We start from the raw sequence: 56,743 nt of genomic DNA on the forward strand, positions 1-56,743 counted from the left end.
TCACCGAGGGTGCCGACAGCGATCTTACGGATGCAGAACTGCGAGCCGCGGGACGTCATAGGTCAAGCCGTCAGCTGCCAACCTACGCCAAGCGCACCAGCAAGCAGCTAATCACAGCAACGAAAAAGCGCCGCGAGGAGCGGACAAGATCATTTCTGTTTCGATTGAATGCCATTCCTTCTTCGGAATAAAAGTGTACGGCTCGGCCCGAGCGTGTCGCTCCTACGACGAGATGACCGTCTATTTGCCCGTCCAAACCGGCTTCCTCTTCTCGCTGAACGCCTTTAGGCCCTCCTTGGCGTCCTCGGTCATTGCGAGCAGCGCGATCTGGCTTTCGGTGTAGGCGATGCTCTCGTCGAACGACATCGAGGCGATGGCCCGCATGGCGTACTTTCCGCGGCGGATCGCGGTCGGGGACTTGTCGACGATGCGGCCGATCAGCCAGTCGACCTTGGCGTCGAGCTCGGCCGCGGGCACCACGTAGTTGAGCAGGCCCGCGGCCTGCGCAGCCTTGGCGTCGAACGGCTCGCCCGTCAGCGCCCATTCGTTGACGAGGCGCGGCGGCGCGATGCGCTGGAGCAGGCTCAGCACCTGCATCGGGAACACGCCGACCTTCACCTCCGGCAGACCGAACACGACGTGGTCGGCCGCGACCGCCATGTCGGTCATGCAGAGCAGGCCCATGCCGCCGGCCATGCAGACGCCGCCGACCCGCGTAATCGCCGGTTTGGTGGCGTTCTGTGACAAACGTAACAGATCGGCATAGTCGACATTTGGTTTGGAATGGTCCATCGCGAAAGCGGCGCCGGAATTCTGCAGATCGGCGCCCGCGCAGAACGCCTTGTCGCCCGCGCCCGTCAGCACGATGACGCGGACGTCCTTGTCGTCATGCGCGTCGCGATAGCCCTTGGTGATGCCGGCGATGACCTCGCCATTCAATGCGTTGCGTTTTTCCGGCCGGTTGATGGTGATCCAGAACGCCGGCCCGCGCTTCTCGGTGACGATTGCCGTGGTGTCGGTCATGGTCCGCTCGCTTCCTTGCCTTCCGTTTTGCAGCCATTTGCGGCAGGACGGGCGGGGCGCGCAAGGGCAATCTGCAACGCTGTGTCACCATAGCGTGTGGGCGCAAATTCGCTTGGCGATTGAATTACGGGTGACGGCCGCTATCCTGACTGGAGATTTTGATCACCAATGAGCCATTTCATGCGCGCCGCGATGATGTTGTTGCTGGCAGGCCTGCTCGCATCGGGCGCGGGCTCCGCAAGCCGCGCCGCTGATGCCGCGAAACTCGCGCTGGTGATCGGCAATGCGAAATATCCCGACAACGAGTTCGTGCTGAACGACGTCGCCAACGACGCCCAGGACGTCGCTGAAGAATTGAAGCGCGAGGGCTTCGTCGTCGACCGGCAGAGCAATCTCACCGGCGACATCATGCGGCAGGTGCTGGATCGCTTCTACGCGCGCATCGAACGCGGCGCGGTGGCGCTGGTCTTCTTCGACGGCTTTGCCATCCAATCCAACCGGCAGACCTATTTGCTTCCCGTCGACGCGCAGATCTGGACCGAGCCTGACGTGGCGCGCGACGGCTTCAGTCTCGATGCCATGCTCGCCGAGATGAACACGCGCGGCGCCGCGATCAAGATCGCGCTGATCGACGCCTCGCGCCGCAACCCGTTCGAGCGACGCTTCCGCCGTTATTCGGCGGGCCTTGCGCCGGCCATCGCTCCGAGCAATTCGCTCGTGCTCTACTCCGCGGCGCTCGGTGCGGTCGCGGCCGGCGGCAAGACCGATCACGGCCTGTTCGTCGCCGAGCTGCTTCGCGAGATGCGCGCGCCGAACATCAGCGCCGAGCAGGCCTTGACCAACACCAAGAACGGCGTGGTCGCCGCGACCAAGCGGGAACAGGTGCCCTGGCTGTCGTCCTCGCTGACCACGGAATTCTCGTTCGCAGGTTCGGTGCCCCGGCCGTCCGACAACAAGGCCGATCCGACCGCGACGAAGCCCGAGCCTCAGAAACCTGAGCCGCAGAAGCCGGTCTGCGAAGCACCCCAGGCAGAGCCTGCCCCGAGCGCCGACGATCTCGCCAGGGATCCGGTCATCGCCGATCTCGGTCGCAAGATCGCGGCGAACGCAAATGACATCGTCTCGCGCTACAAGCGCGGCCAGGTCTATGCGATCAAGCGCGCCTATGCGCTCGCCACGCAGGATCTCGACCTCGTGATCCGCAGGAATCCCGGGGATGCCGAGGCGCTCAACAACCGTTGCTGGACGCGCGCTGCAACCGGCGACCTGCAGGGCGCGCTCGGCGACTGCAATCTGGCGCTGCAGATCAATCCCGGATTGAGCGATGCGCTCGACAGCCGCGGGCTCGTCAACCTCAAGCTCGGCCGGACCAACGAGGCGATCAAGGACTACACCGACGCGATCGAGCGCAACCCGCGCTCGTCGTCGTCGCTGTTCGGCCGGGGCATCGCCGCCCGCAAGAGCGGCGGTGACGGCACCACCGATCTCGCGCAGGCGAAGTCCATGAACCCGAACATCGCGAAGGAGTTCGCAGGCTACGGCGTCACGGAGTGCGTGCCCTAAACCGTCTTGGCCTTCCTGATCCAGACCTTGTTGTCGTGGAATGCGGCCCCGCCGATCGGCGCGACGGTTTCGGCGCCCGTCAGCATGTTGATGCCGCGGCCGCCGATATGGTTCTTGTTGGGATGAACGGACTCCGCGATCAGCACGCCGCGCCGCACGCCGTCGAACAGCGTCGCGATCAGCGTGGTTTCGCCGCGGGTGTTGCCCAGCGTCACCGCATCGCCGTCGGCAATGTCGAGCGCGGCGGCATCCAGGGGATGGATCATCACGCTCGCCTTGCCTTCGCGTGCCTGCGAGGACGGCGTCTCGTTGAAGGTGGTGTTGAGGAAGCTGCGCGAGGGGCTGGTCGCAAGCCGAAACGGATGAGCCTGATCAATTTGCTCGATCACCGCCCAATGATCCGGCAAGGACGGCATCTTTTCGACATCGCCCATCGTCACGCCGAACGGCGGATGCGCCCAATCGGCCCTGAAGTGGAATTTCCCGTCGGCATGGGCGAAGCCGTCGAGATAGTGGGATGTGCGGAAGTCCGGTTGCAGGTCGCGCCAGATGTCGGCTTCGAGGCCGCCGATGTCGCCATGATTGCTCAGCTTCAACGTCGCATCGATCAATTCGCGCGGCGTCATCTCGAAACCCGGGTGCTTTGCGCCAAGCCGCGGCGCGAGCCCCTGCAGGACCTCGTGGTTGGAACGACATTCGCCGGGCGCATCGATCAGCTTCGGCCCGACCGAGATGTGCTGGTGGCCACCGCCGTAATAGAGGTCGTCATGCTCCATGAACATGGTCGCGGGCAGCACGATGTCGGCCATCTCGGCCGTCTCGGTCATGAACTGCTCATGCACGGCGACGAACAGATCCTCGCGCGCAAAGCCCTGCCGCACCAGCGCCTGCTCCGGCGCCACTGTCATCGGATTGGTGTTCTGGATTAGCATCGCCTTGACCGGCCCCTTGCCGTGCAAGGCCTCGGCATCGCCGGTGAGGATACGGCCGATCTTCGACTGGTCGAGCGCGCGAATGCCCTGGTCGATGGCGTCGTGGCCCTCGATGATGGATTCGTTGAAATGCCACAGCGCGTAATTGTTGAAGAAGGCGCCGCCGCCTTCATACTGCCAGGCGCCCGTCACCGCAGGAATGCAATTGGCCGCGTGCATCTGGGTGGCACCATTACGGCTGCGCGTAAAACCGTAGCCAAAGCGGAAGAAGGTGCGCTTGGTCTCGCCCACCGCTTTGGCGAAGGCTTCGATCTCCGCCACCGGCACGCCGCAAATCGCGGACGCCCATTCCGGTGTGCGCGTCTTCAGATGCGCCTCGAGCTCGGCAGGGCAGTCGGCGTATTTGTCCATATAGGCGCGGTCGGCATGGCCGTCGCGGAACAGGACATGCATGACGCCGCAGGCAAACGCGCCGTCGGTGCCGGGCCGCAGGATGATCTTGATGTCAGCCTGCTTCATGGTGTCGTTGTCGTAGATGTCGACCGCCGCGATTCTGGCGCCGCGCTCCTTGCGCGCACGGGAGGCGTGCGTCATCACGTTGACCTGGGTGTTGACGGGATTGGTGCCCCAGATCACGACGAGATCGGACTGCGCCATCTCGCGCGGATCGGCGCCGGCGATCTTGCCGGTGCCAATGGCGAAGCCGATGCGCGCAACGTTGGCACAGATGGTCTGATAGAAGCGCGAATATCTCTTTACGTGCGTGAGGCGGTTGAGCCCGTCGCGCATCACAAGACCCATCGTGCCGGCGTAGTAATAGGGCCAGATCGATTCCGCGCCGAACTCGCGCTCGGCCGCGTTGAAGCGATGCCCGATCTCGTCCAGCGCCTCGTCCCAGGAAATCCGCGCGAACTGGCCGGAGCCCTTCGGACCCGTGCGGCGCATCGGGTACGTCACCCGTTCGGGGTGATGAATGCGCTCGGCGTAGCGGGCGACCTTGGCGCAGACGACGCCGGCCGTGTAGGTCTGCTTTTTCGAACCGCGGACACGGCCGATGCTGCGGCCTTCCACCACCTCGACATCGAGGGCACAGGCCGACGGGCAATCGTGCGGACAGGTCGAATGGCGGATTTCGATTTTGGCGTGCTGGTTCATGACCCAGTTGGTAACACCAAAATACCGGCCAGCCGAGGGCATTTATCCGGCAGCGCCCATGCGATTTGCTCAAGCCGCACGCGCCGGCAGTTCCTGCTGCGACCGCGAAAAGCGGCGCAGCCACACCGAAAACCGCCGGATATTCCCCTCCCGATTGGCCCTGTAAGGCGTCGACAGTTCGCATTCCCCGCCGCTACAGTACCAGGCAACAAGAACGACATCAGGGAGGTGGGCATGGCTGCCCGAAGCTTCATGCTGGCGCTGGCTGCCGGCCTGCTCGCCGTCGTCCCGACTGCCCCCTCATTCGCCCAGGATTATCCCACCCGCGCGGTCCGGATCGTCGTGCCATTCGGCGCCGGCGGGCCGGCTGACGTCGCGGCTCGGCTGATCGGCAATGTGCTGCAGGAGAGCTTCGGCCAGCCCTTCGTGGTCGAGAACCGCACGGGCGCCGGCGGTGTCATCGGCACGATCGAGGCGGCGAAGTCGCCGGCCGACGGCTACACGCTGCTGATGATGTCCAACACCCAGACCGCCAATGAATCGCTGCTGACGCCGGACAAGCGCAAATACGAATTGATGCGCGACCTCGCGCCGATTGCGCCGGTGAACTATTCCGATCTCGTCATCGTGGTGAACCCGCAAGTTCCGGCAAAGACGCTGGCCGAGTTCATCGCACTCGCCAAGGCGCAACCGGGCAAGCTGAACTACGCCTCCTCCGGGCAGGGGACGCCCTACCATATGGCCGGCGAGCTGTTCAAAGCCATGGCCGGCATCGACGTCGTCCATGTGCCCTATCGCAACAGCGGTGAGGCCCGCAGCGGCGTGATCGGGGGACAGGTTCAGATGATGATCGACGCGGTGCCGGCGATGGCGCCGAACGTCGCCGAGAACCAGGTGCGCGCGCTCGCCACCACGGGCAAGCAACGCTCGGCCGTGCTGCCGAATGTGCCGACCGCGATCGAAGCGGGCGTTCCCGGCTATGAGGCGACGATCTGGCTCGGCCTGATGGCACCGGCGGGCACGCCGAAGCCCATCATCGACAAGCTCAATGCAGCCGTTGCCGCGATGGTGAAGCGGCCGGACGTCGTAAAACTCTGGACAGAACAAGGCGCCGTGCCCATGTCGATGACACCCGAGCAGTTCGAAAAATTCCTGCGCGGCGACATCGAGAAATGGGCCGACGTGGTCAAGAAATTCGACAAGTCCTGAGGCCGCAGAGCGATCATGCCGACCATTCAATTCCGCCTCAACGGTGCGGCGACGGCCGTCGATGCCGACCCCGACCAGACTCTGCTCGATGTGCTGCGCAGCCAGCTCGGCCTCACCAGTGCGCGTTTCGGCTGCGGCGCTGGCGAGTGCGGCGCCTGCTACGTGATGGTCGGCGATCGCGCGATGGCCTCCTGCGACATGCCGTCGTGGTCGGTCGTGGACAAGGATGTCGTCACGGTAGAGGGCCTCGGCACGGCAGAGCAACCGCATCCGCTGCAGCGCGCCTTCATCTCGGAACAGGCGATGCAGTGCGGCTATTGCGTCTCCGGGATCCTCGTGAGCGCAGCGGCGTTGCTGAAGCGAAATCCGTCACCGACGGAGGCGGAGATCAGAGAAGCACTGGATCGCAATCTATGCCGGTGCGGATCGCATAACCGCATGGTCCGCGCCGTGCTGCGTGCGGCGGCGGAGATGGCGGCGTCATGAGCATGCCATCTCCCGCCCCGAAACTGCCGGTCAGCCTTGCGGCCAATCCAAAATTATCGTCATGGTTGCGGTTCACCGATGACGGCCGCGTGGCGATCTCGCCCGGCAAGGTCGAGATCGGTCAAGGCATTGTCACGGCGCTGGCGCAGATCGCGGCGGATGAGCTCGATGTCGATATCGGCAGGATCGAGATGATCCGCGCCTCGACGACAAGCAGCCCGAATGAAGGCGTCACCTCGGGCAGTCTGTCGATCCAGCAATCCGGCCGCGCGCTGCGCCAGGTCTGCGCCGAGGTGCGCCAGCGCTTCCTTCGCGCGGCATCCGAACGTCTCGGTGTGGAGGCGTCGCAGCTCGATGTCGATGACGGCACCATCTCGGGACCGGGCAACGTCAGAACAAGCTATTGGGAGCTGGCTGGCGATGTCTCGCTCGACCACAACGCCACCGCCGAGCCGACAGCGAAGAGCATTGCCAAGCGCGTTATCGCCGGGCATTCGGTCCAGCGCATCGACATTCCCGACAAGGTGTTCGCGCGGCCGCGCTTCATCCACGACCTCGCACTGCCGGGACTGGCGCACGGTCGCGTGCTGCGGCCGGAGATGTCGGGCGCCAAATTGGCCACACTCGACGAGACCGCCGTGCGCGCGATCACCGGCCGCGTTGCGACCGTCCGCGACGGCGGCTTTGCCGGCGTGGTCGCCGACACCGAGGCGGCGGCGGAAACGGCGCTCAAGGCCTTGCGCAAGGGCGCGAAATGGTCCGCGGGCGAGCCGCTGCCCGATGAAGACGATCTCGCGGGCTTCCTGAGGAGCCAGCCGGTCGAGACCACCGTCATCGACAGCAGGACGGCGGAACCGGCCCGCAAGCCCGCCCAGACCCTCCGCCGGCAATATACCCGCCCATACATCGCACATGCTTCGATCGCGCCCTCCTGTGCCGTGGCGCAATGGGACGGTGACCGCGTCCACGTCTGGACGCATAGCCAGGGTGTCTACCTGCTCCGCGCCGACCTCGCGATCGTGCTCAAGCTGCCGGCCGAGGGCATCATCGTCGAACACATGGAGAGCGCCGGTTGCTACGGACACAACGCCGCCGATGACGTCGCGCTCGATGCCGTGCTGCTGGCGAAAGCGGCCGGTGGCCGCCCGGTGCGGGTGCAGTGGTCGCGCCACGACGAGATGTCCCACGCGCCGTTTGGTGCGGCCATGGCCATCGACATCGAGGCCGATCTCGACGCCGACAACGAGGTCATCGGCTGGCGTCATGATATCTGGAGCAACGGTCATGCGGCGCGGCCGGGACGTGCGGCACAGCCGGCACTGCTTGCGGCGACCGAGATCGAAAGCCCCTACCCGCGCATGATCTCGACCAACCCGCCGGCGGCCAATGGCGGCGGCGCCGACCGCAACTCCGTTCCGCTCTATGATTTTCCCGGCTGGACGATCACCAGCCACCGGCTACTGACCATGCCGGTGCGGACCTCGGCGCTGCGGACGCTGGGCGGACAAGGCAACGTCTTCGCCATCGAGTCCCTGCTCGACGAGATCGCCGCCTTGCGCAGCGAAGATCCGATCGCATTTCGCTTGCGGCATCTGCGCGACGAACGGGCGCGCGATGTCATCAGCGCCGCGGCGCGCCGTGCCGGCTGGAAGCCGCAAAAACGACCCGGCATTAGTCACGGCGTCGGCTTTGCCCGCTACAAGAACATGGGTGCCTATTGCGCGGCGATTGCCGAGATCGAGGGCGCCGACGACATCCGCGTGAAGCGGCTGACGCTTGCCGTCGATGTCGGCGAGGCTGTCAATCCGGACGGCGTCATCAACCAAATCGAGGGTGGCGCAATCCAGGCCACCAGCTGGGTTTTGAAGGAGCGCGTCCGGTTCGACCGGACCCGCATCACCTCGACCTCCTGGACGGACTATCCGATCCTGACCTTCAGCGAGGTCCCGGCGGTGGACGTCGAGGTGATTCAGCGGCCGGAAATCGAGCCGGTCGGCGCCGGCGAAGCCGCGCACGGCCCGGTGACGGCGGCAATCGCCAATGCAGTTTACGATTGTCTCGGCGTGCGCGTGCGCGACCTGCCGATCACGCGCGACAGGATCATTGCAGCCATGGAGCGTGCATCTTGACGACACTGAACATCCTGAGCGGCGGCGCGGCGCAAGGTCTGGTGCGCGGCCTCGCCGAGGCCTTCAAGGCGCAGACCGGGTTCGGCATCGACGGCGAGTTCGGTGCGGTCGGCATCATGGCGGACAAGCTGCGCGCGGGAACGGCTGCCGATCTCGTGATCCTGACACAGGCTCTCCTCGCGAAACTTGCCGAGGAGAAGCTCGTCGTCCCGTCCTCGATCACGGATGTCGGCCGGGTCGAGACCGCCCTGGCAGTCCGCAGCCGCGATCCCAAGGTGACGGTGAGGACCGAAGCCGATTTGCGAGACGTGTTGCGCAGTGCCGACGCGATCTACGTCCCCGACACCAAGGCCTCGACCGCAGGGCAGCACGTTGCAAAAGTGCTGGACCGTTTGGGCATCGCCTATGAGGTCGCCTCGCGCCTCAAGATCTTTCCGAACGGCGCGACGGCGATGCGGGAGCTGGCGAATTCGACTGCGTCGCGGCCGATTGGCTGCACACAGGCGACCGAGATCATCGCGACCGACGGCCTCGTGCTCTCGGGATCGCTGCCGCCGGGATCCGAGCTCGTGACGATGTACACCGCAGGCTTGGCCACGCGGGCCGGACATCCGACGGAGGCCGCCGCGCTGATCGCGCTGCTGACTGGCGCAGATAACAGAGAGCTGCGCCAGAGTGCGGGCTTCGTCGGCTAGACGGCCGCCTATTTGTGCAGCTGGGTGAGACCGGTCGGCGGACCGTCGACGGCGGTCCAGCCGCCATCGACGAACAGCGTGCTGCCGCTGACATAGCTCGCCGCATCCGAAGCGAGATAGGCGACCGCGGTCGCGACCTCGTCGGCGCTGCTCCAGCGGTTGAACACGGTGTGGCCGGCATAGAGATTGTAGATGTCGGGCCGCTGCTTGAACGGACCGGTCAGCGCGGTCTCGGCGATGCTCGGCGCGATGGCGTTGACGCGGACGCCGGCATGGCCGACCTCGGAGGCGAAGCCCTTCACCAGGAGGCCGATCGCCGCTTTGGTCGAGCCGTAGACGCCGAGGCCTGGCTCGATGGTCACCGCGCGCACCGAGGAGCAGGCAATGATGCTGCCGCCCTTCTGCGCCACCATGATGCGGCCGAAGGCCTGGAAGAAGAAGACGGTGCCCTTGATGTTGAGGCTCAGGACGCGATCGAGATCCTCCTCGGTGTAGTCGAGGATGGTCTTGCGGATGTTGAGGCCGGGCGTCGTCACGGCGATGTCGAGCCGTGAAAACTTCTGCATCACCGTCTTGGCGAGCGCGTTGACGTCCGCGGCGCTCGCGGCGTCGCAGCTCGCGGCTTCGGCCCAGCCGCCCTTGTCGCGAATGCCGGCGGCGGTTGCCTCTGCGGCGTCAAGCGCGCGATCGGCGCAGACGACACGGGCCCCGAGCCCGGCCAGCGCCTCGGCCGACGATTTTCCGATGCCTGATGCGGCGCCGAGCACCACGGCCGTCTTGCCGGTGAGATCGAAGAGCTTGCGATAGTCCGTCACTGATAGCTTCTCCCTGTAGCTGCTAGCCCTTGTAGCCCATCAGCAGGCGCGGCAGCCACAGCGAGAATGCGGGGACATAGGTCACAAACATCAGAGCTGCGATCAGCGCAGCGTAGAACGGCAGGATGGTGCGCATCACCGCGCCCACCGAGATGCCGCCGATGGCGCAGCCCACGAACTGCGTGGTTCCGACCGGGGGCGTGTTCAGCCCGAGGGCGCAGTTGATCAGCATCAGCATGCCGAACTGCACCGGATCCATGCCCGCCTTCATCGCGATCGGCAGGAAGATCGGCGTGCAGATCAGAATGGTCGCGGCCATGTCCATGAAGGTGCCGAGCACGAACAGGATGACATTGATCAGCAGGAAGATGATCCAGGGCTGCGAGGTCACCTTGCTCATCAGGTCGCCGGCGAAGTCGGCAACTTCATAGAGCCCCATCAGATACTGGAACATGGTGGAGACGCCGATCAGCAACAGCACCACGCCCGTCGTCTTCACAGCTTTGGCGGCGGCGCGCAGGAAGTTCGGCAGCGTCATGGTGCGATAGATGAAGAACGTCAGCAGGATGGTGTAGGTCACCGCCACGGCTGCGGATTCCGTTGCCGTGAAGACGCCCGACAGGATGCCCGCCAGGATGATGCCGACGATCAGCAGGCCCGGTAGCGCGGCCGCGAAGGAGCGGAACACTTCGGCCCAGCCGGGGAATTTGCCGGCGGGATAACCGCGCTTCACCGCGACCGCATAGGCGGCGGCCAGCATGCAAACCATCAGCACGAGCGCCGGCAAGAGGCCTGCGGCGATCAGCGCGCCGATCGAGACCTTGCCGCCGGCGGCCAGAGCATAAATGATCATGTTGTGACTGGTCGGCATCAAGGCTCCGACCAGCGAGGCATGGGTGGTGACGTTGACGGCGTAGTCGGTGTCGAACCCTTCCTTTTTCATCATGGGAATCATCACCGCGCCCATCGCCGACACGTCGGCCACGGGCGAGCCGGAGACGCCGCCGAACAGCGTGCAGGCGACCACGTTCGACATGCCGAGGCCGCCGCGGATGTGCCCGACGAGGTTCTTCGCGAGCTGCACGATCTTGTCGGCGACGCCGCCATGCAACATCAGCTCACCGCTGAACACGAAGAACGGGATGGCCAGGAACGAGAAGATGTTCATCCCCGACATCATCTGCTGGAAGATGACGGCGACCGGCAGGCCCTCGTAGAGGATGGTGCAGATCGCCGAGAGGCCGATCGCAAAGGCAACGGGGACGCCGAGGATCAGGAAGCCGAAGAAGGTGGCGCCGAGGATGATCAGTTCCATGAGGGGACGACCTCTTCGCCGCGCAGGAGAGCAATGATGTGTTCGATGGAGAAGGAGACGATCAGGACGCCGGAGGCGATCAGCGGCACGTAGCGGATCACCTCAGGCAGTCCAAGATTGGGGATTTTTACGGTGCCGACCGACGCGCCGAGGATCCAGCCATTATAGGCCATCGCAATGCCGAACATGGCGACCAGCACGTGGATCACGATCTCGATCTTCTCGCGCGCATGATCCGGGAGCATCACCAGCAGACTGTCCATGCCGATGTGTCCGGCATCGCGCACGCCAACGGCGGCGCCGATCAACGTGACATAGAGGATCAGCACCAGCGCAAGGTTCTCGGTCCAGGTCGGGCTGGAATTGAGCACATAACGCCCGAACACCTGATAGAAAACGATGGTGACGATGACGAGCAGTCCCGTCACGGACAGATACATACCGAGGCGCGCGACAGGTGCATTGATCCGTGACAGCAAGCCGGTCGACGGGCGTGCGGTGACCGCGTCATGCTCGTGATCTGCGACGTGTGGGTCCGTCATCCCGCGTCTCCCCTTGCGAGGGTCCGGCGTCACCCCACGGCGACGCCGGACCCGCCCCGATCTTCTTACTTGGTGTCCTGGATACGCTTGACGAGGCCCTGCAGCTTCTCGTCGCCGGCGAACTTCTGGTACACCGGCTTCATCGCGTCGACGAACTCCTGCTTGTTGGCGATCGTCACGACCTGAACGCCGGCCGCTTCGACGGTCTTGCGGGAGGCCTGCTCACGCTCGTCCCAGAGCTTGCGCATCACGGGCACGGATTCCTTGGCCGCCTTGCGGACCATAGCCTGGTCCTCCTTGCTCAGCGTGTCCCAGACCTTCTTCGACATCACGAGAACCTCGGGCGCGAGGGAGTGCTCGGTGATGTTGTAGAACTTGGCCGCCTCGAAATGGCGGGAGGACTCGTAGGACGGCCAGTTGTTCTCGGCCGCATCGACGAGGCCGGTCTTCAGCGCGGTGTAGACCTCGCCATACGGCATCGGCGTCGGGTTGGCCCCTAGGCTCTGGATCATGCCGACCCACAAATCGGATTGCTGGACGCGAATCTTCAGGCCCTTGAGGTCCGCGAGCGACTTGACGGGTGCCTTGACGGTGTAGATGGACCGGGCGCCGCTGTCGTAATAGGCGAGCCCGACCAGGCCCGCAGGCTCCATGGCGGCCAGGATCTCGTCGCCGATCGGCCCATCGAGCACGGTGCGCATGTGCTGGGTGTCGCGGAACACGAAGGGCAGGCACAGGGCGATGGTCTCGGGCACGAAATTGTTGAGCGGCGATGCGTTGATCCGCATCATGTCGAGCGCACCGATCTTGAGCTGCTCGATGGTGTCCTTCTCGGAGCCGAGGGCGCCGTTGGGAAACACCTTCACGCCGAACTTGCCGCCGCTCGCCGTCGCGAGCTGCTTGCCCATGAACTTGACGGCTTCGACCGTCGGATAATCGGCGGGGTGGATGTCGGCGGAGCGGAAATCGCGCGCGGTCGCCAGGGGCGCTGAGACCGCCAGTGCAACGGCTGTGATGATACCGGTGAGTGTCTTCATCTGGGCTTCCTCCGGGGTTGATTATGTCGTTGTCGGCAAGTGCTGCGAGCCGCCTTGGGTCGCTCCACCTCAGACGTGAAGTCAAGCGCCAATGTCGTCCCTAGGGCGGGCGGCATTCTCTGTCCAAGCCAAATCCGGCATCGATCGATGCAACACTTGCATCGATCAATTTCCGACGCAATTCGCATTATGGCGGGATGGCTGGCCGGCCGGCGTCGCCGGCACGTGACTTGACGGGTGCAATCGGGGCCCCGCAAGATGGCCGAAACAGCGGACAATCGCGAAGGAATGCCCATGCCGCGGAAGCTGATCGATATCTCGGTGCCGCTCAGAAACGACGTGACGGCCGATCCGCCAGGCAACCATCCGACCATCCAATATATCGATCACCAGCAGGGGCTGCCCCGCATGCTGCAGTTCTTCGACGGACTGAAGGCCCAGGATCTGCCGGACGGCCAGGGCTGGGCCGTCGAGCAGGTCGCGCTGTCGACCCACAACGGCACGCATCTCGATGCGCCCTGGCACTTCCACCCGACCATGAACCGCGGCGAACGGTCATGGACGATCGACGAGGTCCCGCTGGAATGGTGCTTCCAGCCCGGCGTGAAGCTCGACTTCCGGCATCTGCCCGACGGCTATGTGGCGAGCGCCGACGACGTCGAGAAGGAGCTGAAGCGGATCGGGCACACACTGTCGCCGCTCGAGATCGTCGTCGTCAACACCAGCGCCGGCGCGAAATTCGGCAAGGCAGAATACGTCAATTCCGGCTGCGGCATGGGCTATGAAGCCACCATGTACCTGCTCGAACGCGGTGTGCGGCTGACCGGCACCGACGGCTGGAGTTGGGACGCGCCGTTCGTGTACACCGCGAAGAGATATGCCGAGACGAAGGATGCCGGCCTGATCTGGGAAGGCCACAAGGCGGGACGGCACATCGGCTATTGCCATCTCGAGAAGCTGCACAATCTCGACCAACTGCCCTCGACCGGATTCACGGTCTCATGCTTTCCGGTGAAGATCGAACGCGCCTCGGCGGGCTGGACCCGCGCGGTCGCCATCGTCGACGATCAGCTCTGAGGCATCACTCGCCGACGAGGCCGCTCTCGGCGAGTTCACGCAGCGCATCGGTGTCCAGCACGACGATGGCGCCGTGCTCGAGACGAACCCAGTTGCGGCCGGCCCAGGCGCGCAATTGCTTGTTGATGCTCTCCCGCGTCATCCCCACCATCTCGCTGATCTCCTGCTGCGTGATGGCGAGCGTGCCGCTGCCGGAATCGAACTTGCGCTCCTCGGTGAGACCAAGCAGCGCGCTCGCCAGCCGGCCCGGCAGATTCTGGAGGATCACCTGCTCGACCTGCTGGCTGGTCCAGCGCAGACGCGCGCAGAGCAGTTCGATGAACTTCATCGCCAGCGCCGGCTGGCTCTTCACGAATGGCAGGAAGTCCCGGCGATCGATGATGTAGAGCTCGCAATTGGTGTTGGCGGTGGCGTCGGCCGATCTGGGAGCGCCGTCGAGCACCGCGATCTCGCCAAAGATTTCTCCGGGGCCGATCAGATTGAGAATGGCGTTCCGGCCATCCGGCGACGAGGAGGAGATCTTCACGGTCCCCGAGATCACCGCGAACAGATTGTTGCCGGGATCGCCCTTGGCGGCGATCGTCGCGCCGCGCCTCACGCTGGTGTGCTTGGCGTAGCGGCAGAGTTGATCGAGCGCCTCCGGCTCCAGATCCGCGAAGATCGGGTGCTTGCGCAGGACCGATAGTTTGTTGCCCGCCGACTGTCGGGGGTCGCCGGTCTTGTCCTGAGGCACGCCACTGGGCTCCTAAGACTGCGAGGCACTGAGGTTCCTGCGTAGTCAACGTTATCAGGCTTTTCAACCGGAAAGCACGCGCGCGTTTTAGGGCAAATGCCGCGAAAAAGCCGCGGTCGAGCCGGGGCCCGCATCCGAAGGATGCGCCGATGCGTTTTGATCGCTGCAGAGTTGCAGGCAGCGCAGCCGCGCTTGCGTTAACACGCTGGCGAGCAGCCGGGCCGGCCGGACTCGCCTCGGGCCTGTTGGCAGGTCTGAGCGGACTACGAGTTCGGGAGCTTCAGCGCTTGGAATTCGGGTCGAGCCGGCCAGAGCTGGTTTGCCGGTCTGCCCAAGCCAGAGCTGCGGCGAATGCGACGAAGATCGCGACGACGACAATGGTCACCAGCAACGCATCAGCGGGCATCATGCTCCTCCCAGAGTGTTCGGGGCATTATTTGCTGCAGCCGGCCGACGTCATTGATCGAGATCAAAAATGGCAGAACGTCCCGGACGGACCGTCAGGCTGCGGCCAGCGCCTCGGCGCGCGCGGGATCGAGCAGGCTGATGCCGCCATGAATGATCTCGATCACGCCTTGACGTTCCAGCTTCGTGAAGGTGCGACTGACGGTTTCAATGGTCAGGCCGAGATAGTCGGCGATGTCCTGACGGCTCATCGGAAGCGGAACCGTGTCGGACAGGCCCCTGCGCGCGACCAGCCTGTCGCGCCAGCCAAGCAGGAAGGTTGCGACCTTCTCGTCGGCCGAGCGGCGGCCGAGCAACACCATATGGTCGCGCGCCTGGCTCAGCTCGCGAATGGCCAGCTCGTTGATTCGCCCGAGCAGGAGCGGCCGGTCTTCGATGAAACGGCCGAAAGGCGCCTTGGCGAACTGGCACACGGTCACCACGCCGATCGCATCGGCGGAAAAATTGTGCCGGCCGGATATATTCATCCCCAGGAAATCGCCGGGCAAGGCGAAGCCGACGATCTGCCGCCGGCCGTCGGGCAGCAGCTTGTACAGCCGCATGACGCCTTCGAGGACGTTGTAGAACGAGGTCGTGATGTCCTCCTCGGAGAATACGGTCTCGCCCGCGTCAAAATGAACGCGGCGTCCGAGATGCTCGAACTCCCTGAGCTCGGCTGCATCCAGCGACGAACAAACCGCCGCTCCGCGCACGGCGCAATCGGCGCAGAAATGCCCGTTCGGCTCAATCGTGACCACGGAAGGCTTCATCCACTGCTCCTAGCGTCGGTCCAGCTCCGCCCCCCGGCAGAGTCCACCACGCGGCGGCATTTTACTGCACTGCGCCAAAGCCAATTGACTCAGATCAAATTTGGGTGGCATCCCCGTCTTATTCTGCTTCCAGAGTTCGACGGGATTTCTTCCATGCTGCAAGGCGCTTTGCGTCACGGCCTGATTGGGCTGCTTCTGATGACACCTGCGCTGGCGGCCCCGACCGCCGAACAGCGCGGCAAGGCCTTTGCAAGGGCCAATTGCGCGCGCTGCCACGCCATCGACCGCGCCTCGCGCAGCCCGCTCGAGGGCGCGCCCCCGTTGCGCACCCTGCATCGGCGATACCCGATCGAGAGCCTTGGCGAGGCGCTGGCCGAAGGGATCTACACCGGTCATGCCGACATGCCGGCCTTCGAGCTCAGCCCGGACCAGATCCACGACCTCCTGTCCTACCTGAAGACGCTGGAATAGACGGCGTCACACCGCCTGCACGGTCCAGCCGATCAGCTCCTTGGCGATGCGGGCAAAGGCCGCATCGAAGGCGGCGACCGCAGCGGCCGGCTCGATCTTGTCGAGCTTCTCGCTGGCCTCGACCAGGCGCGAGGCAACCACCTTGCCGTTCTTGTCGACGATCCGCGCCGACAGTCCGATCTCGACCTTCGCCTCGCCCTCCGTGACGATGCGAAAGCGCCGGATGTCGATCAGGAGCTGGTAATCCGCCTGACCGAGGTCGGTGGTGCGTAGCGGGGCGTGGGCGATGTCGTAATTCTCAAAACTGTCGATCAGCCGCGCCTGCACCAATTTCGGAATGCTGTCGGCCCAGAGGAAGTCCGCAAAGCCCGGCCTGTCCCCGACGGGCGCGAACAGCATGCGCTGGGTCTGCAGCATTGCGACCGCGCTCGGCTCGGGGATGGCCAGCGACGCGGAGAGCGTCTTGCCGGCCGGCCCGAGGCTTTGCGGCGTGTGGAGGTCGTAGGTGACTTTCTGCGCGGGAGCGCCGCCCCCGGTCATCTTCTCGAGGCCTGCCAGAATGCCGTCGATCTTGCCGGTGTTGCGCGCGAGCCCGTCGGAGAACGTCTTGAGATTGGCGATGGTGTCCTTCAGCGGGCCGGAATTATCCTCGAGCACCGTATCAACCCGCCGCAGCGCATCCCGCGCCGCCTGCGTCATGCTCTGGCCGGCGCCGGCCTCCGCGATCAGGGTCAGCGGCTCGCCGGATTTGGCGACGATCACGCCGCCCTCCAACGTCACCACCGGCACGCCGGTCAGGCCCTGGAATTCGAGGCCGACCTTGGTGTCGGAACGGACCGGCGTGGTGGTCGCAACCGAGATCGTCGCATTGACGAAGCGCGGGTTATCGGTCGCGAGCCCGAGCTGGGTCACCTCACCGACGCGGATGCCGTTGAATAGCACGCCGGCGCCGACCAGGAGGCCTGGGACCGGCCCCTGGAATTGCACGTGGTAGTTCGTGCGCGGGCCGATGCCGCCGGTGTTGTTCAGCCAGTAGACGAAGCCGAACACCGCAAGGATCGCGGCCAGCACGAAGCTGCCGATCAGCACGTAGGGAGCGCGGGTTTCCATGTCTCATCTCATCTCGTGTTGCAGCATCTGCGAGCGCTTGCCGTGGAAATAAGCGCGCACCCAGGGATGCTCGGATTGCAGCAATTCGCGCATCGGGCCGATCGCCACGATTTTGCCGTCGGCCAGCGCGGCGACGCGGTCGCAGACCGTGGTCAGGCTAGCCAGATCGTGCGTCACCATGAACACGGTCAGCCCCAGGGTCTTTTGCAGCGTCTTGATCAGCGCGTCGAAATCGCCTGCGGCGATCGGATCGAGGCCCGAGGTCGGCTCGTCCAGGAACAGGATCGGCGGATCGAGCGCGAGCGCACGCGCCAGCGCCACGCGCTTGGTCATGCCGCCGGACAGCTCCGCCGGATATTTGTCCGCGTCATGGGCGCGCAAGCCGACCATTTCAAGCTTGGCGATCGCGATCTCGTCCATCAGCTCCTGCGACAGGACGAGGTTTTCGCGCAAGGGAAACTGGACGTTCTGGCGGACCGTCAGCGAGGAGAACAGCGCGCCTTGCTGGAACAGGATGCCCCAAATCGTGGCTGCGCCTCGACCGTGACCGCCGGTGGGTTGTCCCATGACTTCGATGGTCCCGCCCCGGCGCGGAATCAGGCCGATGATGGTTCGCATCAGGACCGACTTGCCGCCACCGGACGCCCCCACAAGCCCGAGGATCTCGCCGCGGCGGACGTCGAGCGACAGATGGTCGAGCACGGTCTGACGGCCGAAGCCGACCACGAGGTCGCGGACGCGGATCGCGAACTGGTCTTGCGATGCGTCCATCATCACATTCCGATCGAGGCGAAGAAGATCGCGAACAGGCCGTCGAGCACGATCACCAGGAAGATCGACTTCACCACCGACGTCGTGGTCTGCCGCCCGAGCGACTCCGCGCTGCCCTTGACGCGCAATCCCTCGCTGCAGGCCACGATCCCGATCACCAGCGCCATGAACGGCGCCTTCAGGATGCCCACCTCGAAATGAGTGACGGAGATGGCCTCGTGCAGCCGCGCGATGTAGATCGCCGGGCCCATGTCGCCATAGAACTGAGCGACGAGGCCGCCGCCATAGAGCGCGGCGATCGATCCGATGAAAGTGAGGATGGGCAGCGCGATGACCAGGGCCGCAACGCGTGGCAGGATCAGGACCTCGACGGGATCGAGCCCCATGGTCGAGAGCGCATCGATCTCCTCGCGCATCTTCATCGAGCCGAGCTCGGCGGTGTACGCGCTTCCCGACCGGCCGGCGACCATGATGGCGACGATCAGCACGCCGAGCTCACGCAGCACCAGGATGCCGACCATGTCGACGGTGTAGGACTCGGCGCCGAATCTGCGGAAATGGAAGAAGCCCTGCTGCGCGATGATGGCGCCGATCAGGAAGGTGATCAACGCCACGATGGGGATCGCCTGCCACCCGATGCGGTAGAGCTGATAGACCAGCGACGTCAGCCGCAACGAACCCGGCCGACGCAGCACGCCGATGACGGCCATGAACAACGCGCCGAGCATCTGGAGGAAGATCGTGATGTCTTCACGCGCACTGAGCGTGGCCTTGCCGAGATCCCCGAGCCTCGCCACGACCGGATTGGGCGCAGCCGTCGGGGCCGGCGGGTGGCGGTTGACCTGCCGCACCTCGTCCATCAGCCCGCTGAACTGATCGGCGACGCCGACGAATTCGGCCGATCGTCCTGACGACGCGGCCCTGCGCGACAATTTCTCCAAGACCCAGGCGCCGAGCGTGTCGAGCGCACTGACGCCCGACATGTCCAGGGTGACGACGCGCGATCGATCGACGTCCACTCCGACCGAGTGGGACAGGGTCTCGAGCGTCACCACATTCGCGGCGGTCCAGGGCCCTTCGGGGCGCAAGTTCAGAACGTCGCCGGACGGCGTCGCGAGCAACAGCGGTTCGTGGTTCACACTTCCACCTCATCGGGACAATTGGTCCGCAATTCAGACCGCATTTCTAGGCCAGCATATGGCGGCCGGCTTGACCTGTCTCAAGAGCAGAGCAGCACAGCCGATTGACGCAAATCAAGCGCGAAGGCGCGGGCGGGCCCTAGGCTCGCTTTCGTTCAATGGGGATATCAGGTCCATGTTCGACAGTGACAGGATGAGTGAAGAACTGCACGCATTGAAGGTCGACGTCACGCGCTTGCTGAGCACCGCCGGCGAGGAGATGTTCGAGAGCTCGAAAGATCGCGCCGAGGCACTCGCCGATCAGATCAGGGCCGCGCTGACCGAGCTTGGAGAAACCGTCGACGAAGAGCAGGAGCAGCTTCAGAGCCTCATTGCGGACCGTCCGATCACGTCGCTCGCCTCGGCCTTCGCGCTCGGCGTGGTCGTCGGCTTCATGCTGAGGAGACACTAGGTGAATACCGAGAATGTGGTCAAACATTTGCGCGCGCTGTGGCGCACGGACAGGATCATCGCGGACATCAGGCTTCGCCATCTGCTGGTCGGCCTCGGCCTGCGCGCCTTTGCGGCCCTGATCGCGGCATTCGGGCTCCTGATGCTGGAGCTGTCGGCCTATTTCGCGCTGGTCCAGATCTGGAGTGCGATTGCCGCGGCGGCCATCCTCGGCGCCGTCAATTTTGCCATCGCGGCCGCTCTCTTCCTGATCGCCGGCCGCGCTCCGTCAGGCCGTGACATCGAGCTCGCCAGCGAGATCCACGACGCCTCCATCGAAGCCCTTCAACTCGAGGCGCGCGCGCTCCAGGCCCAGGTGTCAGGCGCGGTGCATCATCCGCTCAGCACGATCGTGCCGGTGCTGGTGCCGCTGATCGCGATCATCGTGAAGAATTTGCGGTCGACGGCCAAGACGGCCGCCAAGTCCTCCGCCGCGGCAAGCTCGGCCGAAGCGCGCTCCTGAGGGGAGCCTCAGAGCTTCAGCTTGACGTCGCAGATGTCAGGCTCAGCCGGATCCGGCTTGACCTCGAAGCCGAGATTTCGGCACATTTCGAGCATCACGGTGTTCTCCTGGAGCACGTCGCCCGATATGACTTTCAGCCCTTCCGACTTGGCGTAGGTGATGATGAGCTGCATCAGCGCCCAGCCGAGCCCCCTGCCCTTGAGATCGGACCGCAGCAGGATCGCATACTCACCGCTCTCGTAGATCGAATCCGAGTGCAGCCGGACCACGCCGACCATCTCGCCGGTGGCCTCGTCGAATGCAATGAAGGCCATCGCGCGCGCATAGTCGAGCTGGGTCAGGCGCGCGATGAACTCGTGGGTAAACTCCTTCATCGGCGCGAAAAACCGCAGGCGAAGGTCGTGTGGCGTGACGTGACGCAGGAATTCATGGATGGTCGGCTCGTCCTCGGGACGCATGGGCCGCACGAAGATGCGCCAGTCGTCCTTGAGCTTGAGGCGGCGCTCCCATTGCGAGGGATAGGCACGAACCGCGAAATTGGCCGGGCCGGAGCCGACAAACTTCCGTTGCGGCGGGCCGACCGCGACGCGGGCATCGACCGCGGTCACGCCCGTCTCGTCCGCCAGCAGCGGATTGATGTCGAACTCGTGGATTTCGGGAATGTCGGCGGCCATCTGCGCCAGCTTGACCAGCACCAGGGCCACGGCGTCCTCCTTGACCGCCGGCACGTCACGATAGGCCTTCAGCAACCGCGACACGCGCGTGCGGTCGATCAAATCGCGGGCGAGCTGCAAATCCAGCGGCGGCAGCGCAAGCGCCTTGTCGTTGATGATCTCCACCGCCGTGCCGCCACGGCCGAACACCACGACGGTGCCGAAAGTGGGATCGTCGGCGAGACCCAGGATCAGCTCGCGCGCCTTCGCCTTGACGACCATGGCCTGGACGATGACGCCGCCGATGCGGGCCTCGGGCCGCAGCTTTCTCGCCCGGGCGAGAATATCGGAGGTGGCCGCACGCACGGCCTCCGGCGTCGTCAGATTGAGCACGACGCCGCCGACGTCGGACTTGTGGACGATGTCGCGCGACATGATCTTCAAGACGACGGTCCCGCCCTGTGCGAAGATGTCCTTCGCATAGGTCACCGCCTGCTCGACATCGGCTGCTGCATAGGTCGGCACCATCGCAATGTCATAGGCTTCGAGCAGATGCTTGATCTCGACCGGCTCGAGCCATTGGCGGCCATCCGCGATCGCAGCAGTGACGATCTGCCTCGCCCCTCGCGCGTCCGGAACGAATGTGTCGGGCATCGCGGGGGGAACCTGACTCAGCTCCTCGACCACCTCGCGGTGCCGGACCAGATGCATGAAGCCGCGCACCGCGTCGTCCTCGGTCGGATAATTCGGCATTCCGGCACCGGACAGCGCCTGAATGATGCCCTGATCGGCCCCGACCCAGGACGCCAGCACCGGCTTCGCCCATCGGCGGTGCCGTTCGCGATATTTGGCGACGAGCTCCGTCACGGTGGTGGCGATCTCGGCTGCCGAGGCGATCGCCGTTTGCACGTTGAGGACCAGGACCGCGTCATTGTCGCGATCAGCCAACAACACCTCCAGCGCCGCCGCGTAGCGCGCGGCGTCGGCGTCGCCGACGATGTCGACGGGATTCGCATGGGACCAGGTCGGCGGCAGAGCCGCATCGAGCTTCTTGCGCGCCTCCGCCGAGATGGTCGCCGGAATCCCGCCGAGCTCGACCAGTCGGTCGACGGCGAGCACGCCGATGCCGCCACCATTGGTCAGGATGGCGAGGCGCTTTCCGGCCGGCGATTCGACGCGGCCTAGTGTCTCGGCACAATCGAACAGCTCCCGCAGATCGGAGACCCGCAGCACGCCGGCGCGGCGGAACGCCGCGTCATAGACGGCGTCGGCGCCGGCAAGCGCGCCGGTATGCGTGGCAGCCGCCTTCGCACCCTGCGCCATGCGGCCGGACTTCACCACGACGACGGGCTTCACGCGCGCAGCGGCGCGTGCCGCCGACATGAACTTGCGCGCGTCCTTGATGGACTCGATGTAGAGAAGGATCGCGCGTGTCTTGTGATCCATCGCGAAATAATCGAGCAGATCGGCAATATCGACGTCCATCTGATCGCCGATCGAGACGATGCCGGAGAAGCCGACGCCACGCTGCGCCGCCCAGTCGACCATGCCGGCAGCGATCGCGCCCGACTGCGAGATCAGCGCGAGGCTGCCCGCCCCCGGCATGTGCGCTGCAAAGCTGGCATTCAGGCTGACGCCGGGCATCATGATGCCAAGACAATTCGGTCCAATCAGCCGCATGCCGTATCTGTGGGCCGCCGTGACGGCAGCCTCGTGCAGAGATCCCGGTCCGTGGCCGAGCCCGGCCGAAACGATCAAGGCGCCCGCCGAGCCGCGACGCCCGGCCTGGTCGATGATGCCGGGAATCTCACGCGCCGGCGCGGTGACGACCACGAGCTCGGGCACGAAGTCCAACCCGTCCAGACTTTTCACGGCCGCGATGCCGCCGATCTCGGCATGACGCGGATTGACGAGGCCGAACAGCCCCTTGAATTGGGCCTTGTGGATATTCTCCAGAACGGCGCGTCCCACGGAGACCGGACGGGCGCTCGCGCCGACGAGTGCGACTGAACGCGGCGCCAGCAGATTGCTCAGACGATAGCTTGACATGAAAGCAAATGCGCCCGGTCAGCGACGGTTTCGATGGTTGACGATCAGGCCGGAAAATAGTGAGCCTAGTGCGAGATCATAACCCAGCACGGTGGCTCGCCAATGACGGTCTTTGTCACACCGCCCCAGACGACCTCGTTCAGGCGCGAATGATGATACGCGCCCATCACGATCGCATCCATACCGTGGGAATTCACCCAGTTCCCCAGGACCTTGCCGATCGAGCTGCCGCGGCCTTTCGCCGTTTCGAACGAGGCGTGAACGCCGTGTTCCCTCAGATGATCGACCAGAGCCGTTCCGGATTGCACGATCGCGTCGGTCTTGTCATCCGCCACGGTCACCACGCGGACAGAGGCCGCCGCCTGCAGAACCGGCAGCGCGTCGCCGACCGCTCGCGCTGCACGCGCGGAGTGATCCCAGGCGATCATGACGTTCTCGAATTTGGACCGAAGGTTGCCTGCGAGATGTTCCGGACAGAGCAGAAGCGGCCTGCCGGATCCGAACAGGAAGGCTTCGACAATGCTCTCCGTTCGACTGTCGTGCGGCTTCACGGGAAGCAGCGTGAGATCGTGGAAACGGGCATACTCGGCGAAGACCGCCGCGATCTGGTCGGCCGGCACCTTGCCCGCTCGGCTCTGGGCGCGAACATTGGCGCTGGATGTCGCATTGGTGAATGCGTTGAGGAGCTGCTGCATGTCGCTCGGCTCGCGCGAGCTGGCGGCCTCCGCGGCCTCGTGATCGCTGAGCAGCATCACCTTCGGCCGCTCGTACACCTCTTCCTCGAGCGCGAGCGCGGTGATCCTGGCGCCGAGATCGGCGGCAACAGTCACGCATTTCTCGATCGCAACCAGGGCCGGCCCACGCGGCTGACCGATAAGCGGCAGAAAGACGTCCTTGATGGGCATCGGGATTCTCCTTGGCCGCCACAATAGGCCGGCTTTGGTCGAGACGCTTGATCCTCGTCAAGCCAAGGGAACCCGGTTCGGTCGGTCGGGAACAGGCGTTGACCGACGTCAAGGACTGGCCACTCGGCTGTTCTATGGATAGTTCGATGGGAGCGCGGTTCGCCCTGGAGAGACCGATGCGTGCGATGGTGTTGCCGGCCCCACAAACGCGCCTCCAGATGGAGGAGCGGCCTGACCCGATCCCCGGCGAAGGGCAGCTCCGCGTGAAGATCAGCGCCTGCGGGGTATGCCGCACCGATCTTCACCTCATCGACGCCGAGCTGCCCGACATTCGCTATCCGATCGTGCCCGGTCACGAGATTGTCGGTCGGGTCGATCTCGTGGGCCCGAATGTCACGACGCATACGCGCGGTGACCGCGTCGGCATCCCCTGGCTCGGCTTCACCTGCGGACATTGTCACTTCTGCAAGGAGGGCAAGGAAAACTTGTGTGACGCACCAGAGTTCACCGGCTACACGCGCGACGGCGGCTACGCGACCCACACCATCGCCGACGCACGCTACGCCTTCCCGCTCGGTGAAGACGGCAACGACGTGGAGATTGCGCCTCTGCTGTGCGCGGGGCTGATCGGCTGGCGCTCACTGGTGCTGGCCGGCCCAGCCGAACGGCTCGGCCTCTATGGTTTCGGCGCGGCCGGCCACATTATCGCGCAAGTCGCGCGCTGGCAGGGACGATCCGTCCATGCGTTCACGCGACGCGGTGACGTCGCTGCGCAAGAACTTGCGCGCCGTCTCGGCGCCGTTTGGGCAGGGGCATCAGACGAAGTGCCTGACGAGCCGCTCGACGCCGCCATCATCTTCGCACCATCAGGCGAGCTCGTTCCGGCTGCGCTGCGCGCCGTGCGCAAAGGCGGTCGCGTCGTATGCGCCGGTATCCACATGACCGACATTCCAAGCTTTCCGTACGATCTGCTCTGGCAGGAGCGGCAACTGGTCTCGGTCGCCAATCTCACCCGGCAGGACGGCCTCGATTTTCTAAAGATCGCTCCGCAAGCCGGCGTGCGCACCGAGACGACGGCATTTCCGCTTCATCAGGCCAATGAGGTTCTGACCATGCTGAGAGCCGGTCAGATTCTCGGCGCGGCCGTGCTGACGCCCTGACGGTGCTTTCGGATGCCTGACTCCATGACAGACGAAATGGCAGCCCAGGAGCGGATCTTCCAGACGCTGACCGGCCATCCAGGCGTGACGCGGATCGACACGCACGCAGCCTCGGTGTTCCTCGACGGGACGCGCGCGTTGAAGATCAAGCGCGCCGTCCGGTTTCCCTTCCTCGATTACTCGACGCTCGAGAAGCGCAAGGCGGCATGCGAGGAGGAGATCAGGATCAACCGGCCGCTGGCGCCGCAGATCTATCATCGCGTCGTGGCCATCACGGAGGAGCCGGACCGATCGGTGCAGGTCGGCGGCCCCGGCCGGCCGATCGAGTATGCGGTGGAGATGTCGCGCTTTGACGAGAGCCGGACGCTGGATCATCTGGCGACGGCCGGCCCGCTGGATGCCAAGCTCGCCTCGGCTGTTGCCGACGCGATCGTGGCTTCCCATGGCGCGGCGACTTGCGCCGACGGCGAAGCATGGATCTCGTCCATTCCCGCCTTGATCGACGGCAACAGCCACGGCCTGCAGGCCGGCGGCCATTTCAACGCGGAAGACATCGACAAGCTCAGCCAGGCTTCGCACGAGGCCTTTTTGCGCCTCCGTCCCCTGCTCAAAGAGCGCGGCCGCCAGGGTTTCGTGCGGCGCTGTCATGGCGACCTGCATCTGGCGAACATCGTGCTGATCGACGAACTGCCCGTGCTGTTCGACGCCATCGAGTTCGACGCGCAGATGGCGACTGTGGACGTGCTCTACGATCTCGCATTCACGCTGATGGACCTGTTGCACCACGATCAGCCACGGGCGGCCAACATCGTCCTGAACCGCTATCTCGCCGCGACGCCCGCCGACAATCTCGACGCGCTCGCGGCGCTGCCGCTGTTCATGGCCATCCGCACGGCGATCCGCGCCCAGGTCGCCCTGGCGCGGCTGAGGCCGCCGCATTCCGATGACGCCGGCATTCTCGACCAGGCACGGCGCTATTTTGATCTTGCCAGGATGCTGATACATCCTGCTGCGCCGCGCCTGATTGCCGTGGGCGGATTGTCAGGCACCGGCAAGACGGTCTTGGCGCAAGCGCTTGCGCCTCTCGTCGCACCGCCGCCAGGAGCCGTCGTGCTGCGCAGCGACCTCGTCCGCAAGCAGATGTTCGGGGTGGAGGACACTCACCGCCTGCCGCCGTCTGCCTACACGCCGGAGCATGCGTCGCGCGTCTATGACGCGCTGGTGCAGCTCGCCCGGCGGGTGCTGGCGCAAGGCCATTCGGCTGCTATCGACGGCGTGTTTGCCCGCGAGGACGAACGGGACGCGATCGCCTCACTGGCGCGCGAGCGCAACGTGCCGCTGCACGGCCTGTTTCTGGTCGCAGACCTCGCGACCCGGCAGATGCGGATCGGAAGCCGGCGGGGCGACGCATCCGATGCCACGCAAGAGGTTGCCGCGCAGCAGGAGCACTATAATATCGGCCATATCGGTTGGGCGATTATCGATGCATCCGGGACACCAGAGCAGACGCTTCAGTCCTGCCGGAACGCGATCGCTGAAGCAAACAGGGCAATCTGATTGGCGCGGGCAAAGATGGCACGACCTAGCACGTCCGCGACGACCGCTCGCATCACGCCGGCGGCGCGGCGCAATGCCCTGCCCGGCCGCCTCAGCCCCGGCATGGCCTGCGATACGGCGTTCCGAATCATCGCGCGCCGCCACCTCGCTTCCGTCCTCGCCCAGCATGACGGCACTTGCCGCGGCGATCCCGACGCGCTGCATCAGATCCGGATCGCGCTGACGCATCTGCGCACCGCCATCCGCTTCTTCTCGCCGATGGTCGACGACGCCCTGCGGCCACATGTCTGGGCCGAGCTGAAATGGCTGAATGGCCGGCTCGGCATGGTCCGGGACCTCGATGTGGCGATCGAGCGGGTCATCGCTGAAAGTGACGGCGAGCTTTCAGAGGTCGCCGAGCTGCAGCACTGGGACGAAAAGCGCGCCGAGAGCCACCGCCAGCTGGCGCGCGCATTGCAATCCGCGCGCTATCGCCGCCTTGTCGAGCAGACCTCCGCCTGGATCGAGAGCGGGCCCTGGTCGACCCGGCGCAGCAAGGAAGCCATCCGATTACGCCGCTGCACGCTCGCCGAACATGCGACGGAGCGGCTGACCGCGTGGGAGACGACGCTGCTCAAGAAAGCGCGCAAGCTCCGCAAGCTCGACGTCGAGAAACGCCACAAGCTGCGGCTCCTGAACAAGCGGATGACCTATTCGGTCGAGTCGCTGCAGGACCTGTTCGCCGATGAGGCGGCGGCCAAGCAAAAGTCCATCCTCAAGGAATTGCGCAAGGCACAGCGCTCGCTCGGACAATTGAACGACGATGCACGTGGACAAGCGCTGGCGGCATCGCTGAACGGCGCCGGCCTCGAGGCCGGCCATCGTTTCCTCGACCGCAAGCGGGAGAAGAAGCTGTTGCGGAAGGCCTCAACGGCCTATCGCAAACTCGACAATACCAAGCCATTCCGCTCCTCGGACCTCGCGCCGAATTCCGAGCCGGAGACTTAGGTGTGGACGTAGTCCCCCGGCGCATCGGGTAGTTCCGCGGCGTCTCCAACTCCGATCTGCGGCGGGTCGCAGGGCGCGCCGGAGCGCGCCGCCAGCCATTCGGCCCATTCCGGCCACCACGATCCTTCAACGCGTGGAGCCAGCTTCAGCCACTCGTCCGCACCGACATAAGGCGCATCGGCAGCCTTGGTCAGCACCTGATAGAAGTGGCCGGGCTCATCGGGAGGCGCGACGACACCGGCATTGTGGCCGCCGCTGGTCAACAGGAACGTCACGTCGGCATCGACCTGATAGTGGATCTTGTAGACGGATCGCCACGGCGCCACGTGATCGGCGAGCGTGCCGACTACGAACATCGGCGCGTGAATATCGGACAGCGAAACGCTCCGGCCGCCGACGTGATAACGCCCCTCGGCCAGATCATTGCCGAGGAACAGCTTTCGCAGATATTCCGAATGCATGCGATACGGTAATCGCGTGGCGTCCGCGTTCCAGGCCATCAAATCGTTCAATGGCGCGCCATCGCCCATCAGATAATCGTGCGACAGCCGCGACCAGATCAATTCGTTGGAGCGCAGCAGCTGGAAGGCCCCGGCCATCTGCGTCGTGTCGAGATAGCCGCGCTGCCACATCATGTCTTCGAGAAAGGCGACCTGGCTCTCATTAATGAACAGCGTCAGCTCTCCGGCCTCGGTGAAGTCGGTCTGGGCCGCAAGAAGAGTGACCGTGCCGAGGCGATGATCACCATCGCGCGCCATCGCGGCGGCGGCGATCGACAGTAACGTACCGCCCAGACAATAGCCGAGCGCATGGGTCTTCCGACCCGGCATGATCTTACCCATCACGTCCAGCGCCGCCATGACGCCCAGCCTGCGATAATCGTCGAAGGCGAGATTCCGATCCCTCGCATCCGGATTGCGCCAGGAGATCGCGAATACAGTGAAGCCTTGACTGGTTAGATATTTGACCAGCGAGTTCTGCGGCGAGAGATCGAGAATATAGTACTTCATGATCCACGCCGGCACGATCAGGATCGGTTCGGGCCGGACCTGCGCGGTGGTCGGAGAGTACTGAATCAGCTCGATCAGCGCATTGCGATAGACCACCTTGCCGGGTGAAGCCGCCACCGTCTTGCCGACCACGAACTGCCCGTCATCCGCCAATCTCGAGCCGGTGAGCAGGCGCATCAGATCGCTGCACCAGTTCTGCCAGCCGAAGACGAAATTCTCCCCGCCGCTCTGGAACGCCTTCTCCAGCACCTTCGGATTGGTCGTCGCGAAATTCGAGGGCGCCAACATATCGAGCATCTGACGCATCGAAAACTCGACGATGGCTTCATTAGCATGCGACACGCCGCGCACGCCCGTCGTGGCATCGTGCCACCACCGCTCGGTGAGCAAGAACCCCTGCGCGAGCAGATTGAACGGCGCGGTCTCCCATTGCGGTCCGCTGAAGCGGCGATCCCGTCCCTGCGGCTGGATCACCGACCAAGGCTTCTGCTCCGGCGATGCAGCGTGCGCGGCGGCTTCTGCCAGCCGGCCGGCATCGCGAAGGATGTTGCGGGAAATCTCCATCTGGCGCTGCGGCGCAGCAGCGAGGTGCGTGCTCCAGTCGAGCCAGGCGAGCGACAGGGCCAGGGGCGAAATGCCGCCCGTGAACCGCGCCAGCACCGCGTGAAAGGCGCGGTCGAGCGGATATGGCTCCGACGCAGGCAAAGGATCGGCGGCAGCCGGGATTTCCACATGCTTTTCCGAACTCGCCGTCGAGGCTTCGGGACCAGCAGCGGGATTGACGGGAAGAGCCTGCACAACCGGCTCTTCGGTCCGTGGAAATATCTGCATGACGCTCATGGCTCAATGTTCCCGAAGGGTTCTGTTCGACGTCGGCGGCAGGATATGGCGAGGCCTCCCATACGCGTTGAGCTGCATCAAATCCCGGCGGGGATCACAATTGCTTCATCGGAGCGGGCGGGCTCCTCCCATTGACCTGAGTCAAGCCGCAGCCCGACGCCGGAGCTAGTTTTCGCCCATCGAAATTCGACAAGCCAGCGGAGTTGTCCATGCGCGCCCACCAGATCATGACCCGGTCGGTCATCTCGGTTACCCCCGACACCAGCATCGTCGAGGCGGCGAATATCATGCTGAAGCGGCATGTCAGCGGCCTCACCGTGGTCGACGAGGCCGGCAAGCTGGTCGGTGTCGTCTCTGAAGGCGATTTCATCCGCCGCAGTGAGATCGGCACCGGGCGCAAGCGCGGACGCTGGCTGCGATTCATCCTGGGTCCAGGCAAATCCGCCAGCGATTTCGTCCATGAGCACGGCCGCAGGGTCTCGGAAGTGATGACCGACACGCCCGTCACCATCACGGAGGATACGGCGCTTGCGGAGATCGTCGACCTCATGGAGCGGAACAACGTCAAGCGGCTGCCGGTGGTGCGCGGCGACAAGGTCGTCGGCATCGTCTCGCGCGCCAATCTGCTGCAGGCGGTGGCGGGGCTGGCCCGCGAGGTGCCGGATCCGACGGCGGACGACGATCACATCCGCAGCCGCATCATCGAGACCATGGAGAAGAACGAGTGGTGCCCGTTCGGGCTGAACGTGATCGTCCGCGACGGTATCGTTCACCTCAGCGGCGTCATCACCGAAGAGCGCACGCGGCAGGCCGCGATGGTCGCCGCGGAGAACGTCGACGGCGTGAAGAAGGTGCACGACCATCTGTGCTGGGTCGACACCATGTCGGGCATCTATCTGAACTCGCCCGAGGATGACGAGCTCGCCAAGGCAAGCTGACAAGACGCGCTGAGCCAGCGCGCCTCAGCCCGGAATGACGGCGGTGGCCTCGATCTCGACGCGCGCCGCCTTCTCCACGAGGCGCACCACCTGGACCAGCGCCATCGCTGGGTAATGTGCGCCGAGGATGGCACGGTAGATCTTGCCGAGCTCCTTCAGGTTGGACAGGTACTCGTCCATGTCGACGACGTACCAGGTCAGCCGCACGAGGTGCTCGGGCCGGGCACCAGCCTCATTCAGGATCGCGGCGATGTTGCTCAAGGTCTGATGAACCTGCGCGACAAAGCCGTCGGCGAGACACTCTTCAGCATCCCAGCCGATTACCCCGCCGGTGACGACGATGCGCCCTTCGGCGGCCATGCCATTGGCATAGCCCTTCGGCATCGGCCAGCCCGACGGCTGGAGCACCTGGACCCGCGCAGGGGTTTCATCCTCAGCCGCTGTCGGCAGTACCGCGAGTTGCGGGCCTTTCGGCGTCGTCACGGACAATTCTCCATCTTCTCATTCCGCCGCGACGCCCGAGGACGTGGCGGCGGCCTGCGCCAGTTGCCGCAGGGCAAAGCGCTTCAGTTTTCCGGTCTCGGTCTTCGGCAGTTGCGCGACGAACTCGATGGCGCGCGGATATTTATACGGCGCGATCTCGCGTTTGACATGCTCCTGCAGCTCGGCCACGAGCTGTGCATCTGGTGTCACGCCGGACGCCGCGACGACATAGGCCTTCACGATCATGCCGCGCGCCTCGTCCGGGGCGCCGACCACACCGCATTCGGCGACCGCCGGATGCGTGAGCAAGGCCGCCTCGACGTCGGTGCCCGCGATATTGTAGCCGGCCGACACGATCATGTCGTCGGAACGCGACTGGTACCAGAAATAGCCGTCGCTATCCATCAGATAGGTATCGCCGGTGATGTTCCAGCCGTTCTGGACATATTTGCGCTGGCGCTCGTCAGCAAGATAGCGGCAGCCGGTCGGCCCGCGCACCGCAAGCTTGCCCATCGTGCCCGGCGGCACGTCGCGGCCATCGTCGTCGACGATCTTGGCCTCATAGCCCGGAACGGGCTTGCCCGTCGCACCCGGACGAATTTCATCTTCTGTCGCGCTGATGAAGATGTGCAGCAGCTCGGTCGAGCCGATGCCGTCCATCAACTTGATGCCGGTAGCCTTGAGCCAGGCATCGAAGGTCGGCTTTGGCAACGTCTCGCCGGCGGAGACGCATTTGCGCAGCGAAGAGATGTCGCGGCCGGCAAGCTTGCCGATCATGGCGCGATACGCCGTGGGCGCGGTGAAACAGACGGTGGTCTTGTACTGCTCGATCGCCGTCAAAATGTCGTCCGGCGTCGTCTTCTCCAGCACGACAAAGGAGGCGCCGATATGCATCGGAAACAGCACGCCACCGAAGCCGAAGGTGAAGGCGAGCGGCGCCGAACCGACGAAACGGTCTTTCTGCTCGGCCCGCAAGATGTTGCGCGCATAGCCGTCGCAGACCGCGAGCATGTCGCGATGGAAATGCATGGTGCCCTTGGGATCGCCCGTCGTGCCGGACGTGAAGGCGATCAGGCAGACGTCATCAGAGGCGGTATCGGCAGCCTTGAACTCCGCGCTCGCATCGGCAATGAGCGCCTCGAGCGAGTCCGCCGCGCCATTGCCCCAATAGACAACCCGCTTCAGCTTAGGCGCCGCAGCTTTCGCTCTCTCCATCTCCTCGGCAAGCTTGCCGTCGCACAGTGCGAGCGAGATCTCCGCTTTCTGGATCGGGTACGACAGCTCCTTGGCGCGGAGCAGCGGCATGGTCGCCACCACGATGCCGCCGGCCTTGATCACTGCGAGATAGGTCGCGACCATCATCGGATTGTTGGCGGAGCGCAGCAGCACGCGGCCGCCGGTGACGAGACCAAGCTTGCCGACGAGCACATTGGCGATGCGGTTCACCAGAGCTTGCAACTCGCGATAGGTATAGCTGACGGAGGGGCTGATGACGCAGGGCGCATCGCCATGGCCCTGCTCGACCCAGCGGTCGAGGAAGTAGCTCACGCAATTCAATCGTGGCGGATAGTTCAGCTCAGGCCGCGTGAAGATGAATTCGGGCCACAGCTCGCGCGGCGGCAGATGCTGCTGCGCAAACTTATCGACATGGGCCGTCGCGGCGTTGCCGTCATGGGAGCCCGTCACTTGAACCTTGGCGGCGTTGGCCATCGCACGCTCCTTTCAGCATGGATTGCACCCGGCAGCACGATCTGGAAAACATTTTAGGCTTAAAACAATTTGGCGCAATAGCGGATTTTGGGCATCCGGTGCTTTTTCCTGCGGCAAAAGTGATTGGGCGGCCAGCCGGCCCCGCCCTTACGGCCGGCGGCGCGCGGCCGATTTCTGCGCCGACGCCTTGGTTTTGGCGAGCAGCCGCATCAATTCGCGCACGTCCTTCGGCGTGAGGTCGGCGAACAGATCGGCGATCCAGGTCTCGTGCTCCGCAGCCATGCGACGAAACTCGGCGCGACCGAGTTTCGTGAGGCGGATCACCTGGACACGGCGGTCGGTTTCCGAGGTACGACGATCGAGATGGCCGGATTCCACAAGGCGCTCGACGAGCCCGGTGACGTTACCGTTCGACACCATCATGCGCTTGGAGACATCGGACAGGGTCATGCCGTCGGGCGCCTTGTCGAGCTGTGCCATCAGATCGAAACGCGGCAGCGTGACGTCGAACCGCTGCCGCAGACGGCCGCGAACCTCGCCCTCGATCAATGTCGTGCAGGTCAGAAGGCGCAACCACAGCCGAAGCTCATCGGCGTGGTCTTCCGGCGTTTCGACGGCCTTGGTCTCGGAATCGAGCATCTCGGTGCAGTCACTCTCGGCGGGCATTGGCGCCGGCACGGATTCCCAACGTTTTGAGCTTCAAATAAATCGGAGCCGGCCGCAAGTCCAAAGCTGCAACAATCGACCGCATACGAATTTCTTTAGGCTTCAAGTAATTGGCGCGCCGCTTGCATGCGGCAGTTGGCGTGGCGCACCACGCAAGGTGCGCCGCTTCGGTTTGCTTGCCGCGGACGCCGTCATCAGACTAAGCTTGGATAAGACCAAGCTACAGCATTGGGCGTAAGCGTATTGGGGGAGAGACCATGAAGACGCAATTGACCTTGGCAGGACTGGCGCTGCTGCTCGGACTCGATCCCGCTCTCGCCCAGGAGAAGATCAAGCTGGGTGTGGTGGTGACCCTGTCGGGACCTGCCGCCGCACTGGGTCAGCAAGTTCGCGACGGCTTTGCACTTGCGGTGAAGGATCTCGGCAGCAAGATGGGCGGCCGCGATGTCGAGGTTGTCGTGGTCGACGATGAGCTCAAGCCGGATGCGGCCGTAACGAAGATCAAGGGGCTTCTGGAGCGCGACAAGGTCGACTTCGTGGTCGGCCCGATCTTCTCCAACATCCTGCAGGCGATCCACCGGCCCATCACGGAATCGAAGACCTTTCTGATCAGCCCCAATGCGGGCCCGTCGACCTTTGCCGGCAAGGACTGTAACCCGTTCTTCTATGTGACCTCGTACCAGAACGATCAGGTGCACGAGATCCTCGGCAAGGTCGCGCAGGATCGCGGCTACAAGCGGATGTACCTGATGGTGCCGAACTATCAGGCCGGCAAGGATTCGGTAGCGGGCTTCAAGCTCGACTACAAGGGGGAGATCGTCGAAGAATCCTACATGCCGCTGAACACGCTGGACTTCCAGCCGGAGTTGTCCAAGATCTCCTCGCAGAAGCCCGATGCGTTGTTCACCTTCATGCCGGGCGGCCTCGGCGTCAATCTCGTCAAGCAATACCGGCAGGCCGGCCTCGCCGACAGCATTCCGGTGCTCTCGGCCTTCACGGTGGATGAATCGACCCTGCCGGCGCAGCAGGATGCGGCCGTCGGCATGTTCGGTGGCGCAAACTGGGCGCCCAACCTCGACAATCCCCAGAACAAGAAGTTCGTCGCCGCCTACGAGGCCGCTTACAACATCGTGCCCGGCACCTACGCCTTCCAGGCCTACGACGCTGCGATGTTGATCGACAGTGCGGTCAAGGCCGTGAAGGGCGACCTCTCGAACAAGGATGCCGTGGGAGCCGCACTGAAGAAGGCGGATTTCACCTCGCTGCGCGGTGCCTTCAAGTTCAACACCAACGGCTATCCGATCCAGGACTTTTACCTGACCAAGGTCGCCAAGCGTCCGGACGGCAAGTTCCAGACGGAGATCGTGCAGAAGGTTTTTGAGAATTACGGCGACCGCTATGCCAAAGACTGCAAGGCTGCGAACTGAGCCGAGCGTCGCGTTAAGGGAGGACTTCAATGAGCAGCGAAATCACCGGCATCACGCGGGCCAATGAGGGCATTCAGGGGATTTCTTGGAACATCCTCGGCCAGACCTACGTGCCGAAGAGCAAGACCGAGCATAGTTTCTCATGGCATGCGACCTTGCCGCCCGGCACGTTCGTGCCGCCGCACATCCATCCCGACCAGGATGAGTATCTCTATATGCTGGAGGGCAAGCTCGATTTCGTGCTGGGCAATTCGGAGGCGCAGGCAACCGCCGGCGACCTGATCCGGCTCGGCATGGGCGTGCCGCACGGCATCTTCAACAAGTCGGAGCAGACCGCAAAAGTGCTGTTCTGGGTCTCACCGACCAAAAAACTGTTCGACCTGTTCTGGGGCCTTCACAACATGAAGGAACAGAAGCCGGAGGACGTGGTGGCAATGGCGGCCGAGTTCAACATCCACTTCCTGCCGCCGCCTCCCGGCGCCGGCTAGCGGCGCGCCTCAGGCGCGCACCGCCGCGAGCCCCGGCACGGCGGCGAAGCCTGCCTTGGTGGCATAGCCGCGCACGATGGCCTCGCGCTGGGAGTAGCTCAGCACGTTGTCGACGTTGTCGAAGCCATCAGGCGCGAGCTGCTCTACGGCGTCGATGACGCCCTCGGGGCCGCCGCGCCGGTTGGAACGCACGATATCGGCCGTCATCGGCAGGCGCTTCTTCTCGTATTCGAGCAACGCCTGGCGCGGATGCTCGGCGCGCACCAGCGCGTCGGCAAGGCAGCGCGCGTCGAGGATCGCCTGCGAGGCGCCATTGGAGCCGACCGGATACATAGGATGCGCGGCATCCCCCAGCAGCGTCACGCGTCCGGACGACCAGTACGGCAAGGGATCGCGGTCGCAGGTCGGATATTCGTAGAATTCAGGCGTCGCCGAGATCAGGCTCTTCACGTCGATGTAAGGCACCGAGAAGCGCGCGACGTGCGGCATCAGCTCTTCGCGTCGGCCAGGACGCGACCAGTCCTCTTTCCGAGGTGGCGGCACATTACCCTCGCCTACCTTCACCAGCACGGCCCAATTGGTGAGGCGGCTCGCCGGGCTCGATCCTTCCGCAATCGGATAGATCACCACCTTGGCGTTGAGGCCGCCGGCCACGATCATCGATTTGCCGGTGAGGAATAGCGGCCAGTCGCGCGCGCCGCGCCACAGCATCAGGCCGTTCCAGCACGGCGGGCCTTCGTTCGGGAACAACGTGTCGCGGACGCGGGAATGGATGCCGTCGGCGCCGATCAGGATGTCGCCGCGGGCGGTGTGGACATGCGCGCCGGCACGATCGAAGAAGTAAGCGGTGACGCCGCCCTCGTCCTGCGTGAAGGCGCCGAGCCGGCAGCCGGTGTGAATGGCGTCCGCTCCAAGCCGCTCCTCGACGGCACGATGGATGACGCTCTGGAGACGGCCACGATGGATCGAGAATTGCGGCACGTCGTGGCCGGCGTCGATGCCGCGGGCTTCGCGCCAGACCTCCTGGCCGTGGCGATTGAGATAATAGAGCTGATCCGTACGGATCGCGACGTCGTCGAGCTTCTGAAGCAAGCCCAATCCGGCGAGCTCCCGCATGGCATGCGGCAGCGTGTTGATGCCGACCCCGAGCTCCCGAATGGTGTCGGCTTGCTCGAAGATCTCACAGTCGAGGCCGCGCGAGCGCAGCATCAATGCCGTGGTGAGACCACCAATGCCGCCACCGACGATAATCGCCTTCATCGCCCTTACTCCACTCGAAACACAGGCAATGGGTTAACGTCGCACGGGCGGTCACTCCGCCGCAAGCGGCTTTGTCGCCTCCGCCTTGAGCTCGGCCCGGGTCTTGGGCTTAGCCTTAATTCGCAGCTCGTCCAGGTCCTGCCGGTCGCGCACGCTGTTACGGAAAACCTGATCCTTTCCGGGCATATATTGCGGCGGGCAGAACGCGTTCTCTGCCCCGTACCAGGCCGCAGCTTTCATGGTGAAGAACGGATCGACCAGATACGGCCGTCCGAGCGCGACGAGGTCGGCTCGGCCTGCGGCCAGGATGGTGTTGGCCTGGTCCGCTGTCGTGATGTTGCCGACGCACATCGTGGCCACGCGCGCCTCGTTGCGGACCTGATCCGAGAACGGCGTCTGAAACATACGGCCGTAGACCGGCTGCGCATCCCGCACGGTCTGGCCGGTCGAGACGTCGACGAGATCGACACCCGCCTCGGCAAAGGCGCGCGCGATGGCAACGGCGTCGTCGCCATTGATGCCACCTTCCGCCCAATCGGTCGCGGAGATACGCACCGACATCGGCTTGTGCGATGGCCAGACCGCGCGGAGCGCTTCGAAGATCTCAAGCGGGAACCGCAGACGGTTTTCGAGCGAGCCGCCGTACGCGTCGGTCCGGGTGTTGGTCAGGGGTGAGATGAAGCTCGCGAGCAGATAGCCGTGGGCGCAGTGCAGCTCCAGCATGTCGAAGCCGCAGCGCTCGCCACGCTCAGCCGCCGCGACGAAGGCGTCCCTCACCTCGTTCATGCCGGCGCGGCCGAGTTCGCGCGGCACTTGGCTGTCGGGGAAATAGGGCAGCGGGGAAGCCGAGACCACGTCCCAACCGCCTTCGTCCAGCGGACGATCCATGCCGTCCCACATCAGCTTGGTCGCACCCTTGCGGCCGGCGTGGCCGAGTTGCAGGCAGATCTTGGCAGCCGAATTGCCGTGGACGAAATCCACGATGCGCCGCCAGGCGGTCTCCTGCTCGTCGTTCCACAGGCCGGCGCAGCCGGGCGTGATGCGGGCCTCGCGGCTGACACAGGTCATCTCCGTGAAGATCAGGCCGGCACCGCCGATCGCACGCGAGCCGTAGTGCACGAGGTGAAAATCGGTCGGCACACCCTCCTTGGCCGAATACATGCACATCGGCGACATCACGGCGCGATTGGCGATCTCCATCTCACGCAGCCGGAACGGCTGGAACAGCGGCACCGTCGGCTTTTGGGTATCGACATCGAAGCCGCTGTCGCGGACCTGCTTTGCAAAGGACTTTTCGACTTCGGCCACGAAATCCGGCGCCCGAAGCTTGAGATTATCGTAGGTGATCGCCTTCGAGCGCGTCATCACGCCGAAGGCAAACTGCACGGGATCGAAATCCCAGAAGCGGTCGACATGCTCGAACCAGACCAGGGAGACGTCGGCGGCGTGCTGGGTCTTCTCGACCTCCTCGCGGCGGCCGTGCTCGTAGACATCGAGCGCCGCCTTGATGCTGGGAGCCTTCTCCATCGCTTCCGCCAAGGCGATGGCGTCTTCCATCGCGAGCTTGGTGCCGGAGCCGATCGAAAAATGCGCGCTCGCCTTGGCATCGCCGAGCAGCACCATGTTGTCCTTGACCCAGCGCCTGCTGCGGATCATCGGGAAATTGCGCCACATCGAGCGATTGGTGAGCAGCTTGTGCCCATCGAGAAACCAGCCAAAAATCTCGGCCATGCGCGCGGCGGACTGGGTCTCGTCCAGCCCGGTCAGGCCGGCCCGCTCGAAGGTCTCAGGATCGGTCTCAAAAATCCAGGTCGAGTGTCCGACCTCATATTGATAGGCGTGGGCGATGAACGGGCCCCACTCGGTCTCCTGGAAGATGAAGGTGAAGGCGTCGAGCGGTCTGGTCGAGCCCATCCAGGCAAACTTGTTGGAGCGGACGTCGACCTCCGGCTGGAAATGATCGAGGTATTTCTCGCGAAACCGGCTGTTGATGCCGTCGGCGATCAGGACGAGATCGGCATCGGCGAAGCGGGAATCGTCGTCGACGTCCGCCTCGAAGTGCAGGGCGACGCCGAGCTCGCGGGCTCGGTCCTGCAAGATTAGAAGCAGCTTACGCCGCGAGCAGCCGCAAAAGCCGTTGCCGCCGACCCGGTGCACGGTGCCGCGGAAATGCACGGCGATATCGTCCCAGTACGCGAACTCCTGGGTGATGCGGCGATAGCTCGGCAGATCGTGCTTTTCGAAATTGTCCAGCGTGGCATCGGAGAACACCACACCGAAGCCGAACGTGTCGTCGGCCCGGTTGCGCTCATACACGGTGATGTCGGCGCCCGGGCGCTGCTTTTTGAGCAGGATCGCAGCGTAGAGACCCGCAGGTCCACCACCGATGATCGCGACTTTCATGGGAGCCTCGCCAATTCAACCGGCCACGAAAACTATTTTAAGCCTAAAATAATTTCGCGCAAGTCCCCGTTGCAGGCGAGGCCAGACGAAAAGCCGGCTTAATCGCCCCTGAAGACCGGCTTGACCTTGTTGGCGAAGGCCTCGAAGGCGCGCTCGAAATCAGCCGTGGTCATGCACAGGGCCTGGGCAACAGCCTCCGCTTCGATCGCCTCCTCCACCGACATAGCCCATTCCATGGCCAGCATCCGCTTGGTCATGGTGTTGGCGAAGGTCGGCCCTTCCGCAATCTGCTTGGCCAGCAGCTGCGCCTGAGGCAGCATCTGCTCGGGGGTGACGATACGGCTGAAAAAGCCCCAGCGCTCGCCCTCCTCCGCGGTCATGAAGCGGCCGGTGTAGAGCAGCTCGGAGGCGCGGGACTGTCCGATGATCCGCGGCAGGATCGCACAGGCGCCCATGTCGCAACCGGCCAAGCCGACCTTGTTGAACAGGAACGCGACCTTGGCGCCGCTCGCCACGAGGCGCATGTCCGAGGCCATGGCCACGATCGCCCCGGCGCCGGCACAGATGCCCTCGACGGCGGCCACGATCGGCTGCGGGCAGGCCCGCATCGCCTTGACGAGGTCGCCGGTCATGCGCGTGAAAGCGGTCAGCCCCTTGGTATCCATCTTCACCAGCGGGCCGATGATCTCGAATACATCCCCGCCGGACGAGAAATTACCACCGGCGCCGGTGACGACGATGGACTTGACCTCGTCGTCAAACGCGCAGGCGCGGAAGAAATCGGTCAATTCCCGATAGCTCTCGAATGTCAGCGGATTCTTCCGTTCGGGCCGATTGAGCGTGACCGTCGCAACGCCGTCGACTACGGCCAAAAGGAAGTGCTGCGGCGAGTAATCCGCGAGCGGCACGGTGACGGGATTGGCTGGTCTGCTCATGCGATCTCCTCAGGTGTTTGTTCGCGCGCTAGATTTCGCCGCCTGCAACTGCGATCGCCTGCCCGGTGATCGCGCCCGCGCCCTTGCCGCACAGCCAAAGCACGGCGTCCGCCACCTCTTGAGGCGCGATCAGCCGTCCTTGCGGATTGTGCTTGGCAAGCTCGGCGATCGCCTGCTCGCGGCTCCGTCCCGTCTTCTTCATGATGTTGTCGATGCTGCCGGCGACGAGATCCGTGTCGGTGAACCCTGGGCACACCGCATTCACGGTCACGTTGCTGCCCGCCAGCTCTAGGGCAAGTGAACGAACCAGACCAACGGCTGCGTGCTTAGCCGCCGTATACGCGCTGACATAGGCATAGCCTTTGAGCCCCGCCGTCGACGCAATCACGACGATGCGGCCATAGGGACGATCCTTCATCCCCGGCAGCACGCCGTGGATCGCACGGACCACGCCCATGAAATTGATGTCCATCATGCGTGCGAACAGGGCGCTGTCCGATTTCACGAATGGCGCGGATTCGGCACTGCCGGCATTGGCGATCAGGATATCGATCGGCTTGCGCGCGTGCGCCTCGGCGATGGCGGCTTGCAGGGTGGTCTCGTTCGCGACGTCGGCGACAGCCGCAAAATGTGCAGCGCCTGCATTGACGGCGTCGTCGAGGACCGCGGCGTTCCGGCCGACGATCGTCACGGTGGCGCCGGCGCCGACGAGAGCCGCCGCGATGGCGCGGCCGATGCCGCGACCGCCACCGGTCACCAGCGCGTGCGGCGAGTGCGGCAATCCGGACATGCGCGGGCTCCCTCGGATCTTGGTGATCGTTCCTCCGATATATTTTAACCTTCAAACTTTTGCAATGAATGCCGCCTTCCGCTCGCGAACGCCACGACACGAAGGCGGCCCGAAAATTGCTTTAAGTATAAAATTATCGCTTCCCATCCCCGAAAGGCCTGTTAGCATCGAAGCCTAAGCAAAAGGATGTCGCGTGTCGCAGCCTGTGCCGATGATAACAAAGGACGGACGTTTCGCCTATGAAGCCGCCGGCGACCCGGGTGCCATCCCTCTGATCTTCCTGCATGGCATCGGCGGCGCGGCACGCGCCTGGCGGCGGCAGCTTGCCACCTTCGGCAGCCGCTTCCGCGCAATCGCGTGGGACATGCCGGGCTATGGCGGATCGGCCCCGCTGGCCAGCGTCAGCATCACTGCCCTGGCGGAGGCGCTCCAGCAATTCATCGAGCAACTCGGTGCAACCAGACCCATTCTCGTCGGTCACTCCATCGGCGGCATGATCGTCCAGAAATGGCTGGCGCAATCCCCGAAATTGGCACGCGCGGTTGTGCTGGCGCAGACCAGCCCCGCTTTCGGCAAGGCCGATGGCGACTGGCAGAAATCGTTCATCGCAGCGCGGCTCGGCCCGCTCGACCGCGGCGAGACGATGACCTCGCTGGCGCCTTCGTTGGTGAAGGAACTCGTCGGCGATGATCCGGATCCCCGTGGGATGGAGCTTGCGCGCGAGTGCATGGCAAGCGTGCCGGAGGCAAGCTATCGCGCCATGATGCTCGCTCTTATGGGCTTTGACGAGCGCAGCGCGCTGAAGGATATCTCGGTTCCGACATTGTTGCTGTCAGGATCCAGAGACAACAACGCGCCCGCGCCGATGATGGCAAAGACGGCAACCTACATCCCGGGGGCCGAATATGTCGAGCTCGACGGCGTCGGCCATCTCGCCAATCTCGAGCGTCCTGATGCCTTCGACGAGGCGCTCGGCCGCTTCCTGAATTCCGTCACGACCAAATCGTAAGGTGACTGCGCGATGACCATGCAAGTCAGCAAGACGATCGGCACGACCGGAAAGGTCGCGCTGGACGCCCCGATCTTCGATCCCGTGGCTTTCCGCCTCAGCGACGAGCAGGCCGGCATCATTGCCCGCGCAAGAGAGATCGGGCAGACCGTGTTTGCCGATCGCGCCGCCACCTACGATCGCGAGGCAATCTTTCCGTCAGAGAACTATCGCGATTTGCACCGCGTCGGCCTGCTCGGCATTGCCGTTCCCAAGAAGCATGGCGGACTCGGCGCAAACTACCAGACTTACGCGCTCGCAGCCGCCGAGATCGGCCGCTATTGCGGCGCGACCGCACTGACCTGGAACATGCACGTCTGCTCGACCCTCTGGTCGGGCCCACTCGCCGACGATCTCGACATGGATGCGGACACTCGCGCTGAGCACGAACGACGGCGCGCGATCCATTACAAGCGCATCGTCGAGGATGGAGCGATCTATTCGCAACCTTTCTCGGAAGGCGGCGCGGCGGCTGCGGGCGGCGTCGCGTTCGGCACCGAGGCGAGGCCAATCGCGGGCGGCTGGATCGTCAACGGCAAGAAGATTTTTGCGTCTCTCTCGGGCCACGCCGACTATTACGGCGTGCTCTGCACCGAGATTGAGGAAGGTGAGAAGGCGTCTCGCCGCAACACGCTTTACCTCGCGATATCGGCCAAATCGGAGGGCGTCTCGGTCGTCGGCGACTGGGATCCGCTCGGCATGCGCGGGACGGTTTCTCGCACGCTGCTGTTCAAGGATGTGTTCGTCCCGGAGGATTCCGCGCTGATGCCGCGCGGCGTCTACTTCCAGGCCGCGATGCGCTGGCCGCACATGTTTCTGACTCTGTCGCCAACCTATATGGGCTTGGCGCAAGCCGCCTATGATTTCACCGTGCGTTATCTGCGCGGCGAGGTGCCGGGCATGCCGCCGGTCAAGCGCCGGATGTATCCGACCAAGCAGATCGCGGTCGCGCAGATGCAGATCAAGCTCGAGCAGATCAAGGCGATCTGGTTCCAGGCCGTCACCGAGGCCTGCGCCAATCCGAGCAAAGAACAGGTGTTGCGGGCCTATGCCGCGCAATATTCGGTGATGGAGGGCGCCAATGAGCTCGCCGCGCTCGCGATCCGAACCTGCGGCGGCCAGGCCATGCTCCGCTCGCTGCCGCTCGAGCGGATCTATCGCGACAGCCGCTGCGGCTCGCTGATGCTGCCCTGGACCGCCGAGCTCTGCCTCGACCGGATCGGGCGCGAGGCGCTGTACGAGGCCGGCGAGACGGACGACTGACGGTGGATCTCTGCAGTCTGATCGATCGCAACGCGGCGTTTTCGCCAGGCAAGACGGCCATTGCCTTCGAGGGCGAACGGCTGAGCTATGCGGCGTTCGCCGCGCGCATCGAGCGGACCGCAACGGCGTTGAAGCAGGAACTCGGCGTCGGCCGCGGCGACCGCGTCGCGATCCTCAGTCTGAATCGGCCGGATTATCTGGTTCTGCTCTACGCCTGCGCGCGGCTGGGGGCGATGCTGGTGCCGCTGAACTGGCGGCTCGCCGTCGCGGAGCAAGTCTTCATTCTCACCGACGCCGGCGCCAAGGTGCTGGTGCTCGAACGCGCCTTCGAGGGCGTGCTCTCCGAGCTTGCGCCGGGGACGTCGGTTGTCGGCCTCGACTTTGCGCCGCCTCGCGGCACGACGTTTGAAGGACTGCTGACGCGCAGTGACGGCACCAGCCGAAACCCGCACACGGATCTCTCATGTCCTCTGCTGATCGTCTACACGTCGGGGACGACCGGACGACCGAAGGGCGCGGTGCTGCGCCAGGAGGCGCTGTTCTGGAACGGCGTCATGAGCCAGCACATGCACAACATGACGTCGGACGATCATGTGCTGACCGTGCTGCCGTTCTTCCACGTCGGCGGTCTCAACATCCAGACCACGCCCGCGCTGCAGCTGGGCGCGACCGTTACGGTGCACGCGCGCTTCACGCCGGATACCGCGCTTGCGGCCATCGAACAGGAGCGGCCGACACTCACGGTGATGGTGCCCGCGATCATCCAGGCCGTCAGCGAGCATCCGGCTTGGACGGCCGCGGATCTCTCCTCCCTCAAGGCCGTCGCCACCGGGTCGACCATTGTCCCACCGCACCTGATCGAGCGCTTCGTCGCACGAGATGTCCCAGTGCTCCAGGTCTACGGATCGACAGAGACCTGCCCGATCGCCATCTACACGCGGCTCGGCGGCGATCTGTCGCGTCCGGGATCGACCGGCCTTGCCGGCCTGTGCTGCGAAGCCAGGGTGGTCGATCATTCCGGCAGCGAGGTGCCCGCGGGCACACCGGGCGAGATCGCGGTGCGTGGCCCCAACGTGTTCTTCGAATATTGGGGCAACGAGACCGCCACGCGCGACGCATTGCACGACGGCTGGTATCGCACCGGCGATATCGGCCTGTGCGATGCCGACGGCCATTTCTGGGTGCGCGACCGCAAGAAGAACATGATCATTTCGGGCGGAGAAAACGTCTACCCGGCCGAGGTCGAGCGCGTCCTGCTCGAACACCCCGATGTCAGCGAATGCGCCGTGATCGGACGGCCCGATCCGCGCTGGGACGAGGTCCCCGTTGCTTATGTGATCCGCAAATCCGGCTGCCGGCTCGACGCGGATGAGCTCAGAACGCACGTCCAGGCGCAGCTCGCCCGTTACAAGGTGCCGCGCGACATCGTTTTCGTCACCGACCTGCCGCGGACGGCGCTGGGCAAGGTCCAGCATTTCCTGCTGAAGCAACTCGATGCGCAGTCACGCGCGCAAGGAGAAGCATCTTGAAGATCGCAGTTCTGGGTGGGGGAAACGGCTCCTTCGCGGCCGCGGGCGATTTTGCGCTGTCCGGGCATGAGGTGCGGCTTTGGCGCCGCGATGCCGCACGGGTCGCGGCACATCGTGCGGCCGGCTCGGGCATCCTGGTGAAGGATCACAACGGCCGCCACGACGTGAAGCTCGCGCTGGTCACGAACGATATGGCCGAGGCCGTCGACGGCAGCGAGCTGATCGTGTGTCCGGCTCCTGCCTTCGCGCAAGCGGATATCGCTCACCTGCTCGCCCCGCATCTGCGGGATGGTCAGGTCGTCTTCTTGCCGCCGGCGACATTCGGCTCGATGATCTTCGCCCAGGCGGCGCGGGATGCGGGCAACCATGCAAAGGCAAGCTTTGCCGAAACCGGTACCCTGCCCTGGCTGACCCGCAAGCACGGACCGTTCGAGGTCGCCATCACCATCCGCGCCAAGCGGCTGCCGGTCGGCGTGTTCCCGCTCGACCAGGCGCCGCAGGCGCTCGAAGTGATCGGGCGGGCTTTCCCCGATGCGATCGAGCCGTGCGGAGACGCGTTGTCCGGCGCACTGATGAATGCCGGCCCGATCATCCATCCGCCGCTGATCGTGATGAATGCCGGCCCGATCGAGCATTTCGAGCGCTGGGACATCCACAAGGAAGGCACGCAAGCGGCGATCCGGCGGGTCACGGACGCGCTCGATGCCGAGCGGATCGCCGTGCGCGAAGCGCTCGGCTATGGCGCGCCGCATTTTCCGCTCGCTCATCATTACGCCAGGGAGGGCGAGATCTGGATGTACGGCCGCGGCTCGCATGACCGGCTGACCGATTCCGGCGATTGGCGCGAACGGATCGTGTTGACCGAGCACCGCTATATGCGGGAGGATTTGCGTCTTGGCCTGTCTCTGCTGGTATCCGTCGCTGGCCTGGCTGGCGTGGCCACCCCCTTGGCCAAGGCGTTTTTATCGATCGGCGGCGCAGTCTGCAGCGAGGATTTTGCGCGAGGTGGCCGGACCCTCGAGACGCTGGGGCTCGACAATCTCGGCAAAGCTGAATTGCAGACGCTGCTTCGCAATGGATTCTGACCGATGACCCATCGCGCCAATATCGCTTGTCTCGGCGCTGGCCGCATGGGCCGCGGCATCGCCGTCGCGTTCGCCTATGCCGGTCACAGGATCACGATGATCGACGTCAAGGCTCGCTCCACGGAGGACTTTGCCAAGTTGGAAGCGGACGCGCTCGGCGAGGTCAGGAAGACATTCGCCAGCCTGTCGAAGCTGGGGCTGCTGACCGACGCAGATGTCGATCCGCTGTTCGCGCGGGTGACGGTGGTGCCAGCGAGCGAGAGCGGCGCAGCATTGGCAGAAGCCGGCATGGTCTTCGAAGGGGTTCCCGAAGCCGTCGAACTCAAGCGCGAGGTGCTGGGGGCGGCTTCGAAGCAGGTCAGCCCTGACGCGATCATCGCATCGACGACGTCGACCATCCTCGTCGACGATCTCTCCGGCGCGATCGTGAACCCCCGCCGCTTCCTCAACGTGCACTGGCTCAATCCGGCCTATCTGATCCCGCTTGTCGAGGTTTCGCCCGGGAATGCCACCGATCCCGCCATCGTCGACGAGGTCAAGGCTCTGCTCGAAGGCATCGGCAAGGTGCCGGTGGTCTGCGCCGCGACGCCCGGCTTCATCGTTCCGCGCATCCAGGCGCTGGCGATGAACGAGGCCGCACGCATGGTCGAGGAAGGTGTCGCCAGCGCGGAGGAGATCGACAAGGCAATCCGCTACGGCTTCGGCTTCCGCTACGCCGTGCTCGGCCTGCTCGAATTCATCGACTGGGGCGGCGGCGACATCCTCTATTACGCAAGCCGCTATCTCGAAGGCGCACTCGGCAGCGACCGCTATCGCGCGCCGGACGTCATTTCACGCAACATGCATGAGGGACGGATCGGCCTGCGCACGGGCTCGGGCTTTCTCGATTATTCCGGGATGGACGTCGATGCCTACCGCGTTAAGCGGCTCCAGGCCATGGTCGACCTGCTCCGCCACTTCGAGCTGGCCCGCCCGCCGGTGCTTGACCGCAACTAGCCGAAGACATCCTGGAGCACGCCCTCCCGGACCACGGCAACGCCATCGAGCTCGATCGTCGTTCCCATCATCGGCAGATCGAAATGCCCCGCCGTGTAGCGGCCGGCGAATTCGTTCGCGCCGGTCGAGAACAGGAAATTGCCGGAGACTGCACGGATCTCCGTCCCGTTGGTGTCGCGCTGGTCGTACATCGACAGCGCTTCGTAGCGCGCGCCAGGGTTCATGCCGAAGCCGACATGCGAGACCGCATAGGCCTCGCGGTCGCCCCAGGCGGCAAGGTAGGCGCGCATCATCGCGGCATCCGTCCCCTCGCCTTCCAGCTCGACGACATAGTCGTCCTTCAACGTCATCTTCACTGCCGACGCCAGATAGCGCTTGAACGTGAGATTGATGTCGCCTGGCGCCATCACCAGCGTGCCGTTGATGGTCCCACTCTTGGGAAAGCTGACGACAATGCCGCCGGGCCAATGTGCCAGCGTACCGGGCTTGTTGGTCCAGCCCCATACGCCGACGGTGGAGGCGCCGACCATATCGACGTCGAGCGCTGTGCCGGCCTTCGAGGTCACGCGCATCCGCTTGGTCCCCCGCAGCATCTTCGCCGCCGCACGAACCCGCTTCTCGAGCGTCGAATCCGGCACCATCCGTTCCAGCGCCTCGGGATGCTCGTTGGAGATCACCAGGATGCGCGCGCCGGCCTTCAGGATCTCCGGCGTTTCCACCGCATGCATCAGTCCTTCGATGGTGCAATCGACCACGAAGCCCGCCTGCTGCAGCGCACTGATGACCGGACCGAGCTTCTGGATCGCCTCGCTGGCGCCGGTGGAACGAACAGGGACGATATTCCGGTTACGCGGCGTCGGCATCACCACGTGGAACGGCCGCGCGCCCATGCGCAGCAGTGCGAGCTCCGCCAGATGCACATTCAGCGCACGCGACTGGGTCTCTGAGAGAATTGCAGCGGTATCGCCAGCCCTAACGGCGCATCGTTCGAAAATCTCGCAAAATGCGTCGATCCATTTTGCCTCGATGCGATCTGCCAGCATGGCTCACTCCCGGTCTTGTTTCTTTTTCGGTCGGATCACGCTTCTGGGAAGCCGCGCAAGAGGTACGACCGCAGCGCGCCCAGCAGGGCGTTCAGGATCAATCCCAACAGCGAGATCGTGATCAGCGGCACGAACATGTCGACGGCCTGAAAAGTTCGGGCCGCAGTCACGAGCGCGTGTCCCAATCCGTCCGTCGACGTGATCATCTCGGCCAAGAACACCACGATGCACGAAATGACAAGTCCGATCCGGCATCCGGTCAAGATCGATGGCATCGCCGCCGGCAGTACGACCTTGAACAGGATTCCGGTACGCCGCGTCCCCGCCGCCATGGCCGACCAGATCAATTTCTGCTCGACGGTCGACGCACCGTAATAGGTCGAAAGCAGAATGGGAAAGAGCGCGTCCGCGGTCACCAAGCTGATCTTCGACCCATGGCCAAATCCAAGCAAGAGCAGGAGTGCCGGATAGAGCGCGACCTTGGGCAATGGGGCCAGGACGCGTACGATCGGCCGGACCACGGAATTGATCGCGGGACTGGCGGCGGCCGCAATGCCGAGACTGACGCCGAGCACGACCGCGATCGCAAAGCCGGCAAACAGCCGAATGAGGGTTGCCACAATCTCCTGCTGGAACGTCCACGTCGCGAGCTGCTGGAGCAACCGGCCGAAGACGAAGCCCGGCGGCGGCAACAAGACCGCCGGCGCAAAGCCGAATGACACCAGCCCTTGCCAAAGGGCGACGATCAGGACGATCGGGGCGATTCCAAGGAGGATGTTAGGGGACAAAAAGCGTGCCATCACGAGAAGCTCAGCGGCAAGTCGAACTGAGGCTCGGACCAACGCACAAGCCGGGCCCGAACCTTCTCGAAAATCGCATCGAAACAGATGCCCATTGCGCCCACAATGATGATCATCGCGAACACGGTGTCGTATTGCCCCATGTCGAGTGCATTGAACAGGATGTTGCCGGCGCCGGACTGACGGGCGATCATCTCGCTGGTGATCATCGTGATCAGCGCCAGCACAAGTCCCGTACGGCAGCCGGTGAGGATCTCCGGCAGCGCCGCGGGCAGCACGATCCGCACCAGGCGCCGCGCCGGTGACAGCCCCATCGCGGCACCTGACCACAGCATCTTCTCTTCGACCGCCTTGGCGCCCTCAAAACTGTGATAGATCACGGGAAGGCTGACGCCGAGAAAGATCACCAATGTCTTGGTGATGTCACCGACGCCCAGCCACAGCATGATGATCGGCATCAAGGCGGCCTTCGGCACGGGGTAAATCACCATCAGGAGCGGATTGAAGAAGGCCGCAACGCTTCGGCTGCGTCCCATCAGCAGGCCCAGCGGAATCGAAACCAGCACGGCCACGCCAAATCCGAACGCCATGCGGCGAAGCGAAGCCAGGATGTTGATCAGGGATTCCCTGTCACCGAGAATATCCGGAATGGCCCGGATCGCCTCGATGGCCGTCGGAAAACTGTCGTTCTTCAGCGCGAGCGAGGCCACCTGCCACACCGCGAGCAGCCCGATGCAGGCCAGCACCGGAGCGGCGCGTCTGGTGAAAGCGGCCGGCGACATCATGAGGCAGGCCCGATTTCATCGCTTTCATCGAACATGCGCTCGATATCGACGACATATTTCTGATAGCGCGGGTCGAGCAGCAGCTCGCTGCGGCGGCGCGGCCGCGGCAGATCGATGTCGATGACCTCGCGGATGCGGCCGGGAGATTTCGACATCATCACGACCTTGTCGGACAGGAAGACCGCTTCGTCGACCGAATGGGTAACGAACAGCACCGTCTTGCGGTCGCGTTCCCAGATGTTGAGAAGGTCGTTCTGCAGGCGCGTCCTTGTGTGCGCGTCAAGCGCTCCGAACGGCTCATCCATCAGCAGGACTTCGGGATGATAGGCAAGCGTCCGCGCCAGCGCCACGCGCTGCTTCATGCCACCCGACAGCTCCTTAGGATAGAAGTTTTCGTAACCCTTGAGGCCGACCATCTCGATCAACGCTCGGCTCTGTGCCTCAGCCTCGGTGGCGCGAACGCCCTGCTGGCGCGGGCCATACATGACGTTGCCGAGCACGGTCTTCCAGGGAAACAGCGCAAACTCCTGGAACACCGGGCCACGATCCGGACCGGGGCTTGTGATCGCCTGTCCCTTCATCTTCGCCGCGCCGCGGGTCGGGTTGACAAAGCCGCCGACGATATAAAGCAGGGTCGACTTGCCGCAGCCCGACGGACCAAGGATGGAGACGAAAGCGCCCTCCTCAATCCTCAGCGAGATATCCGAAAGCGCAACGTGGTCTTTGCGCGCCGAGGTCTGAAAGACCTGCGAGACGCAGTCGATCTCGATGATTGCAGATGCCGGCCTTTCCGATGTCACCGGGCTCACCCGTTCGCTTGATCTCGCCAGCACTGCCGTCATTCCGTCGCCCGCCTTACCGTGAGACACGAGCTTAGCAAGAAACCTGCCAGAGCGGCGGCCGTTTTCGCACCCGTGCGGCGCGTCATTCGAACCACGGCCATTCTGCGGGACCTTCGTGCGTCACGGCTCCGGCTGGCGCCTGCCCAACCAGCCGCGCATATTTTGCAAGAGCGCCTGCGCGGTGACGCGGCGGACGCGGCTTCCAGTCGCGTCGCCGTGCGGCGAGTTCCTGCTCATCGAGCAGGACATCCATCCGCCGGTTTGCGGCATCGATCCGGATCCTGTCCCCATCGCGAACGAGCGCCAGCGGCCCGCCGACAAAGGCTTCGGGAGCCACGTAGCCGATGCACATGCCACGGGTGGCGCCGGAGAATCGGCCATCAGTGATCAGCGCCACCTTTTCGCCCATGCCCTGCCCGTAGATCAGCGCGGTGACGCCGAGCATCTCACGCATGCCGGGACCGCCGACCGGCCCCTCGTTTCGGATCACGAGAACCTCACCCGCCGCGTATGTGCGATCCCGAACCGCTTTGACGCAGGCCTCCTCATCCTCGAACACGCGCGCCACGCCTTCGAAGAACTGGCTCTTCAGGCCGGCAACCTTGATCACTGCGCCGTCCGGACAGAGATTACCCTTCAGCACTGCCACGCCGCCATCGGGCATGATCGGGGCACGGGACGCGTAAACCACCTCGCCGTCCGGCGCGTTCGCCGCGCCGTATTCTTCGGCAAGCGTACGCCCTGTGATGGTGATGCAGCTACCATCGATGTGTCCGCTCTGGATCAGTTCGCGGATCACCACGGCGGCGCCGCCGATGTCATAGACATCCTTTGCCGTGTATTTGCCCCCGGGGCGCAGGTTTCCGATCAGCGGCGTCCTGGCAAAGACCTCACCGACGTCATCGATGGTGAAGGCAATACCGGCCTCGTTCGCGATCGCCGGCAGATGCAGCGCGGCGTTGGTCGAGCCGCCCGTCGCCGCGACGATCGCCGCGCCATTCTCGAGCGACTTCCGCGTCACGATGTCACGCGGCAAAGGCCCGCCGCGCTCCAGCATCTGCATGATGAGGCGCCCTGCCCGCCGCGAGATCTGCGCACGCTCGGCATAGGCGCCCGGCACCATCGAGACGTTGGGAATGGTCAGCCCCATCGCTTCCGAGACCATGCCCATGGTGTTCGCGGTGAACTGGCCGGCGCACGCGCCGATCGTCGGCAGGCAGGCCCGCTCGATCCGCTCGAGCGTGGCGCTGTCGATCTCGCCGGTCATGAAGCTGCCGACGGCTTCATAGGAGTCGAGCACCGTCAGCGTACGCCCATCCACGCGCCCCGGCAGCGCGCTGCCGCCGTAGATGAAGATGGACGGCACGTTGCAGCGAACCATGCCCATCATGACGCCGGGAAGCGTCTTGTCGCATCCGCCGTATCCGATCAGCGCATCATAGGCCAGACCATGGACGACAGCTTCGATGGAGTCGGCGATCAGTTCGCGCGAAAACAGCGAGAACTTCATGCCCTCGTGGTTCATGCTGATGCCGTCAGAGACCGACACGGTCGAGAACTCGCGCGGCGTGCCACCGGCTTCCTCGATGCCGGTTTTCGCCGCCGCAACCTGGAAGTCGTGGGTCATGTTGCAGGGCGTCTGCTCGCCCTTCATGCTGACGACGCCCACCATCGGCTTGGCAATCGCAGCGTCGTCGAGCCCCATGGCGCGCATAAAGGCCCGATGCGGCGCCCGGTCGAGGCCGTCTGTCGTCACCCGTGATCGCAACTTCTTCATGCGCGCAACTTCTTCGTGCCTCACGACCTTCTTATTCAGATGGTTCGCCCGCCTACTCCAGCGGAGCGACGATCGTCGGATGCTTGAACTGCGCGACATCCAGTTTCGGCAGCATTCCGGTCTCCGCGTAGATATCCAGCATCTTCTGGATCGCTGGGAAATTCGGCGCCGCGCCTGGATCACGGCCGAAATCATTGTCCTTGAGCAGGTACGTCTCGAGCACGGGAATAGGCGCCTTCAGCACCTCATTGACGACCTTGAGGGTCTCTTCGCGGTTCGCCAGTGCCTTCTTCATGCCCGAGGTGATATCGCGGACATAGGCCTTGACCACTTCAGGGTTCTTGTCGACGAAATCGGCGCGGCAGGCTTCCAGGATGTGCACGATGTTCGGCATGGCCTCCGACAGTGAGAACAGCTTCCTCGTGCCACCCTTCGCTTCCGCCCGTGCGGCAAACGGCTGGTTCATGTTGACGGCATCGACGCGGCCCTGTCGCAGCGCATCCTCGGAGACCGCGAAACCGACCTCGACCAGCTTGATGTCCTTGGCGGGATCGACGCCATTCTGCTTCAGGAGCAGATTGAACGGACCTTGCGTGCCGCCGCCGATCACGGAAATGCCGACCGTCTTGCCCTTGAGGTCGGCGATTGTCTTGATGGGCGAGTCATCCTTGACGGCCCAATAGACCGAGAACCCACCAGGCTTCTCGAACACGTGCTGCGCGACGATGTAGGCTTTGAGATTGCCGCCCACCACACCGTTGGAGAGCGACAGTGGCGCCTGCGTCGCGCAGTCCAGCGCGCCGGCGGCCAGGGCCTGCGTCATCGGCGCGGTGCCCTGGAATTGGGTCCATTCGATGTTGTAGGCCTTGCCGAGATTGGGAAATTCGGCCGGGCGGCGCATCATCCAGTACTTGGATTCCTCGGCCGGAATCGTCCAGCCGACGCGGATCGTCTGCTGCGCCCATAATGGGCTTGCCCCCGCACTCACGGCGGCCGCTGTCCCCAAAGCCAGGATCCACTTCGAAACGGTTCGCATCGTGCCCACTCCGCTGCTCCGGCGCCGACGGGCGCCACCCAACCCGATCACCTCAAATGTTTCATGGTTCAAACATTCAGGCAAGCCATGCGAACCAAGCGGTTTTGCCGTCCGATGCGCCATGTATGGTAAGGCGGCGTCGCACTGCGACAGAGGGAGGCAACCTATGGCTGATGCGAGCAAGGCAAACCCGCAAGGCGCCGAGAGACTCGGCTATCTCGGCCTGGGGCTGATGGGAACGCCGATGGCCCGGCGCCTGCTCGGGGCCGGTTATCACGTGACCGTCTGGAACCGCTCGGAGGGCAAAGTGGCGCCGCTCCTCGAAGCCGGTGCCAAGCGCGCAATCACACCTCGCGATCTCCTGGTGAACTCCGATATCATCTTCATGTGCGTGACGGACGCAGCAGCGGTTGAAGAGGTGATCTTCGGACTGGAAGGGCTGGCAGCGGCGCCCGGCGCCGGCAAGCTCGTCGTTGACTTTTCATCGATACACCCCGATGCCGCCCGCGATCTCGCCAAGCGCCTGAAAGACGCCAATGGCGCCGGCTGGATCGATGCACCGGTTTCCGGCGGAACGAAGGGTGCCGAGGAAGGCACGCTTGCGATCATGGCCGGCGGACAGGCGGACGATATCGAGCGGGTACGCCCTTACGTGCTCACCATGGCGCGCAGGCTCACCCACATGGGCCCGACCGGCGCCGGCCAAACCACCAAGCTGTGCAATCAGGTGATCGTTGGTTGCGCGATGGCCGTGCTGGCGGAGGCCACGCGCTTCGCCGTCAACGCCGGGATTGATGCCAATCGCCTGCCCGAAGCGCTTGCCGGCGGCTTTGCGGACTCCATTCCGCTGCAGCTCTTCGTGCCGCGGATGGTTCAAGGCATTCACTCGCCACCGCTGGGGCACATTGCCACGATGCTCAAGGATCTCGATACGGTCGCCGACGTGGCACAGGCGACGTCGACGCCGGTGCCGATGGCTTCGCTTGCGGGACAGCTTTTCCTGCTGGCCAAGGCCGCGCGCGGCGCGGAAGCGGACGCGCTGGAGATTTACAAGCTTTCAGCAACAGACCGCTAAGCAGTCGAGCGCGACCCGACGCATGCTAGGGCTTGCGCTCGTCGTCCGCGAGAAATCTTCCGAACGCCCCCCGCGCGAAGAGCAGCGGCTCCGTCGTGTTGTAGGTATAGGCCTCGACCGCGCCGAGAAAGATCACGTGGTCGCCGCCATAATAGCGGTTCACGGAGCGGCATTGAAAGTTGGCGACGCTCTCGGCAAGCACCGGCGCGTTGCCGAGCCCCGGCGTCCAGTCTACACTGGTAAACTTGTCGTCCGAGGATTTGGCGAACTTGCTCGCGAGAGCCTGCTGCGAAGCGCCAAGCACGTTGACGGTGAAATGGCTGGCGTTCTGGAAAATGGTGAGGCTCGATGAATAGACGACGAGGCTCCACAGCACCAGCGGAGGATTGAGCGAAACGGAAGCGAACGAATTACAAGTCAGGCCGTAGGGCTTGCCGTCAGGCGCCGCGGCGGTGATGATCGTTACGCCCGTTGCATAGGTTCCCAGCGCGTTGCGAAAGTCGCGCGGATCGATCGACGAGCTGTCGCTCGCGAACTCATTGGCGGGATCGGGGCTGGCCGGCTGCTTCGGCAGATCATTCATCAGCCGGCCTCACAGCGTGAGATTCTCGGACGGCAGGCCCAGCGCCACGCGTCCATAATTGGTCCCGGCCGCATCGAAATTGAAGGCGAGATGCGAGTTGATCGCGTGAGCATCGCGGAATTGCCGCTGCAACACGCCGGTCGTGAACAGGCCGCGCGCGCCGCTCGCGGCAAACAGCATCGAGACCGCGTCCGTGCAAAGGTTCACCGAAAAAGATCCATCACGCCGATATCGGGTCTTGGTCGCCATGTCGGGCGTGTGCCCGCGCCGCGCGTCCTCCATGGCATCGAGGCACGCCGACCGCATGATCAGGCGTGCGGCGTCGATCTTCGCCGAGGCCTCCGCGATCTTGATCTGGGTGCTTTGAAAGTCACTCAATTTGGCACGGTTGTAGGTTGAAATACGATGACGTGCGACCTCGGTATAATCGTCGAGGCATGCCTGCGCGTTTCCCAGCGCGACACCGGAGAGGACGTACGGGAATAGCGAGAAGACGGGGAGCGCATAGAGCGGATTTGGATTGATCTTGCTTCCCGGTGTCGGGCCACCGGCGAGATCGCCGACAGCGACCGTCATATGGTCCGCCACGAAGGCGTCCCTTACCTCCACGTCGCAAGACCCGGTCCCCCGCAGTCCCGCGACATTCCAGGTGTCGAACACGGTGTAGTCGCCTTTGGGCAACAGGAAGATGCGATACTCGATGCCATCCGCCTCGTCGTCAGAGTAGACCACGCTTGCAAGCATGTTCCATTCACACGAGGCAACGCCGGAGGAGAAGGGCCAGCTGCCGCGCAGCTGGTATCCGCCTTGGACTTTCGTCGCGCGTCCGGCGGGAAAGATGAACGAGGAGGCGATCAGCACGTCCGGATCACGGCTCCAGACCAGTTCCTGCGCCTTCTGCTCGAACATGCCGAGCATCCAGTGATGGCTCGCCAGATTGGCGAGATTCCAGGCGACGGATGCATCCGCTTGTCCGAGCGACTCGGCACAGTCGATGAGTGCGACATAATCGAGCTCGGCGCCCCCGATCCGTGCCGGTTGGAGCATTCGAAACAATCCCGCATCGTGGAGATCCCGTTCGGTCTCCGGCGGGAGGTGCCGCAGCTCCTCCGTCCGCGCAGCCCGCTCGCGTAGTCGCGGCACGAGAGCCCAAGCCTTCGCAATCATGTCCGCATGGGCGCGTTCGCCGGCTTCCGCCCCGGTGGGCTGACCCATGCTCGGCTTTCGACCAGGCGCCATTCGTGTCCCTCACTTTACGTATTTATGCGGCCACCCCTTCGTCAAATCAAGCCAATGCGGCCAGGCATCGGTCCGCAAGCCACGGAGCTTCGTGCTATGGGGACTGACCGCGCGGGCCTAGCCCGTCGAAGGCTTGCTCGCGCCAAAGACTGCCTTCCGGGTGAATTCCGTGATCCGACGCTCGTCATAACCGAGAATATTACGCAAGACGTCCTCGGTATGCTCGCCCAGCAGCGGGGCCGCAACGGGATCGACTGCAGCGGTCAGGCTCATGGTGATCGGCGGCTCGATGTTGGGCACCCATTCCGCCGTCGGATGCGCAATCCGGTTCAAGCGCTGGCGCTCGCGAGCCTCGGGGGCGTTGAACCCCTCTTCGACCGTCCGGAGATAGCCGACCGGAATATTGGCCTGCTTCATCTTCGCCATCCAGTTCTCGAGAGTATCGCTGGCAAAGACCTCCGCGATGGCCGCGCGCAACAGCTCCTTGTTCTCGGACCGGGCCTTGCGCGTTGCAAACTGCGGCTCGGAGATGAGATCTGGACGGTTGAACACCTCGACCACGAGCCGGCGATAGAGCCTGTCGTTGGCGCAAGCCATGTAGAGTGGCCCGTCAGAGGCTTCGTAAACGCCGACGGTCGGAGACCCACTCGGCGAATTGCCGAACCGGCCGGGGTTTTCGCCGTTGATGAGATAGGCCATACCGTAGAAGCCGGTCATCCCCATTGCGATGTCGAACAGAGCGACTTCGACATGTTGCCCGCGGCCGAGCCGGTCCCGCGCGAGCAGCGCCAACAGGATGGCGTTACAGGCAGACATTCCCGTCGCCATGTCCACGATGGGCGGGCCGGTACGAACCGCCGGGCCGTCGGCAAATCCGTTGAGCGACATGAAGCCGCTCTCCGCCTGCGTGATGGGATCGAATCCGGGGCGCGAGGCAAACGGTCCAGAGCGCCCGTAGGCGGAGATCGAGCAATAGACCAGCCTTGGATTGAGTGATGCGACGGCCTCATAGT

53 protein-coding genes (2 of these 53 cut by a window edge) are annotated in these 56,743 nt (G+C 64.3%); 22 read left to right on the top strand and 31 right to left on the bottom strand.

Going from position 1 to position 56,743, the window contains the following annotated elements; translation table 11 throughout:
- Positions 1 to 191: the end of a hypothetical protein gene (locus tag ML401_RS25235; protein WP_285807326.1), read on the top strand. The gene continues 1,111 nt to the left of window position 1, outside the view; only the last 191 of its 1,302 coding nucleotides appear in the window; the start codon falls outside the window, past its left edge; it ends in the stop codon at positions 189 to 191.
- Between the two features lie 49 nt (positions 192 to 240).
- On the opposite strand, the gene ML401_RS25240 is transcribed toward ML401_RS25235, so the two are convergent.
- Entirely contained in the window at positions 241 to 1,023 is a 783-nt protein-coding gene (locus tag ML401_RS25240) for an enoyl-CoA hydratase/isomerase family protein (RefSeq protein ID WP_285807327.1), read from the bottom strand.
- Between the two features lie 168 nt (positions 1,024 to 1,191).
- Between ML401_RS25240 and ML401_RS25245 the strand changes: the two genes are divergently transcribed.
- On the top strand, positions 1,192 to 2,586 hold the full coding sequence (locus tag ML401_RS25245) for a caspase family protein (RefSeq protein ID WP_285807328.1): 1,395 nt from the start codon (positions 1,192 to 1,194) through the stop codon (positions 2,584 to 2,586).
- Here the strand turns inward: ML401_RS25245 and ML401_RS25250 are convergent.
- Positions 2,583 to 4,673, bottom strand: a complete 2,091-nt coding sequence (locus ML401_RS25250; protein ID WP_285807329.1) for a molybdopterin oxidoreductase family protein — start codon at positions 4,671 to 4,673, stop codon at positions 2,583 to 2,585. The two genes, ML401_RS25245 and ML401_RS25250, sit on opposite strands and share 4 nt — an antisense overlap.
- 234 nt (positions 4,674 to 4,907) lie before the next feature.
- Here ML401_RS25250 and ML401_RS25255 point away from each other — a divergent pair, with 234 nt between their 5' ends.
- From ML401_RS25255 to ML401_RS25270, 4 genes are read left to right on the top strand one after another with little or no spacing between them, the layout of a single operon-like run.
- The gene (locus ML401_RS25255; protein WP_285807330.1) at positions 4,908 to 5,882 is read left to right on the top strand and encodes a tripartite tricarboxylate transporter substrate binding protein; all 975 of its coding nucleotides are present in this window, start codon (positions 4,908 to 4,910) and stop codon (positions 5,880 to 5,882) included.
- A 15-nt stretch (positions 5,883 to 5,897) separates the two neighbouring features.
- Positions 5,898 to 6,368: a (2Fe-2S)-binding protein gene (locus ML401_RS25260; RefSeq protein ID WP_285807331.1), complete on the top strand. Its 471-nt coding sequence runs from the start codon at positions 5,898 to 5,900 to the stop codon at positions 6,366 to 6,368.
- Between the two features lie 2 nt (positions 6,369 to 6,370).
- On the top strand, positions 6,371 to 8,497 hold the full coding sequence (locus tag ML401_RS25265) for a molybdopterin cofactor-binding domain-containing protein (protein WP_285812739.1): 2,127 nt from the start codon (positions 6,371 to 6,373) through the stop codon (positions 8,495 to 8,497).
- Positions 8,494 to 9,192: a substrate-binding domain-containing protein gene (locus ML401_RS25270; protein WP_285807332.1), complete on the top strand. Its 699-nt coding sequence runs from the start codon at positions 8,494 to 8,496 to the stop codon at positions 9,190 to 9,192. The genes ML401_RS25265 and ML401_RS25270 overlap by 4 nt, the downstream gene beginning before the upstream one ends.
- Before the next feature lie 8 nt (positions 9,193 to 9,200).
- On the opposite strand, the gene ML401_RS25275 is transcribed toward ML401_RS25270, so the two are convergent.
- From ML401_RS25275 to ML401_RS25290, 4 genes are all read right to left on the bottom strand, one after another.
- Positions 9,201 to 10,007 carry an SDR family NAD(P)-dependent oxidoreductase gene (locus ML401_RS25275; protein ID WP_285807333.1) on the bottom strand — a complete coding sequence of 269 codons (807 nt, stop codon included), beginning with the start codon at positions 10,005 to 10,007 and terminating at the stop codon, positions 9,201 to 9,203.
- 22 nt (positions 10,008 to 10,029) lie between these two features.
- Positions 10,030 to 11,322 (bottom strand): TRAP transporter large permease, encoded by a 1,293-nt coding sequence (locus ML401_RS25280; protein WP_285807334.1) that lies wholly within the window; start codon positions 11,320 to 11,322, stop codon positions 10,030 to 10,032.
- On the bottom strand, positions 11,313 to 11,864 hold the full coding sequence (locus ML401_RS25285; RefSeq protein WP_194403437.1) for a TRAP transporter small permease: 552 nt from the start codon (positions 11,862 to 11,864) through the stop codon (positions 11,313 to 11,315). Before ML401_RS25285 ends, ML401_RS25280 begins: the two co-directional genes overlap by 10 nt.
- Positions 11,865 to 11,929: 65 nt before the next feature.
- Positions 11,930 to 12,901, bottom strand: coding sequence for a TRAP transporter substrate-binding protein (locus ML401_RS25290; protein ID WP_285807335.1), 972 nt, complete (start codon positions 12,899 to 12,901; stop codon positions 11,930 to 11,932).
- A gap of 294 nt (positions 12,902 to 13,195) precedes the next feature.
- Between ML401_RS25290 and ML401_RS25295 the strand changes: the two genes are divergently transcribed.
- Positions 13,196 to 13,978, top strand: a complete 783-nt coding sequence (locus ML401_RS25295; protein WP_285807336.1) for a cyclase family protein — start codon at positions 13,196 to 13,198, stop codon at positions 13,976 to 13,978.
- A 4-nt stretch (positions 13,979 to 13,982) separates the two neighbouring features.
- Here the strand turns inward: ML401_RS25295 and ML401_RS25300 are convergent, their stop codons facing one another.
- The 3 genes from ML401_RS25300 to ML401_RS25310 all read right to left on the bottom strand — a co-directional run bounded on the left by ML401_RS25300 (position 13,983) and on the right by ML401_RS25310 (position 15,925).
- On the bottom strand, positions 13,983 to 14,711 hold the full coding sequence (locus ML401_RS25300) for a Crp/Fnr family transcriptional regulator (RefSeq protein ID WP_211419869.1): 729 nt from the start codon (positions 14,709 to 14,711) through the stop codon (positions 13,983 to 13,985).
- 280 nt (positions 14,712 to 14,991) lie between these two features.
- Positions 14,992 to 15,120: a hypothetical protein gene (locus ML401_RS25305; RefSeq protein WP_285812815.1), complete on the bottom strand. Its 129-nt coding sequence runs from the start codon at positions 15,118 to 15,120 to the stop codon at positions 14,992 to 14,994.
- Between the two features lie 91 nt (positions 15,121 to 15,211).
- Positions 15,212 to 15,925 carry a helix-turn-helix domain-containing protein gene (locus ML401_RS25310; protein ID WP_285807337.1) on the bottom strand — a complete coding sequence of 238 codons (714 nt, stop codon included), beginning with the start codon at positions 15,923 to 15,925 and terminating at the stop codon, positions 15,212 to 15,214.
- Positions 15,926 to 16,078: 153 nt separating this feature from the next.
- On the opposite strand from ML401_RS25310, the gene ML401_RS25315 reads away from it, so the two are divergent.
- Positions 16,079 to 16,396, top strand: coding sequence for a cytochrome c (locus ML401_RS25315; protein ID WP_194403442.1), 318 nt, complete (start codon positions 16,079 to 16,081; stop codon positions 16,394 to 16,396).
- Positions 16,397 to 16,402: 6 nt separating this feature from the next.
- On the opposite strand, the gene ML401_RS25320 is transcribed toward ML401_RS25315, so the two are convergent.
- The 3 genes from ML401_RS25320 to ML401_RS25330 are packed head-to-tail and all read right to left on the bottom strand — an operon-like array spanning position 16,403 to position 19,416.
- On the bottom strand, positions 16,403 to 17,506 hold the full coding sequence (locus tag ML401_RS25320) for an ABC-type transport auxiliary lipoprotein family protein (protein ID WP_285807338.1): 1,104 nt from the start codon (positions 17,504 to 17,506) through the stop codon (positions 16,403 to 16,405).
- 3 nt (positions 17,507 to 17,509) lie between these two features.
- Positions 17,510 to 18,277, bottom strand: coding sequence for an ABC transporter ATP-binding protein (locus ML401_RS25325; RefSeq protein ID WP_285812740.1), 768 nt, complete (start codon positions 18,275 to 18,277; stop codon positions 17,510 to 17,512).
- A 2-nt stretch (positions 18,278 to 18,279) separates the two neighbouring features.
- Positions 18,280 to 19,416, bottom strand: a complete 1,137-nt coding sequence (locus ML401_RS25330) for an ABC transporter permease (RefSeq protein ID WP_285807339.1) — start codon at positions 19,414 to 19,416, stop codon at positions 18,280 to 18,282.
- Between the two features lie 175 nt (positions 19,417 to 19,591).
- On the opposite strand from ML401_RS25330, the gene ML401_RS25335 reads away from it, so the two are divergent.
- Together ML401_RS25335 and ML401_RS25340 are read left to right on the top strand one after the other, a co-directional pair.
- Positions 19,592 to 19,867: a hypothetical protein gene (locus ML401_RS25335; RefSeq protein WP_194403446.1), complete on the top strand. Its 276-nt coding sequence runs from the start codon at positions 19,592 to 19,594 to the stop codon at positions 19,865 to 19,867.
- On the top strand, positions 19,868 to 20,368 hold the full coding sequence (locus tag ML401_RS25340) for a phage holin family protein (RefSeq protein WP_211419873.1): 501 nt from the start codon (positions 19,868 to 19,870) through the stop codon (positions 20,366 to 20,368). It begins immediately after the preceding gene.
- An 8-nt stretch (positions 20,369 to 20,376) separates the two neighbouring features.
- On the opposite strand, the gene ML401_RS25345 is transcribed toward ML401_RS25340, so the two are convergent.
- The gene (locus ML401_RS25345) at positions 20,377 to 23,070 is read right to left on the bottom strand and encodes a bifunctional acetate--CoA ligase family protein/GNAT family N-acetyltransferase (RefSeq protein ID WP_285807340.1); all 2,694 of its coding nucleotides are present in this window, start codon (positions 23,068 to 23,070) and stop codon (positions 20,377 to 20,379) included.
- A gap of 65 nt (positions 23,071 to 23,135) precedes the next feature.
- Positions 23,136 to 23,975, bottom strand: a complete 840-nt coding sequence (locus ML401_RS25350) for a universal stress protein (RefSeq protein ID WP_285807341.1) — start codon at positions 23,973 to 23,975, stop codon at positions 23,136 to 23,138.
- Between the two features lie 176 nt (positions 23,976 to 24,151).
- Here ML401_RS25350 and ML401_RS25355 point away from each other — a divergent pair, with 176 nt between their 5' ends.
- From ML401_RS25355 to ML401_RS25365, 3 genes are read left to right on the top strand one after another with little or no spacing between them, the layout of a single operon-like run.
- Positions 24,152 to 25,135 carry a zinc-dependent alcohol dehydrogenase family protein gene (locus ML401_RS25355; protein WP_285812741.1) on the top strand — a complete coding sequence of 328 codons (984 nt, stop codon included), beginning with the start codon at positions 24,152 to 24,154 and terminating at the stop codon, positions 25,133 to 25,135.
- Between the two features lie 24 nt (positions 25,136 to 25,159).
- Positions 25,160 to 26,692, top strand: a complete 1,533-nt coding sequence (locus tag ML401_RS25360) for a bifunctional aminoglycoside phosphotransferase/ATP-binding protein (protein WP_285807342.1) — start codon at positions 25,160 to 25,162, stop codon at positions 26,690 to 26,692.
- A 15-nt stretch (positions 26,693 to 26,707) separates the two neighbouring features.
- On the top strand, positions 26,708 to 27,679 hold the full coding sequence (locus tag ML401_RS25365; RefSeq protein WP_285807343.1) for a CHAD domain-containing protein: 972 nt from the start codon (positions 26,708 to 26,710) through the stop codon (positions 27,677 to 27,679).
- Here ML401_RS25365 and ML401_RS25370 read toward each other — a convergent pair.
- On the bottom strand, positions 27,676 to 29,529 hold the full coding sequence (locus ML401_RS25370) for an alpha/beta hydrolase (protein ID WP_285807344.1): 1,854 nt from the start codon (positions 29,527 to 29,529) through the stop codon (positions 27,676 to 27,678). The genes ML401_RS25365 and ML401_RS25370 overlap by 4 nt on opposite strands.
- Before the next feature lie 209 nt (positions 29,530 to 29,738).
- Between ML401_RS25370 and ML401_RS25375 the strand changes: the two genes are divergently transcribed.
- Positions 29,739 to 30,467, top strand: coding sequence for a CBS domain-containing protein (locus ML401_RS25375; RefSeq protein ID WP_285807345.1), 729 nt, complete (start codon positions 29,739 to 29,741; stop codon positions 30,465 to 30,467).
- A gap of 24 nt (positions 30,468 to 30,491) precedes the next feature.
- Here ML401_RS25375 and ML401_RS25380 read toward each other — a convergent pair whose 3' ends face one another.
- The 3 genes from ML401_RS25380 to ML401_RS25390 all read right to left on the bottom strand — a co-directional run bounded on the left by ML401_RS25380 (position 30,492) and on the right by ML401_RS25390 (position 33,326).
- Positions 30,492 to 30,950, bottom strand: coding sequence for a RidA family protein (locus tag ML401_RS25380; protein ID WP_376717306.1), 459 nt, complete (start codon positions 30,948 to 30,950; stop codon positions 30,492 to 30,494).
- An 18-nt stretch (positions 30,951 to 30,968) separates the two neighbouring features.
- Complete coding sequence (locus ML401_RS25385; protein WP_285807347.1) at positions 30,969 to 32,660, bottom strand: benzoate-CoA ligase family protein; 1,692 nt, start codon at positions 32,658 to 32,660, stop codon at positions 30,969 to 30,971.
- Between the two features lie 147 nt (positions 32,661 to 32,807).
- Positions 32,808 to 33,326 carry a MarR family winged helix-turn-helix transcriptional regulator gene (locus ML401_RS25390; protein WP_194403457.1) on the bottom strand — a complete coding sequence of 173 codons (519 nt, stop codon included), beginning with the start codon at positions 33,324 to 33,326 and terminating at the stop codon, positions 32,808 to 32,810.
- A gap of 257 nt (positions 33,327 to 33,583) precedes the next feature.
- Between ML401_RS25390 and ML401_RS25395 the strand changes: the two genes are divergently transcribed.
- Both ML401_RS25395 and ML401_RS25400 read left to right on the top strand, forming a co-directional pair.
- Positions 33,584 to 34,753, top strand: a complete 1,170-nt coding sequence (locus ML401_RS25395; protein WP_194403458.1) for an ABC transporter substrate-binding protein — start codon at positions 33,584 to 33,586, stop codon at positions 34,751 to 34,753.
- A gap of 29 nt (positions 34,754 to 34,782) precedes the next feature.
- Positions 34,783 to 35,241: a cupin domain-containing protein gene (locus tag ML401_RS25400; RefSeq protein ID WP_194403459.1), complete on the top strand. Its 459-nt coding sequence runs from the start codon at positions 34,783 to 34,785 to the stop codon at positions 35,239 to 35,241.
- 9 nt (positions 35,242 to 35,250) lie between these two features.
- On the opposite strand, the gene ML401_RS25405 is transcribed toward ML401_RS25400, so the two are convergent.
- The 4 genes from ML401_RS25405 to ML401_RS25420 form a co-directional block, all read right to left on the bottom strand.
- Positions 35,251 to 36,501 carry a flavin-dependent oxidoreductase gene (locus ML401_RS25405; protein WP_285807348.1) on the bottom strand — a complete coding sequence of 417 codons (1,251 nt, stop codon included), beginning with the start codon at positions 36,499 to 36,501 and terminating at the stop codon, positions 35,251 to 35,253.
- A gap of 51 nt (positions 36,502 to 36,552) precedes the next feature.
- Positions 36,553 to 38,904 carry a bifunctional salicylyl-CoA 5-hydroxylase/oxidoreductase gene (locus tag ML401_RS25410; RefSeq protein ID WP_285807349.1) on the bottom strand — a complete coding sequence of 784 codons (2,352 nt, stop codon included), beginning with the start codon at positions 38,902 to 38,904 and terminating at the stop codon, positions 36,553 to 36,555.
- Positions 38,905 to 39,002: 98 nt separating this feature from the next.
- Positions 39,003 to 39,839, bottom strand: coding sequence for an enoyl-CoA hydratase family protein (locus ML401_RS25415; protein WP_212069349.1), 837 nt, complete (start codon positions 39,837 to 39,839; stop codon positions 39,003 to 39,005).
- Between the two features lie 28 nt (positions 39,840 to 39,867).
- Positions 39,868 to 40,629, bottom strand: coding sequence for an SDR family NAD(P)-dependent oxidoreductase (locus ML401_RS25420; RefSeq protein WP_285807350.1), 762 nt, complete (start codon positions 40,627 to 40,629; stop codon positions 39,868 to 39,870).
- Between the two features lie 193 nt (positions 40,630 to 40,822).
- Here ML401_RS25420 and ML401_RS25425 point away from each other — a divergent pair, with 193 nt between their 5' ends.
- Genes ML401_RS25425 through ML401_RS25445 form a run of 5 tightly spaced genes read left to right on the top strand, consistent with a single transcriptional unit; the run spans position 40,823 to position 46,550 of the window.
- The gene (locus tag ML401_RS25425) at positions 40,823 to 41,638 is read left to right on the top strand and encodes an alpha/beta fold hydrolase (RefSeq protein WP_285807351.1); all 816 of its coding nucleotides are present in this window, start codon (positions 40,823 to 40,825) and stop codon (positions 41,636 to 41,638) included.
- Between the two features lie 12 nt (positions 41,639 to 41,650).
- The gene (locus ML401_RS25430) at positions 41,651 to 42,940 is read left to right on the top strand and encodes an acyl-CoA dehydrogenase family protein (protein ID WP_285807352.1); all 1,290 of its coding nucleotides are present in this window, start codon (positions 41,651 to 41,653) and stop codon (positions 42,938 to 42,940) included.
- A 2-nt stretch (positions 42,941 to 42,942) separates the two neighbouring features.
- Positions 42,943 to 44,469, top strand: a complete 1,527-nt coding sequence (locus ML401_RS25435; RefSeq protein WP_285807353.1) for a class I adenylate-forming enzyme family protein — start codon at positions 42,943 to 42,945, stop codon at positions 44,467 to 44,469.
- Positions 44,466 to 45,554, top strand: a complete 1,089-nt coding sequence (locus ML401_RS25440) for an NAD/NADP-dependent octopine/nopaline dehydrogenase family protein (protein ID WP_285807354.1) — start codon at positions 44,466 to 44,468, stop codon at positions 45,552 to 45,554. Before ML401_RS25435 ends, ML401_RS25440 begins: the two co-directional genes overlap by 4 nt.
- A 3-nt stretch (positions 45,555 to 45,557) precedes the next feature.
- Positions 45,558 to 46,550 (top strand): 3-hydroxybutyryl-CoA dehydrogenase, encoded by a 993-nt coding sequence (locus ML401_RS25445; protein WP_285807355.1) that lies wholly within the window; start codon positions 45,558 to 45,560, stop codon positions 46,548 to 46,550.
- On the opposite strand, the gene ML401_RS25450 is transcribed toward ML401_RS25445, so the two are convergent.
- The 6 genes from ML401_RS25450 to ML401_RS25475 all read right to left on the bottom strand — a co-directional run bounded on the left by ML401_RS25450 (position 46,547) and on the right by ML401_RS25475 (position 52,833).
- Complete coding sequence (locus tag ML401_RS25450; RefSeq protein WP_285807356.1) at positions 46,547 to 47,593, bottom strand: peptidase M29; 1,047 nt, start codon at positions 47,591 to 47,593, stop codon at positions 46,547 to 46,549. The genes ML401_RS25445 and ML401_RS25450 overlap by 4 nt on opposite strands.
- Positions 47,594 to 47,628: 35 nt before the next feature.
- Complete coding sequence (locus tag ML401_RS25455; RefSeq protein WP_285807357.1) at positions 47,629 to 48,393, bottom strand: ABC transporter permease; 765 nt, start codon at positions 48,391 to 48,393, stop codon at positions 47,629 to 47,631.
- Complete coding sequence (locus tag ML401_RS25460) at positions 48,393 to 49,178, bottom strand: ABC transporter permease (protein WP_285807358.1); 786 nt, start codon at positions 49,176 to 49,178, stop codon at positions 48,393 to 48,395. The genes ML401_RS25455 and ML401_RS25460 overlap by 1 nt, the downstream gene beginning before the upstream one ends.
- The gene (locus ML401_RS25465) at positions 49,175 to 50,020 is read right to left on the bottom strand and encodes an ABC transporter ATP-binding protein (protein WP_285807359.1); all 846 of its coding nucleotides are present in this window, start codon (positions 50,018 to 50,020) and stop codon (positions 49,175 to 49,177) included. Before ML401_RS25465 ends, ML401_RS25460 begins: the two co-directional genes overlap by 4 nt.
- Before the next feature lie 82 nt (positions 50,021 to 50,102).
- A complete protein-coding gene (ilvD, locus tag ML401_RS25470) occupies positions 50,103 to 51,797 on the bottom strand; it encodes a dihydroxy-acid dehydratase (RefSeq protein WP_285807360.1) in 1,695 nt (564 codons plus the stop codon).
- Positions 51,798 to 51,849: 52 nt separating this feature from the next.
- Complete coding sequence (locus ML401_RS25475) at positions 51,850 to 52,833, bottom strand: ABC transporter substrate-binding protein (RefSeq protein WP_211419894.1); 984 nt, start codon at positions 52,831 to 52,833, stop codon at positions 51,850 to 51,852.
- Positions 52,834 to 52,999: 166 nt separating this feature from the next.
- Here ML401_RS25475 and ML401_RS25480 point away from each other — a divergent pair, with 166 nt between their 5' ends.
- On the top strand, positions 53,000 to 53,908 hold the full coding sequence (locus tag ML401_RS25480) for an NAD(P)-dependent oxidoreductase (RefSeq protein WP_285807361.1): 909 nt from the start codon (positions 53,000 to 53,002) through the stop codon (positions 53,906 to 53,908).
- Positions 53,909 to 53,933: 25 nt separating this feature from the next.
- On the opposite strand, the gene ML401_RS25485 is transcribed toward ML401_RS25480, so the two are convergent.
- The 3 genes from ML401_RS25485 to ML401_RS25495 all read right to left on the bottom strand — a co-directional run.
- Positions 53,934 to 54,491 (bottom strand): flavin reductase family protein, encoded by a 558-nt coding sequence (locus tag ML401_RS25485; protein ID WP_285807362.1) that lies wholly within the window; start codon positions 54,489 to 54,491, stop codon positions 53,934 to 53,936.
- 9 nt (positions 54,492 to 54,500) lie between these two features.
- A complete protein-coding gene (locus tag ML401_RS25490) occupies positions 54,501 to 55,706 on the bottom strand; it encodes an acyl-CoA dehydrogenase family protein (protein WP_376717307.1) in 1,206 nt (401 codons plus the stop codon).
- Positions 55,707 to 55,847: 141 nt separating this feature from the next.
- On the bottom strand, positions 55,848 to 56,743 hold the 3' portion of the coding sequence (locus tag ML401_RS25495; RefSeq protein WP_285807366.1) for a CaiB/BaiF CoA-transferase family protein. The gene runs 370 nt beyond the window's last position; only the last 896 of its 1,266 coding nucleotides appear in the window; its start codon lies beyond the right edge, outside the window; it ends in the stop codon at positions 55,848 to 55,850.

It is taken from the genome of Bradyrhizobium sp. 62B, assembly GCF_030272265.2.
GTDB lineage: Bacteria > Pseudomonadota > Alphaproteobacteria > Rhizobiales > Xanthobacteraceae > Bradyrhizobium.

Bases quoted from the DNA above. Each gene is read 5' to 3' on its own strand.
- ML401_RS25240 (WP_285807327.1), bottom strand. From the start codon at position 1,023: ATGACCGACACCACGGCAATCGTCACCGAGAAGCGCGGGCCGGCGTTC.
- ML401_RS25245 (WP_285807328.1), top strand. From the start codon at position 1,192: ATGAGCCATTTCATGCGCGCCGCGATGATGTTGTTGCTGGCAGGCCTG.
- ML401_RS25250 (WP_285807329.1), bottom strand. From the start codon at position 4,673: ATGAACCAGCACGCCAAAATCGAAATCCGCCATTCGACCTGTCCGCAC.
- ML401_RS25255 (WP_285807330.1), top strand. From the start codon at position 4,908: ATGGCTGCCCGAAGCTTCATGCTGGCGCTGGCTGCCGGCCTGCTCGCC.
- ML401_RS25260 (WP_285807331.1), top strand. From the start codon at position 5,898: ATGCCGACCATTCAATTCCGCCTCAACGGTGCGGCGACGGCCGTCGAT.
- ML401_RS25265 (WP_285812739.1), top strand. From the start codon at position 6,371: ATGCCATCTCCCGCCCCGAAACTGCCGGTCAGCCTTGCGGCCAATCCA.
- ML401_RS25280 (WP_285807334.1), bottom strand. From the start codon at position 11,322: ATGGAACTGATCATCCTCGGCGCCACCTTCTTCGGCTTCCTGATCCTC.
- ML401_RS25285 (WP_194403437.1), bottom strand. From the start codon at position 11,864: ATGACGGACCCACACGTCGCAGATCACGAGCATGACGCGGTCACCGCA.
- ML401_RS25290 (WP_285807335.1), bottom strand. From the start codon at position 12,901: ATGAAGACACTCACCGGTATCATCACAGCCGTTGCACTGGCGGTCTCA.
- ML401_RS25295 (WP_285807336.1), top strand. From the start codon at position 13,196: ATGCCGCGGAAGCTGATCGATATCTCGGTGCCGCTCAGAAACGACGTG.
- ML401_RS25305 (WP_285812815.1), bottom strand. From the start codon at position 15,120: ATGATGCCCGCTGATGCGTTGCTGGTGACCATTGTCGTCGTCGCGATC.
- ML401_RS25310 (WP_285807337.1), bottom strand. From the start codon at position 15,925: ATGAAGCCTTCCGTGGTCACGATTGAGCCGAACGGGCATTTCTGCGCC.
- ML401_RS25315 (WP_194403442.1), top strand. From the start codon at position 16,079: ATGCTGCAAGGCGCTTTGCGTCACGGCCTGATTGGGCTGCTTCTGATG.
- ML401_RS25320 (WP_285807338.1), bottom strand. From the start codon at position 17,506: ATGGAAACCCGCGCTCCCTACGTGCTGATCGGCAGCTTCGTGCTGGCC.
- ML401_RS25325 (WP_285812740.1), bottom strand. From the start codon at position 18,277: ATGGACGCATCGCAAGACCAGTTCGCGATCCGCGTCCGCGACCTCGTG.
- ML401_RS25335 (WP_194403446.1), top strand. From the start codon at position 19,592: ATGTTCGACAGTGACAGGATGAGTGAAGAACTGCACGCATTGAAGGTC.
- ML401_RS25345 (WP_285807340.1), bottom strand. From the start codon at position 23,070: ATGTCAAGCTATCGTCTGAGCAATCTGCTGGCGCCGCGTTCAGTCGCA.
- ML401_RS25350 (WP_285807341.1), bottom strand. From the start codon at position 23,975: ATGCCCATCAAGGACGTCTTTCTGCCGCTTATCGGTCAGCCGCGTGGG.
- ML401_RS25355 (WP_285812741.1), top strand. From the start codon at position 24,152: ATGCGTGCGATGGTGTTGCCGGCCCCACAAACGCGCCTCCAGATGGAG.
- ML401_RS25360 (WP_285807342.1), top strand. From the start codon at position 25,160: ATGACAGACGAAATGGCAGCCCAGGAGCGGATCTTCCAGACGCTGACC.
- ML401_RS25365 (WP_285807343.1), top strand. From the start codon at position 26,708: ATGGCACGACCTAGCACGTCCGCGACGACCGCTCGCATCACGCCGGCG.
- ML401_RS25370 (WP_285807344.1), bottom strand. From the start codon at position 29,529: ATGAGCGTCATGCAGATATTTCCACGGACCGAAGAGCCGGTTGTGCAG.
- ML401_RS25375 (WP_285807345.1), top strand. From the start codon at position 29,739: ATGCGCGCCCACCAGATCATGACCCGGTCGGTCATCTCGGTTACCCCC.
- ML401_RS25385 (WP_285807347.1), bottom strand. From the start codon at position 32,660: ATGGCCAACGCCGCCAAGGTTCAAGTGACGGGCTCCCATGACGGCAAC.
- ML401_RS25390 (WP_194403457.1), bottom strand. From the start codon at position 33,326: ATGCCCGCCGAGAGTGACTGCACCGAGATGCTCGATTCCGAGACCAAG.
- ML401_RS25395 (WP_194403458.1), top strand. From the start codon at position 33,584: ATGAAGACGCAATTGACCTTGGCAGGACTGGCGCTGCTGCTCGGACTC.
- ML401_RS25400 (WP_194403459.1), top strand. From the start codon at position 34,783: ATGAGCAGCGAAATCACCGGCATCACGCGGGCCAATGAGGGCATTCAG.
- ML401_RS25405 (WP_285807348.1), bottom strand. From the start codon at position 36,501: ATGAAGGCGATTATCGTCGGTGGCGGCATTGGTGGTCTCACCACGGCA.
- ML401_RS25410 (WP_285807349.1), bottom strand. From the start codon at position 38,904: ATGAAAGTCGCGATCATCGGTGGTGGACCTGCGGGTCTCTACGCTGCG.
- ML401_RS25415 (WP_212069349.1), bottom strand. From the start codon at position 39,839: ATGAGCAGACCAGCCAATCCCGTCACCGTGCCGCTCGCGGATTACTCG.
- ML401_RS25420 (WP_285807350.1), bottom strand. From the start codon at position 40,629: ATGTCCGGATTGCCGCACTCGCCGCACGCGCTGGTGACCGGTGGCGGT.
- ML401_RS25430 (WP_285807352.1), top strand. From the start codon at position 41,651: ATGACCATGCAAGTCAGCAAGACGATCGGCACGACCGGAAAGGTCGCG.
- ML401_RS25445 (WP_285807355.1), top strand. From the start codon at position 45,558: ATGACCCATCGCGCCAATATCGCTTGTCTCGGCGCTGGCCGCATGGGC.
- ML401_RS25450 (WP_285807356.1), bottom strand. From the start codon at position 47,593: ATGCTGGCAGATCGCATCGAGGCAAAATGGATCGACGCATTTTGCGAG.
- ML401_RS25455 (WP_285807357.1), bottom strand. From the start codon at position 48,393: ATGGCACGCTTTTTGTCCCCTAACATCCTCCTTGGAATCGCCCCGATC.
- ML401_RS25460 (WP_285807358.1), bottom strand. From the start codon at position 49,178: ATGATGTCGCCGGCCGCTTTCACCAGACGCGCCGCTCCGGTGCTGGCC.
- ML401_RS25465 (WP_285807359.1), bottom strand. From the start codon at position 50,020: ATGACGGCAGTGCTGGCGAGATCAAGCGAACGGGTGAGCCCGGTGACA.
- ilvD (WP_285807360.1), bottom strand. From the start codon at position 51,797: ATGAAGAAGTTGCGATCACGGGTGACGACAGACGGCCTCGACCGGGCG.
- ML401_RS25475 (WP_211419894.1), bottom strand. From the start codon at position 52,833: ATGCGAACCGTTTCGAAGTGGATCCTGGCTTTGGGGACAGCGGCCGCC.
- ML401_RS25480 (WP_285807361.1), top strand. From the start codon at position 53,000: ATGGCTGATGCGAGCAAGGCAAACCCGCAAGGCGCCGAGAGACTCGGC.
- ML401_RS25485 (WP_285807362.1), bottom strand. From the start codon at position 54,491: ATGAATGATCTGCCGAAGCAGCCGGCCAGCCCCGATCCCGCCAATGAG.
- ML401_RS25490 (WP_376717307.1), bottom strand. From the start codon at position 55,706: ATGGGTCAGCCCACCGGGGCGGAAGCCGGCGAACGCGCCCATGCGGAC.